Genomic DNA, 54,847 nt, shown 5'->3' with positions numbered 1-54,847 from the left:
GCTTTCTGCTACAGGTGCATTCAGCGCCTGCCAGCTCTGTTTAACCGCGTCCCAACCTCGGGAGAATTTTACCTTGGCAGCCTCCCAGTTGTCGGCACTGGCTTGCTGTAGCGCCTGATAACGGGACTCCAGCTCTGCACGTTGCTCTTTCAGCGTGGCCATGGCGGACTGTTTGTCCAGCCGTGCCTGTTGGGAAAGTCCCTGCCAACGGCTGTCGATCTCACTTTGCAGCAAGGTGATCTGCCGGTCCAGGTCATCCAGCGCATGGCGGGCAGCACGCATGGCATCGTTTTTCTGTTCCACCGTAAACGCCTGGATTTCTTCCAGGGTATCTTCCATCTGGGCGGTAACTTTCTCCGGATCCGGGGTCTTCACATTGGGGACCCCCTCGGTATTCGCCCAGGAAATGGACGTGGTTACCAGCATGAGTGCGGCGGCTGCGAGTAAACGATGTGTCATTGGAGCACTCCTTGTATTGCTTGTCTGTCTCTCTCTTCCGGTAGGACAAGCAGAATCCCGGGAATACTCCTGAGGAGATGAAAAAAAGGGGTAAAACGGGCCGGGCCGGGCAGCCCGGCCCCGAGTGTGCGTCAGGCGTTGAGGATATATTCCAGCATCTCTACCACCTGTTCAGGAGTGCGTGCCACGGCGTCCGCGGCCGCATCCACTTCCTTGAGCGGATGGTCATGTTCCTCATCGTGGAGAATGATCATCGGGGTCCCCAATGCCGCCGTGTAGCCCGCATCGAAGGCCGCATTCCACTGCTTGTATTTGGGCCCGAAACGCACGATCACCAAGTCGGCCTGATCGATCAGTTTACGGGTCCGAATACCATTAATGCCGGCGCCCAGCCGATCTTCCCAGAAACGCTTTTCTTCCGCGCCAAGAATATTGACCCCTACCTTGTCGCTGGCTTCATGGTCGGTCACTGGACCGGTAAATTCGATATCCAGTTCTTTCTCGGCACAACCCTGAATGATCCGTTCGCGCCAGTCGGTGTGGATCTCTCCGGAAAGGTAAACCGTCCAGAAGCTCATTGCGTTTCTCCCTTTGATACAGTGTCTGTGAAACCGGCTAGCATAGCAGGCTAGCAAAGAACCTGTTACGGGCCCGTTATTTCATCAACCTGTCCGGTTCCCGGTTGCAAAAGGCAAGCCTGCTGCCGTTAAATGCCCCCATTCCGAACTTTGTGAAAAGGCGACCCCATGCGCATCCGATTTCTGTTTCTGCTGGCGGCTGCAATGCTGGCAGGTTGTGATAACAATACTCAGGATAGCGATTCCCCTGATGCCAAGGCGGGCACCACCAGCCAGCAGTCTGACAACGTACCGGGCAATACCGGTGAGCTGATACGCATTCTTCACACCCTGAAAAAGACCGACGAGCAATGCCAGGGGGACGGCTGCCCACGGGTTGAGCTGGAATGGATCACCTTTGAGAACCAACCGACCCTGAACGATGCGATCACCACCCAGCTGGCCGGCATGCTGGTCCAGAACCAGGGCAGCAGCCCCCATGACGGCACTATCGAAGGGCTAGTGGATGCGTTTCTGGCCGATGCGTCGGACATGGCCATGGCGTCCCGACAGGGTTGGGAGCTGAACGCCACCATCAAGCGCCAGGGTCGCCGCGGTGACCTGCTGACCCTGCGTCTGGACAGTTACGAGTACACCGGTGGCGCCCACGGCCAACCCGGGGTGCAGTATTTCCACTGGGACCTGGCCCGCCAGCAAGAGCTGGGACTGGATGATCTGCTGGAACCCGGCCAACAAGAGGCGTTCTGGGAGCTGGCCCGATCCCGCCACCAGCAATGGTTGGATGAGGAAAACCTGGATCAGGCCTTCCGCGACAGCTGGCCCTTCGATCGCACGGACAACGCCTACTTCAGCAAGAACGGCCTGGTGCTGCACTACAACGTCTACCACATCGCCCCCTATGCCATGGGGCAGCCTGAACTGACCATTCCGTATGAAAAACTGGACGGGATTGTGCGGGGGAAATACCTCTGAGAAGCAGTTGAAAGTTCAAAGTTTAAAGTTGAAAAGGCGCGGGAAGGATACTCTGCCATGACCATGCCGTACCCGCGATTTGGCCCTTGCGGCGCGGCGACAACGGTTAACGGCTGGCTGCCAGCGCGGGGCGCGTTTCAACTTTAAACTTTCAACTCACCCCACCAGCCAAAAACAACAAACACACAAGCTCGGTAAACACCACACTGGCCCCCAGCGCATCCCCGGTATAGCCACCGAGCTGCCGCTTCAGGCTGGCGCCCCACAGCAATGCCACCAGCCCTACCGCCAACAAGGCAGGCAGCCACACCGAGAACAGCAACGCCACCCCCAGGATGAAAAGTGTGGCCAGTAGCAATCGCTGGCCGCTGAAGGCTTCCGCCACCGGTTTACTTTTACTGGTAGTCGGGTCGGTCACATAGGGCAGAAAGCGCATCAGCAGCAGGGGTGTCAGACGACTAATGGCAGGCGTTACCAGTAGCGCCAGCCAGACCGGCTCGGCCTCCAATAGCAACACGGCCTTCAGGCCCAGCGCCACTATCAGCGCCACGGCACCATAGGTGCCGATACGGCTATCCTTCATGATTTCCAGCCGCCGGGCCACGGTGTAGCCACCGCCCAGCGCATCCATACTGTCCGCCAGGCCGTCCTCGTGGAAAGCACCGGTAATCCACAAATGAAACACCAGCACCAGACCGATACACACCGGCGGGCTCCAGAACACCACCAGAGCGCTGAACAACGCCGCATAAAGGCCGCCCAGCAACAGTCCCACCAGGGGGAAATAAACACTGGCACGATTCATCAGACGCTGGGAATAATCGATCTTCACCAGCATGGGAATCCGGGTCAAAAAACCCAGCGCCAGCCAGAAGGCCTGCCATTCCTGTTTCACGGCAACTCCCTATTGAATGGGTTGCCGCACGGGGGCGCGGCATAATTCCAGCCACCGCTCGATACCGGGACTGCGGTATTTCTGGCGGTGCAGCACAAAGTAGAAGTCACGGCTGAAATCCCGATGGGGCACCGGCAATTCCACCAGCGAACCACGCCTGAACGCCTCACGCAGACACACCCGGGACAGGCAACTGATCCCCAGACCCGCTTCCACTGCCCGCTTGATGGCTTCGGTGTGCTCCAGCTCCAGGGCCAGATTCAGCTCCGGTACCAGACCATGCAGGCCGCGCTCAAACGTCTGCCGGGTGCCAGAGCCGGATTCCCGGACAATCCAGTGAGCCTCCCGCAAGTCCCGGTCCGTGAGTGCTTCCTTACCGGCAAGAGCATGCTCCGGGCTACAAAACACCACCAACTCATCCTCTCGCCAGGGCAACAACTCCAGGTCCGGGTGGTTCAGTTCGCCCTCAATCAGCCCCAGATCCAGCTCGAACGCCAGCACCCGCTCCACGATAGTCCGCGTGTTGGCCACCTCCAGGTGTACCCGGGCGCCGGGCTGCTCCGCCATATAATCGGCCATGATCCCCACCGCCAGATAATTGCCGATGGTCAGCGTGGCCCCCACATTCAAACGGCCCAGATCACGGTGACTGAGCAGGTCGGCCTCCAGCTCCCGGGCCTGGGCCAGCAACGCCTCTGCCCGGGGCCAGAACTGGCGGCCCAGCTCATTGAGTTTGAGTCGCTTGCCGGCCCGTTCGAAGAACTTCAGGTCGTAGAGGGCCTCCAGCTCCTTGAGGGCACCGGAAGCGGCGGACTGGCTCATGCTCAGGCTCTCTGCCGCCTTGCTGATGTTCTCGTGGTGCGCCGTGGCCAGGAAGACCTGAAGCTGACGCAGGGTAAATTTCATGGCCACTCCCTCCGGTAGAGTCAGACGTGGAACGCCCATATCGGCAATGCCGATATAATACATCGGAATTACCCATTTTACCGATAAACGGGTTTCGTTTAAATTTCCACCAACTGAGATTTTGGAATAAGCGCTGATTTAATTATGTCTAATTTGAATACTGAGACCGTCACAAGCGTACGCCACTGGAACGATACCCTGTTCAGCTTCACCACCAGTCGTGATCCGGGTTTCCGTTTCAAGAACGGCCACTTCACCATGATTGGCCTGGAACAGGACAATGGCCGCCCGTTGCTGCGCGCCTACTCCATCGCCAGTGCCAACTACGAGGAAGAACTGGAGTTCTTCAGCATCAAGGTGCCGGATGGCCCGCTCACCTCCCAGCTGCAGAACATTCAGCCGGGTGACAAGATTTATGTGAGCCGCAAGCCCACCGGCACCCTGGTGGCCGATCACCTGCTGCCGGGGAAGAATCTGTGGCTGCTGTCCACCGGCACCGGTCTGGCGCCGTTCATGAGCATCATCAAGGACCCGGAGGTCTATGACCAGTACGACCGGGTGATCCTCACCCACGGGGTCCGTCATGTGTCGGAGCTGGCTTACCAGGACACCATCCAGAGCGAGCTGCCCAACAACGAATTCTTTGGCGAATTCGTCAAGGGCAAGCTGCTCTACTACCCGACGGTGACCCGCGAACCCTTCCGTAATCAGGGTCGCCTCACCGACCTGATGACCAGCGGCAAGCTGTTCGAGGATCTGGGCCTGCCGACACCGAGCCTGGAAAACGACCGCTTCATGCTCTGCGGCAGCCCGGCCATGCTCAAGGATACCCAGGCCATTCTCGATGGCTGGGGCTTCAAGGAAACCCGCGGCGGGGAACTGGGTGAGTATGTGATCGAACGGGCGTTTGTGGAGAAATGAGTTAGACACTGACACGCTTCACGCAACACGCTACGGGCCGCCTTCGCGGCCCGTTTTTTTTGAAGCCCGATACCAACCGACAGCACGCTTCCTTGTTAGCATGAGCAGGATGTTACCAGGGAGGGACATTCATTCGATGCAACCACAATCCATCGCCATTATCGGCGCCGGTACCGCCGGCCTGGCTACTGCTGCCCTGCTTGCTGAACAAGGCCACCACATCACCCTGATCGAACGGGCCGAGGCGCTGGCACCAGTAGGAGCCGGTCTTTTGCTGCAGCCCACCGGCCTGTCAGTGCTCAAGGACATGGGACTGTACCAGGCCATGCTGGGATATGGCGCCCGCGTTGATGCCCTGATCGGTCACACCCGCGATGGTCGCCGCATCATGAACACTGCCTACCGAAGCCTGGACGACCACAGCCACGGTCTGGGCATTCATCGCGCCAGCCTCTGCCATGTGCTGGACTGTCACCTGCAGACACTGCCCCATGAGCGTTTGATGGGCTGCAGCGTCAGCGCCGTGGAGGTGGCGGAAGCGCACACCACGGTAATCGCCGACAACGCAGGGGAGCCCTGTCGGCTATCTTTTGATGCGGTGCTGATCGCCAATGGCAGCCACAGCCGCCTGCGGCCAACGGATTGGACCCGCTATGACAGGCTTTACCCTTGGGGCGCCATGTGGGCTATTCAGCCCATGGTGGAATCATTTGCGGCGCCGCTGCTGCAACAGCGCTATCACCGGGCGAGCCAGATGGTCGGCATCCTGCCCACCGGTTGCTGCCCGGATCAGCCGAACCAACCCCTGGCCAGTTTCTTCTGGAGCCTGCCGGTGGCGAAGATGCGTCACTGGCAACACCGGGATTTTGATTTTTCCGGTTGGCGTGACCAGGCGCTCCAGCTGTGGCCACAGCTGGAGACTCTACTGGCCCCACTGACCCATCAAGACCAGCTGCTGCCCGCCACTTACCGGGATGTGATCATGCATCGTTGGGGGGAAAACCGGCTGGGCATCATTGGCGATGCCGCCCATGCCATGAGCCCGCAACTGGGTCAGGGGGCAAACATGGCCCTGCTCGATGCCCGGGCCATTGGCCAGGCGGTCGCGGAATCAGACGCCTGGCCCCAGGTCTGGCGTCACTATCACCGTCAACGGGAACCACAGATTCGCTTCTATCAGCGTATGAGCCGCTGGCTGACCCCCGCCTTCCAGTCGCACAGTCGCACGGTATCCCGCGGACGGGATCTGTTCTTTCCAGTCATGGAAAGGGTGCCATGGCTACGCATACAGATGCTGAAGACGGTCGCTGGACTGAAACAGTCCCTGCTCGACTGACCGGCATGTCGTAACCGGCCATCCGCCATTTTCCACCTTTGAGTGCCGAGAATGTAAAAGAGCGCGCCAATCGCTACATAAAACCAATGAAAAAGTACTAGAAATAAACCTTCGCACTTAGACAAAATAATTACATAGTGATCGAAGGGGGCAACATGAACACTGCAAGCCGAGCGGGGATTACCGTACTACTGGCACTTTCAGCCTCAGCCGCCATGGCCAGCAATACGATTTCATTCCAGGGAGCGGTTGTTTATGCGTCTTGTCAGCCAGGGACGCAGAGCCAGGTGGTGTATACGGACGTCATTGTGGACAGCTGCGGCAATCAGGCATTGTCTGCTGACCAGCACATAGGCAGGACTTATCTCGAGCCGGTCTCCGGAAACCGTCACGCCCAACCGGAGGTTATCAGCCGGTCAGAGTCTCTCCACGAACGTATTGCCGCTTCGGAGACGGGGCCCGTCAGCATGCGCTATGTCATTGAGTACCATTAATGGTACTCAATGGTGAACGTGGCCCTGCCATTACCGGTGCCTGCGCCGACCGTGCCTGACTGCGTCTGGATATAGTAGGCACGCATGGGCAGAACAAACTCCGCGGAGTCGTTGATCGGCGTGCGCCCAAGGGCAACCCCTTCACCCAGAGTCACGACCTGTTCGGTGCCACCCAGGGTCTGGTTGAGCTGAATGCCAATACCGCTGGCGGATGCCGGGCCAGCATCAATGGCCAGCACGCCCGGCAGGTTCGAGACGTCCCGGGTTCCATCAAACCTTACCTTGATGAGCCCCTGATCCATGCCGGCCACATTGCCGCCCTGGCATCGCATGCGAATCTCGAAATCTCTTGGATTCACCCTGGACCCGACCCCGCTGAAATCACGGTTGGACACCGAGCCAAAGTTGACGGCGATATTCTTGGATCCCGCATCAACCTGACAGGATGACGTCACAATGGTGACCCCCTGCCCGGTTAACGTGGAAGTCAGAACCGGCCTGTTGATGCCGGAGCCATCCAGATAATAGGTGGTAAACAATCCGGGTGGCCCAATGGGGCCGGCACCGGTGACCGCCGCCGTCTTCACCAGATCCACTTTGAAATACCCGCCAATCAGGTTCAACTGCCGATTGCCGCTGAAATTGATCTGATGGGGATAGTAGGTGGAGATATTGCCCGCTTCCCGATAAACCCGAATTCCTACGCCCGGCACATCCGTCTGATAGACATTGGAAAACCCGGGGACTGCAGCGGGATTACGGACAAACTCGCCCCTGGAAAAGCCACCATAATTACAGTAGCCGGCATTATTTTTGCCAGTGATTGGCCGTTGCAGGGTCTGGATCACCGCGCCGACGGGCAAATCCGGCTGAATCAACACACGCCCCCAATCCATCTGTACGTCCTGAGGGGTGAATCCGGACGACACATAACAGGCGGCATGGCCCGCCATACTCAACAAGGACAGCAGGGCGACCGCTATCAGGTACCCTGCCAGTCTGGCAAACCGATCAGTGACAAATCGCATTGGTTTTTTCAAAACCGAACTCCTGTTCCGGGGACACATCACCAAGCTGGTAAGTCAGCCGGCATTGCTCCCCACCCCACTTCACCGTCAACATCCCTTGTCGCTGCTCGCTGCGTACAAAAATGACGCTGCTCTGGCCGACCACACCGACTTCATTGCCAGACGTGTCAAAGACCCGGGCAGCGAACGGCAAACTGATGCCATCACGTCGGTGCGCTTTTATCAGAATCGGTAGCCCTTTTTCTGTTTCAAAGGTCACCCGGGTAATGGAACCGGCATAGGGCGCCAGCTCACGACTGGTCCCTTTCAACTCCACATTTCTGTCAATGCCATTGGGATCCAGGGTAATTCGATTCATCCGGTACGGGGTCACGTACGGCAAGACCGCATAGCCAAAGTCATCCACTTCCACACCCGAGGCACTCACCACGCCAGCCCCTTTTGCATCTTTGGCTTCAATCAGCACCATGGTGTCGCCATGTTGCGGGGTCATGGTGATGCCATCCTTGTGCGCCACAAAGGCACCCCGCGCACCGGCAGAGGCTTGCTGGTAATCATCGCTATAGCTGTAAGAACCATTAATGGATGCAAATCGGCTACGGTATTCCCCGTTCACACCAACGGTGGATCCATTTTGTTCGTTGTCCGTTACCCGCATGCCATAGTTGTACTGGTTACGGTCACCACCATAGCCGTTGATGCCGGCACGGCTGGACACGTAGCCGTCATCATCCAGAGATACACCGCCATCAATGTACTTCCCGGTGTAGCCTCCGCCTATCGGCATGGTGAAAGAGAGATCAAACTGGTTATCCGATTCACCGTCCTGGGTGGTCGTCCGAATCGCAGAAATCCCATAGCTGATTGAGCGGAAGCGGTTGTTATACCCCATCTGATATTGCTTGGTTTCCCCGTCAGTATCCCAGAAGTCACGCACGGACCCGGTAAAGTACAAGGATCCATAACGACGCCCGAGCGCCTGGTTCAATGTCAGTTGAAACTGACTCTTTTGGCTTCTCAGCGCATCCAGACTCAACTGTTGCTCGTCAAACTCTCTGGCAAACATGGCATCCGAAAGACCATAGAAGCCTTTCGTGGAGTAGCGGTAGGCGGCCAGCGTAAAGTTGGTATTGGTCTGGTTCAGCATTTTGGAATAATTGATGCGAACACTGTTACCCAACTTGTCCTCATTATTCCTGAATTCCGTCTGCGACCGGGTCACATCAAACGAGAAAGCCCCCAGCTTGGTCGACAAACCGGCGCCCACCAGAACAGATCGGTATCCCTGGCTGACGGTACTGCCCAGATAGCCGGTAATATCGTGATACAGACCGCGCTGGTAGGTCGCTTGCATGAACAGAGGCTCATCCTCAAGTTCGTCATTGCGCAGCTGCGCCACCGTAACGCTATGTCGACTGATACCTTCTCGAAGCAGTTGTGCAATGGAGGAATAGGGAACACTGAAACTCCGCTGCTGACCGTCCGCTTCCGTGACAAGCACCTCCAGATCGCCACCAAACCCTGTTGGGTAAAGGTCATCAATGACAAAGTTACCGGGCGATACCGTGGTGCTGTAAAGAAGATTGCCGTTCTGACGAACTTCAACCCGGGCATTGGTTGCCGCCACACCGCGAATGACTGGCGCGTATCCCCGCATGGAGTCGGGCAGCATACGGTCTTCGCTGGCCAGATTAATGCCTCGATAGGCCACGGAATCGAACAGCTCTCCACTGGTAAAGCTGTCACCAATGGTCAGATTGCTACGAATCTCCGAGAAAGCACGGCGCGCAAACGTTGAGGTTTTTTGCCAGTCGTATCCGTCACCGGAACGCCTGGATACGCTTGAGTTATGTCTCAGCTGCCAGCCGGCCACATTGACACCGGAGTTGAGACCAAGATAGAGGTTGTCACTGCTTGAAATGCCGGAACCGGACTCGTCGGCACGGATGGTAGTGGCATTCAGGTCATAGCCAATAAAGCCGGCATCAATGCCGCGATCCCACAGCTCCGGATTGACATAGCCCCTGGCTTCGCGGCGCATGTTCTCCTGAGGAATGGTGAGATCCATACGCAGAGAGGAAATCTCAAGGCGGGATTGTGCTTGTCCTATCCACTCCGAGAGCGGCTTGCACGTTTCGATATCCGACTCTGCCGCGTCCATGGATTCAACATCGATGCCGTAGAACGCAAGCTGCTCAACGGTGAAGCAGGTTTCTGCACTTTTTCTCCCGGGTACTGACGAGAAAACGATGTCCTGCTTGCCAAACCACTGTCCATTCACATACATGTCCAGACGGTATTGACCGGGCGATACGGGATTGCCATGGCTATAAAGAGAGGTATCCATGTCCCTGGCTGAACCCATCAGGAACGATGAGTTAAAAGACGCCGTTTTTTCCTGTGCATAGGCATTCCCACAGCAAAATCCGCCCGTCAGTATGGCTATACCGATAGCGAAACTTTTCTTGAATGATAGCGCCGACAGCATTGGCATCCTTACCAGACCTCTAGGCCGTTAATTCTTTTATTGGCGGGTAATATCGATACTGGCTTCCACTGCGCCGCCAAAATCATTTATCGATGTAAAGACCGCCTTTGTCCCTTCCTTTACATCGTTTTTGAAACCAATTTCGAAATTGTGGGATGAGAAAGGCGAGAACATCATCCCTTTTTCAACTTGATTTTTTTCGCCGCTTTCATGGGCAAGCTCTAACTTGACAACACTGATGTGGTACGGCGTTGGATTGGAACAGCGCATCACTCTTTGCTCTGATTCGAACTCACATTCAAGAGAGTGACTGGACAAGTTAGCTCGACCCGACAAACCATCAGGACGATAGAAAATTTTCAGCCTGGAACGAAATGCCAATTGCATCAGGTTCTTGTCTTCCGCACTTTCCGGTGCCGGAGGAACCTCAAGCACATTCAACCAGAACAGGGATTCCCGGTCAGAGGGCAAGTTCCTGCCGGTAAATGTCAATCGCAATGCCTGTCCAGATCCCGCTTCAACACGGGAAATAGGCGGCGTAATGATGAACGGTGCCGACGTGGTATCCGGTGTTGCATCCTTATCGCCTTCGTCTACCCATGACTGGACCAGCGACGGTGAATCACCTGTGTTGTGAAGCTGCACAGTCACCTCGCGGGCTTTTTGTGGGTAAACCACACGGGTGCCATCAATAATCACACTGGCACTGGCCCACTCTGCCAGCAGCAAAAGGCTGCTCAGCAGGAACGGTTTCATTTTTAATAACATTGAATTACCCGGCCAAAATAGTTGGCAGCCCCCAGGAAACGGGAGCTGCCATCACGTCATCATTGGTAGATGATGGTGTACTGGATGGAGCTATTGACCGTACCGGCAGTAGCTGCACCGGTAGCGTAGTACTCGGCGTAGTAGTTCAGGTCAGCGGCACCCCCTGCGGTCACGTCAACCCACTGGGAGTTGTCCTGCGCACCACCGGCACCGGCGGCTTGAACAGGAATGAACAGGCTGTTTTCGCCCAGCAACTGGATCTGAACGTTAGTGGCGGCATCGGCAGCGTTAGCCTGGTTAACCAGACGGCCCGTGTCGAAATCAACGGTGGGGCCCGGCTCGAAGTAGGTCGCGACCTTGCCATCGCTGCTGCAGTTGGACAGGTTGATGGAGAAAGGCGTACGGCCTGCGGTTTGCGCGGCCGCATTCAGCGTGGTGGCAGACACGGTCGGCAGAGTGACGGTGAAGTCTTTGCCGGCAGGGGTGGTGATTTCACAGGTCTGGTCGGTTACCAGGCCGTTGAATGTAATGGTTCCGTCGACCGCCAGGGCCGGAGCAGACAATGCCGCGATGGCAGACGCCAGAATAAGCTTGTTCATGCGCATGAAAAGTTCCCTCTTTGGAGGGTCATTACCGAATTCGCCATTTGTTCAGTGAAACAGGTCACATAACAGACAGCGGGAGGAAACTTAGCACGCGGCAAGATATTTTAAATGTAAAATCGGATACGAAAGATTACTTTTTTACACATTCTAATAACGAATAATCACCTTGGGGCCAAGATATTCACGCCTAGTGCGTAGTTTTTTTCATAGCGACTACGCCGTTTTCACTAAAATACCCTTTTTTATGAATTCCGTTCATTTTTCAAGGGCGTCTGACGCAGACACGCAACCCCATCTCGCTCATGTAATCATGGCCCGCCAGGAAAGGAAAAAGAGAGGGATATCGGCAAAATGAAGGGCAGGAATGGAAAGGCGGGGCAGTGGCCCGGGAAGGGGCCAAACATCCCTATGCCATTTTACTGACGACAATCACAGGCTTGCCGGTGGTGGTTTTTGCCCGCCAAACTATTTTTTTGGCGGCTGCAAAGTGACCGGTTGCGCCAGGGCATCGGTCGTCTCTGGAGGCTTGGCATCCAGATCCTTTGTCGCCCCGCAGGCGACGCATTCCATCCATTGCTTGTCGCCGTCGAGGACACGCTGGATCTTGTCCATCTGCCCACACTCCGGGCAGGTGGCGCCGGCGATAAATTGGCGTTTCATAGAAAACCCTTTGAGTCTCGAGTTGCGAGTAACGAGTTTCGAAAACCCGGCGACGCGGGGTTTTCCTTTCGAAACTCGCTACTGGTCACTCGCTACTTAACAGCACCGGCACAAAAGACTCTCTTGAGAGATTCTGTGCTCTCTGTGGTAAAAATCAGCCGTTGATACCGCAATGGCGCAGCAGCGGCTCCACGCTGGGCTCGCGGCCGCGGAAGGCCTTGAACAGCTCCATGGGTTCGCGGCTGCCCCCCTTGGCGAGAATTTCGCTGCGGAAGGCCCGGCCTGTGTCTTCGTTGAACTCGCCCTCTTCCTCGAAGCGGGAATAGGCATCCGCAGAAAGCACTTCGGCCCATTTATAGCTGTAGTACCCCGCCGCATAGCCGCCGGCAAAAATATGTCCGAAGCTGTTGGGGAAACGGTTGAAGGCGGGCGGTTGTATCACGGCCACCTGCTCACGCACCTCCTTCAGGACCTGATAAATATCCATTCCTTGCTGATATTCCGCGTGAATGCGCATGTCGAACAGGGAGAACTCAAGCTGCCGCACCATCTGCATGGCACCCTGGAAGTTTTTGGCGGCCAGCATTTTTTCCAGCTTTTCTTTGGGTAACGGCTCACCGGTTTCGTAATGCCCGGAAATCAGGGCAATACCTTCCTCGGTCCAGCACCAGTTTTCCAGGAACTGGCTGGGCAGCTCCACGGCATCCCAGGCCACCCCGTTGATGCCGGAGATCCCGGACACATCCTGCTCGGTAAGCATGTGATGGAGACCGTGACCGAACTCGTGGAACAGGGTCACCACTTCATCGTGGGTGAGCAGCCCGGGTTTGCCGCCAGCGGGCGGGGCGAAGTTACAGGTCAGGTAGGCCACCGGGGTTTGCAGGCTGCCGTCGGCACGGCGGCGGCGAATACGGGCATCGTCCATCCAGGCACCACCACGCTTGCCGGTACGCGCATACATGTCCAGATAGAACGCAGCTCGGACACTGCCATCGTCATCTACCAGCTCATAGAAGCGCACGTCCTCGTGCCAGGTGTCCACGTCATCACGTTGACGGAACTGGATACCGAACAGTTTCCCGACCACCGCAAACATGCCATTGATCACGGTGTCCGCCGGGAACCAGGGACGGAGCTCTTCTTCGGAAATGCTGTAACGCGCTTCGCGCAGGCGCTCGCTCCAGAAACCGATGTCCCAGGGTTCCAGCTGGTCGGCACCCTGCTCTGCCGCAAAAGCCCTTAGTTCCGCCAGCTCCCGCTCCGCCTGGGGCTTGGCCCGCCTGGCCAGATCTTCAAGAAACCGGATCACCTCGTTCACATCCCGAGCCATCTTGGTGGCCAGGGATTCTTCGCCAAAGTTGGCAAAGCCCAGCAATTGAGCCTGCTCGTGGCGCAGCTTGAGAATCTCATCCATGATGGCCGCGTTATCGAACTGCCCGGCGTGGGGACCCTGATCGGACGCCTTGGTGGTCCAGGCCACATACATTTCCTTGCGCAGTTCCGCATTCTTGCAGTGGCTCATCACGGCGATGAACACCGGCGCATCCAGCGTCAGCAACCAGCCTTCCTTGTCCGCCGCCTTGGCCCTGTCGGCGGCCCCGGCCTTGGCGCTGTCCGGCAAGCCCTCAAGTTCCGCTTCATCCGTCACGAGCTTGGTCCACGCCTGGGTGGCATCCAGCGTGTTATCGGAAAATTGGCTGGTCAGTTCGGAGAGTCGTTTGGAGTTGGCCATGTACTGCGCTTTCTTGTCGTCCGGCAGATCCACCCCGGAAAGGCGGAAATCGCGCAGGGTATTATCAATGTCTTTCTGCTGGGCTTCGCTGAGCGAGCTCCATTCATCACTGTCTCGCAGGGTCTGGTAGGCGGCACACAGCTGCGCGTTCTGGCCCACCTCGGTGCCATACTCGCTGAGCAGCGGCAGGCAGCTGTTGTAGGCATTACGCAGGGCTTCATTCTGGGCCACCGCATTGAGATGCCCGGCGGGACCGAAGGCCTTACCCAGGCGGTCGTCTTCCTCATCCAGGGCCTGCACCAGATGGGCATAATCGAAGTTACCCTCCGCCAGCACCTGCTGGATGCGCGCGCGGCCATCCGCCACCAGTTGCTCCACAGCGGGCAGCACATGCTCCGGCTGGATTTTTGAAAACGGCGGCAGTTCCGGGTAGTCAATCAGCGGGTTGTTGCTCATCGGTGTCTTGTCCTGCGTCGGTTGGCGCCGCTGGCAGAGGCTGGCGAGTGCTCTCATCCGGCTGCAGCAGCGTCTGGAAAATCAGCCACTTGCTCAGCAGGAAAACGCCAAGCAAGATCAGTATGGCAATCAGTATACGGGTGGGCGGCTGTTTCATGGGCCTCCCTGACGACCACATTCGGCTATCGAGTTTAACAGTGATGGGGATTCGCCGCTTTGAAGACAAGGCCCCGCAATTGGGGAAACGGGCATTTGTGGACCCGGATGCCACCGTGATCGGTGATGTGGTGCTGGGTGATGATTGCTCCGTGTGGCCGCGGGCCGTGATTCGCGGCGATATGCACGCCATCCGCATTGGCGCCCGGGTCAGCATTCAGGACAACGCGGTGCTGCATATTACCCACGACTCCCGCTTCAATCCGGGCGGTTTCGCCCTGAAAATTGGTGACGATGTGACTCTCGCTCACCAGGCCATGCTGCATGGCTGCACTCTGGGTAATCGGGTGATGGTGGGCATGCAGGCGATCATCATGGACGGTGCGGTGGTGGAAGACGACGTGATCGTCGCCGCCGGGTCGCTGGTGGGTCCGGGCAAGCGGCTGGAAAGCGGTTACCTCTACCGCGGCCAACCGGCCCGCCAGGTACGTGCGCTTAGCCAGGAGGAAAAAGAATTTCTGCCCTACGTGGCCGGGAATTATGTGCGGTTGAAGGATCGGTATCTGGCGGCGTCAAGCGACAGCACCGTGCTGTAGGAGCGTCGCTCGCGGCGCGATTCCGGTGCTTATTCAGGCTTCGTATTTCTTTATTAGCAAACCTGTCGAGCTCTAATAGCCCTGATCGCCCTGCGTTCGATGTCCTTGCTTCGCAAGGTTCGCACCTCAAGAGGTGCTCCTACAGCGGCTTCGTAGAAATGACGAAGTCTTGGGAACTTCCCAACCTTTGCCTATCCAACGAGTGTAGCTTGTAGCTAAATCTTCCACATAAACGACATATTCCCAAAACTCAGAATATCGTCGCTTTGACGAATCGGTGATGACGATCCCTGCAAGGTCAGGGTGAAGGAAAAATTGTCCAGACTGATGCCGCCACCGATCACCAGCCCGACAATGCCGTCCCGGGACTCCACGTCATAGGGGCCGCTGTTTTCTTCCAGGTAGGAGTAACCGATGTACTCCCCAAAGCTGGCAAAAAAGATTTCCCAGCCAAACCCTTCCCCATCGAACAAGCCCACCAGGGAACCCGCAGTGCCTATTCCCGCGTAATCGGGGATAAAGTTGCGCGGCAGATTCTGGCCAATCCGCCAGAATCCACCGGCCCTGGCCGTGCCGTTAAAATTATTGGCATCCACCCCCCAGGCATAGCCCAACTCACTGTCCAGCCAACCTTGTGTATACCTGAAAAGCCGATGAGCATGAAGAAAATAGGCGCCACCAATCGCATCATGACCGAGCTGATTGTCCCAGCCCAGGGGCTCCTCGGAACCGGTTATCTTGTGCACCACCTTCTGTGATTGCTCAGCGCCGGAATCCGGACCCACAATGCCGACCCGCACGCCATAGCCGAACAGGCTGTTGCCATTCCAACTGAACAAGCCCAGCTCCAGATTGCTGTAACCCACATAGGGCAGATCATTGAAGTCGGGCATTTCTCGACTGATATCCGATGGCGTGATCATGATCTGCTCCAGGCTCAGGGTCAGCGCATGTTTTTCATCAATCACACTGATGCCGGGCAGCGGGTCCAGCAGCGACGCCAGGCCGCAAGTGAAACTCCCGTTGCGATCGCAATATTCATGCGCATCGCCAACCCAGCTGATGCGCACCCCATTGGTGTACTGCCCGTCGGAGCCCACAAACAGATCGTTATCCCAGGAAAAACCGAAGGTGGACGCCTTGGCAACCAGAGGTAACAGACAAGAAACGATCAACAGAAGGCGCAGGGACATAGTCATACCTCTCACGGGAAACGGCATTGCCCCGCATAAAAAATCAGAAACGCCACCGTCGCTGCATGACCAGAAATGCAAAGGATGCAGACCAGGTGATCAATATCAGTCCGTTCAACGCCTCGACCCCGGCAATCAAACGCAACGTGCCCAGCGGATACAGGTCGCCAAGACCCAGGGAGGTATAGCAAGCGGTGGAAAAATACAGATGATCCAGAAAGCTGCCATCAACCGCACCGGCCAGGTTCATGGCGGTATCGCCCTGGTCCAGAATCAGATAGACCCAGGCATAAAGCGTTACCTCAACCATGTGGGCAACGAACATAACCATTACCACCAACAGGATTTCGCCACGGAAATCCGGCCAGCGTTTGAGCAGTGCGGACAATCCCGCCAGGGTCCAGTAGTGTAATGTTACGGTGGTCAGCACCATGGCCAGGCTGACCATGGACGCGAACACCACCTCACTCATCACCGCACTGTCCGCCATCATGCTAGCGCAGCCCGGCAATCACCGGCGCACTGTCCGGACGCCAGCCTCGCCAGATTTCGAAGGCCTCGGCAGCCTGCTCCACCAACATGCCCAGGCCATCGGCGGTGGCGGCGGCGCCCTGTTGTTGTGCCCAGACCATAAAGGGTGTCGGCTCGCTGCCGTACACCATGTCATAGGCCACGGCATCATCCGCCAGCAATCCCTCGGGAAGCGCCGGCATGTCACCATGGAGGCCGGCAGAAATGGCATTGATGACCAGATCGAACTGACCGGTGAGGGTATCCAGTCCGCTACCCAGCACCGGGGGATTCTTTCCATCCATAAAACCGCGGGCCAGGATCGCCGCCTTCTCTTCCGTGCGGTTGGCAATGCGCACCAGCGTCGGCGCTTCCGCCAGCAGGGGACCCATCACGCCGCGCACCGCACCCCCCGCACCCAGCACCAGCACCCGCTTTCCATGGATGCCCCAGCCCAGATTGTCGCGGATATCCTTGACCATGCCGGCCCCATCGGTGTTATCGCCATGGAGCTGCTCGCCATCCCACCACAGGGTATTCACTGCCCCCGCCAGGCCGGCGCGCTCGGTGACCGCGTCACAGAGATCGAAGGCCTGCTCCTTGAAAGGCACGGTCACATTGGCGCCAAGCCCCCCCTCGTTACGAAAGGCTTTCACCGCCCCGGCAAAGTCTTGCAGCGGCGCTTCGCGTTTTTCATAGCGCAGATCCTCATCACGCTGGGCGGCAAACGCATGATGAATATCCGGCGACCGGGAATGGGCCACCGGATTGCCGAACACACAATACAAGGCCGTCATAACCACTCCCGATGGATCAGAAATTTCCGGTAAAGCTCGCTCTCCGCACTGTCCGGCTGCGGGTGCCAGTCATAGTCCCAACGTACCAGTGGAGGCAGCGACATGAGGATGGATTCGGTGCGCCCACCGGACTGCAGACCGAAGAGGGTGCCGCGATCATAGACCAGATTGAATTCCACATAGCGACCGCGGCGATAGAGCTGGAACTGACGCTCCCGATCACCGTATTCATGGTCTTTTCGCCGCGCCACGATAGGGCGATAGGCCGGAATGTAGGCGTCACCGACGCTGCGCATCAGCGCAAAGCTGGTCTCGAAATCAAAACGATTCAGGTCGTCGAAAAACAGTCCTCCCACCCCGCGGGGCTCGTCGCGATGCTTGATATAGAAATAATCATCACACCAGCGCTTGAACTCCGCATAGAGGCCTTCACCGAAAGGATCACAGGCCGTTTTGGCAGTCTGGTGCCAATGCACCACATCCTCTTCGAAGCCATAAAAAGGGGTAAGATCAAAGCCACCACCGAACCACCACACCGGCGCTTCGCCGTCTTTCTCGGCAACAAAGAAACGGACATTGGCATGGCTGGTGGGTACATAGGGGTTCTTCGGATGGATGACCAGCGACACCCCCATGGCCTGAAAACTGCGGCCCGCCAGCTCCGGCCGTGCGGCGGTGGCGGAAGGCGGCAACTGGCTGCCGAACACATGGGAGAAGTTCACGCCGCCTTTTTCGATCACGGCACCGTTTTCCAGCACCCGACTGCGGCCACCGCCTCCCTGCTCCCGATCCCAGCTCTCTTCACGGAAAGTGGCGCTGCCATCTTCCTCGGCCAGTTCCTCGCAAATGCGATCCTGAAGGCCCAGCAGGTAGTCTTTCACCGCCTGCAGTGATACCTCTGACATGCCGTCTCCCGGTTTGAATACGTGGCTTAAGCCCGCAAGATGCGGCCACTTTCCAGATCAATGATGGTAGAGGGTTTGGCGGCGCGGTCACAGGCACCACTGACAATAAAATCCAGGCGTTCGCCAAGCTGACGGGCCACCTGGAACTGATTGCGGGCCGCCGGGCGGCCACTGATATTGGCACTGGTGGAGATGATCGGATGGCCAACCGCCCGACACAGGTCACGGGCCAGGGGATGATCCGGTACCCGCACCGCCACCTTGCTGAAGGCACCGCGTACCCAGGCGGGGACGTTCTCCCCGGCCTCGACCAGATAGGTGCGCGGCGCCGGCCATTGCCCGGCCAGCTGCTCATGCTCACTGTCTGTCAGCCGCAGGTAAGGGGCCAGCTGGGACAGATCCGCACCGATCAGAATCAGGCCTTTGCTTACCGGACGCTCCTTGATCGCCAGCAGATGCATGACCGCAGATTCATTAAAGGGATCACAGCCGAGACCGTAAACCGACTCGGTGGGATAAGCCACCACCCCCCCGGCCTGAATAATCTGTGCCGCGCTATGCAGATGCTGATACATGACGAGCTCGCCCTGAGAGAAAGACGGGAAAATACCTTGCATCACAGGCCGGCTCAAGTCGCAGCCGCAATGGCATCCGGGTTTACAGGGGAACCCGCGTCACACGGACCGCGGCGAGGGCGTTTTTTCCCTCCTCCACTTCCGTGGTTTCACACTCCACCTCTTCGCCGGGGAGGAACTCCCATTCCTCGTCCTGCGGCATGGTGCCGATAATCCGGTAGCGCCTGCCGTCAACATGGACTGCCTCCACCGCACGCCACTCGCCCTGTCCTCGCAACAGGGGCACATAGATCTCGAACATGGCACACCTCGAACACAGACTCTGAACTTCCACCCTCCGCCCCACGCCGGAAAAGGTCAAATCCGAGAATCCACTGCCATGCCCGGACTAGGCCGCGCCACTGCGCTTCAGGTAGCCCCCGGCCACCCGCTCCACCCAGCCCTCGAGTTCTAGGTCGGCAAGCTGCCCGGCCAGCTCGGTTATCGGCAATCCCGTGCGGGCTTGCAGGGAATCCAGAGAGTTGAGGCCGCCGGTCAGATGCTGAAGCAACCCGGGCTGATCCGGCGCCCGGATTTCAGCGGCTTCGACGCTGCGCCGAAAGTCACCGAAGGCGTGGAAAATGTCCTCTCTGCTCTCCAGCCAGCTGGCCCCGTCACGCAACAGCTGGTGACAGCCCTTGCTCAGGGGATTATGGATACTGCCAGGAATGGCAAACACTTCGCGCCCCTGTGCCAGCGCCGTTCGCGCAGTGATCAGTGAACCACTCTTGATGGCCGCCTCCACCACGATGGTGCCCAGGCTGAGCCCGCTGATTACCCGGTTACGCTGGGGAAACTGGCCGGGCAGGGGCGGTGCGCCAGGGGCAAACTCCGTGACCAGCGCCCCACCGGTCTCCACGATCTGCCCGGCAAGGAGCGCATTTCGGGGTGGGTAGATTCGATCCGGCCCGCTGCCCAGCACCGCCACCGTGCGGCCCGTACTGAGCGCACCGCGGTGAGCCGCAGCATCCACACCCAGGGCCAGCCCGCTGACAATCACAAAGCCACCGGCGGCCAGATCCCGGGCAAAGCGGCGACTGTTATCCAGCCCATCCGCAGAGGCATTACGCGCACCGACCATGGCAAGGCCGGGCGCATTGAGCGCCTCCACACAGCCACGTACCGCCAGCACCCCGGGGGGATCGGCAATCCGGGCAAGCAGTGACGGATAGTCCACATCACCGAGGGCCAGCCAGCGCCATCCCTGCTCACGCAGTTGCTCGTAGTGCACGGCCAGGGAGCCGGTATTGTCCAGCAGCTTGCGACGCGCTTTCAGGCCAGCGGGCAACAGGGGCAGAAAATCGGCCAGCGCGGTGCTATCGATGGATTGCTGTTTGAGTGCACGGCCCAGGGCCGCGGACGACGGGGAAAACAACGCCTGCAACAGCAGGCGTTTGTATTGTCCGTCCATCGCTCACCTCCTTGTGTGCGTTTGACGGGTTGTCGGGGGGCCAGGACCCCGGCGGTGAGCGCTACCGCAAATGGATTGTCAGTAGCTACCTGCCGGACTCTCGGCGATATCGTTCAGGTAGATGGGGCGAGAAGACTCCATGATCAAGCCATAACTGACCTTGTCAAAGACCCGGAAAATCACCATGGAGCCGATCCTTTCTCGGGGCAGCCGCACCATATCGCCACGCTGGCGATCACGGACGGCTTCACCCTGACCGAACACATCCAGCACATTGCCTTCTTTCAGACCATCGCGCAGCCCCTTGTTGACCACCACCACGTCGTTACGCGCCACGCTGCTGATACGGTCAAAGAAGCGAATCACCTTGCCTTCGATCTTGGTGTCCGGGGCCGACGGATAGAGCACGGAACGCACCCGGCGATCCTCGGTGGAGAAAAGGCGATCATCGATGCGCAGATCTTCACTGGAGCGGGTAACCCGCAACGTCAGCATATCTTCATCATGGTCGGCCACACGGCCCAGACCGATCTGACGGGCTTCATAACCCAGCACTTCATTGGTGTCCGGATCGACATATTGCTCACCCACCCGGTAAAAGCCGTAGCCGCGCTGCAGATCCGCCCATTCATCTTTCACATCCCGGGCATAAACGGTATCCCCCTCACCGAAAATCACCCGACGGTCCCGGCCCCCGACAATATACGGCGCCTCGGCAATCTCCTCACGGCTGACCACCAGGCCTTCCTTCAGGTAGGCGGCGATGGCACCGGCGGGGATCGCAGGAATCGCTTCATCATTGGCGATTTCACGCACTTTCGGCGTGAGTTTGACGGTACCATTGGGCAGGGTCTTTTCTTCCACGCCCCGTTTCACGGAAAGACGTGGCTCGCCATTCACATAGGTCAGGCGAATTTCATCGCCAGGATAGATCAGGTGGGGATTGCGGATTTCTTCATTGATCTGCCAGATCTCTGGCCATTGCCAGGGTTCTTCCAGAAAACGGGCGCTAATATCCCACAGGGTATCGCCGTTCTTGACGAAATATTTGCCGGGATGCCCGTCTTTGAGCATGACCTGGGCAGCCGCCAGGCCGGATAAAGACACTAACAGCCCGAAGGCCAGGGCGCGCTGGACCGATTTCATCATCATCGGATTCCTTTTATCATTATTGGACTCATCCCCAAGAGCTGCCGTGGGCCGGTTTTTACGGACACGGTTTCTTTTGGATATTAGCAATGCGATCATATATTTAGCAACCGAAATTCGAGTGCTATCGCAACTTCCGAGAAGGTACATGGCCAAACTGGAAATACTGGAATTCCCTGACCCCCGACTACGCACGGTAGCAAAGCCGGTAGAAAAGGTAGATGACGAGCTTCGCAAACTCATCGACGACATGTTCGAAACCATGTACGCCTGCCCGGGCATCGGTCTGGCGGCCACTCAGGTGAACGTACATCAACGGCTGATCGTGATGGACCTGTCCGAAGATCAGTCCCAGCCGCGGGTTTTCATCAACCCGGAGATCACGCCGCTCACCGATGAGCTGGCCCCTTATGAAGAGGGCTGCCTGTCGGTCCCCGGCTTTTACGAGAAGGTACAGCGCCCGGCCCGGGTACGCATCAAGGCCCTGGACCGGGACGGCAACGCCTTCGAGGAAGAGGCGGACGAACTTCTGGCCACCTGCATCCAGCATGAGATCGATCATCTGGACGGCAAGTTGTTTGTGGACTACGTATCCCGGCTGAAGCGTGATCGCATCAAGAAGAAGCTGGAAAAACTGCACCGCCAGCAGGCTTGAGAGAGTTGCAAGTTGAAAGTTCAAAGTTGAAAAGCGCGGGCAAGTGCCAGGTTAACCTGCTTGCCGTGCCCGCGCTCTTACCTCGCAGCGCGGGCAAAGCCCGTGATTCCATGGCACCGCTCTCGAGCCGCGTTTCAACTTTAAACTTTTAACTTTCAACTCATCCGAACCACAACCACCCGAGGCTCACCTTGAAACCCTTACGCCTTGCCTTCGCCGGCACCCCGGATTTCGCCGCCGCCAGTCTGCGGGCGGTACTCGACAGTGACCACCAGGTGGTTGCCGTACTGACCCAGCCGGACCGGGCCGCCGGGCGCGGCAAGAAAGTCCAGCAAAGCCCGGTCAAGGTACTGGCCGAAAGCCACCAGATTCCCGTGCTGCAGCCGGAAAACCTGAAGGGCGAGGACATCCGCCAGCAACTGCGTGATTTGAATCTGGACGCCCTGGTGGTGGTGGCCTACGGCCTGATCATTCCCCAGGCGGTGCTGGACATTCCCCGCCTGGGTTGCCTCAACGTGCACGGCTCCCTGTTGCCCCGCTGGCGCGGCGCCGCTCCTATCCAGCGCGCCATCACCGTAGGCGACACGGAAACCGGCAATACCATCATGCAGATGGAAGCGGGCCTGGACACCGGCCCCATGCTGCTCAGCGAGCCACTCCCCATTGGCGACAGGGAAACCGGCGGCGAATTGCACGACCGCCTGGCCGCCCAGGGCGCCCGCCTGCTGGTAACCGTACTGGACGATCTGGAGCACTACCTGGGCAACGCTACCGCGCAACCGGACGACGGCGTCACCTACGCCCACAAACTGAGCAAGGCGGAAGCACGGCTGGATTTCCGCTTGCCCACCCGCGCGCTTTACAACCGCATTCGTGCCTTCAATCCCTTTCCGGTGAGCTGGGTACCCCTGAACGGTCAACCCATGCGTATCTGGAAAGCCAGCGAAAGCCCCCAGCCCGGCCTGGACAGCGATGAACCCGGCCACATCCTCAACGTGGACGACAGCGGCATCCAGGTGGCCACCGGCGATGGCGTGCTGATTCTTGAAGAACTGCAATTGCCCGGCAAGCGGCGCATGGCCGTGGCCGACCTGCTTCGCGGCAACCCGGATCTGTTCAAGGTCGGCAAACCGCTGGGTGACTCCATTGACAACGTCTGACCCGCGCCTGACCGCGGTACGCGTCCTCAACAGGGTGCTACCCGGCAAAGGCGACGGGGAAAGCCTGCGCGAAGTGCTGCGCGACTTTCCCCTGCAGGGCGCCGACGGCGGCCTGATGCGCGATATCTGCTTTGGCGTCTGCCGGCACCTTCGGCCCCTCAACCACTGGCTCAACCAGCAACTGGGCAAACCCCTCAAAGCCAGCGCCCAACCGGTGCGGCTGGCCCTGCTGGCCGGGCTTTACGAGCTCTGGTTCAGCGACCGTCCGGCCCACGCCATCGTCAACGCCTACCCCCAGCTGTGTCGCAAACTCAAAGCCCCCTGGGCCGCCGGGCTCAGCAATGCCATTCTGCGCAAGGCCAGCAAGCTGACGATTGACGATGCCGTCGCCGACGCCAGCCCCAACATCCGGCTCAGCCTGCCGGACTGGCTGTTCAGGCGCTGGCAACAGGACTGGCCCGTCGAGGCCGAAGCCATGGCCCGGGCCAACCTGCAAACACCGCCTTTCACCCTGCGGGTCAATCGCCGCCAGCAGCAGCGGGCCGGCGCCATTGCCGCCCTGGGTGACGGCGCCCGCCCCGGCGAACTGTCCCCCTGGAGCATCTACCTGAGCCCGGCACGGCCGGTATTCCAGCTGCCCGGTTTTGAACAGGGCGCCCTGTCGGTCCAGGACGAAGCCGCCCAGTTGCCCGGCGAGGTGCTGCAATGCCCGCCTGGCGGCCGCATTCTCGACGCCTGTGCCGCCCCCGGCGGCAAAACCGGGCAGCTCTGTGAGAAATTCCCGGATGCCGACGTGGTCGCCCTGGAACTGGAAGGCAAGCGGCTGGCGCGCATCCGGGAAAACCTGGCCCGCCTCAACGCTGACATCACTCTGCTGCAGGGCGATGCCAGCGACCCGCAGAGTTGGTGGGACGGCACCCCCTTCGATGCCATCCTGCTGGATGCCCCCTGCTCTGCCACCGGCATCCTGCGCCGCCAGCCGGATGTAAAATGGCACCGCAAGGCGTCGGACATTCCTGCACTGGTTGATTTACAAGCGCGCATGCTGGATGCACTATGGCCGCTGCTCAAACCCGGCGGCATGCTGGTGTATGCCACCTGTTCGGTACTGCGGGACGAAAACGACCACCAGGTCAGCGCCTTCCTGCAACGCCAGCCACAGGCCCGGGATGTGACGTCACGGCCGGAAGGGGCCACAATGGTGAGCGCGGGATGGCAGCTGTTCCCGCAACATCATGGGCCAGACGGTTTCTATCTGGCGTGTTTGCGCAAGGAATCGGGGGCGCTAGCGTAGTCCATGAAGATTATTATTCTCGGTGCCGGCCAGGTGGGCGGCACCCTGGCCGAAAACCTGGCCAACGAGCGCAACGACATCACCGTCATCGACACCGATGCGGAACGGCTGCGCGAACTGGGCGACCGCCTGGATATCGGCACCGTGCACGGCATGGGCTGTTACCCGGCGGTACTCAAGGATGCCGGCGCGGAAGACGCGGACATGCTGATCGCGGTCACCAATTCCGACGAGGTGAACATGATCGCCTGTCAGGTGGCCTACTCCCTGTTCCGCACCCCCTCGAAAATCGCCCGTATCCGCACCGCCCACTACACCAGCCGCGCCGACAAGCTGTTCAACGAAAACGCCCTGCCCATCGATGTGATCATCAGTCCCGAGCAGGTGGTCACCGACTATATCAAGCGGCTCATCGAGCACCCCGGCGCCCTGCAGGTAGTCAACTTTGCCGGTGGCCGGGTACAGCTGGTGGCGGTCCGTGCCTATTACGGCGGCCCCCTGGTAGGTAACGAGCTGCGCGAGCTGCGCAAACACATGCCCAATGTGGACACCCGGGTTGCCGCCATCTTCCGTCGCGGCCGCCCCATCATTCCCGAAGGCAACACGGTGATCGAAGCGGACGACGAGGTCTTCTTCATCGCTGCCAAGAACGATATCCGTGCGGTAATGAGCGAACTGCGCCGGCTGGAGCACAACTACAAGCGCGTCCTGATTGCCGGCGGCGGCAACATCGGTTACCGACTCGCCAAGAGCATCCAGCACCGCTACAACGTGAAAGTGCTTGAGCGCAGTCCCGGCCGCGCGGAATGGCTGGGTGAAAAACTGCACCAGACCGTGGTACTCCAGGGCCTGGCCACGGACCGGGACGAACTGCTCAAGGCCAACATCGAGAACACCGATGTCTTCTGTGCCCTGACCAACGATGACGAAGCCAACATCATGGCCTCACTGCTGGCCAAACGGCTGGGGGCGCGCAAGGTGATGACGCTGATTTCCAACCCGGCCTATGTGGATCTGGTCCAGGGCCACGATATCGACATCGCCATCTCGCCCCAGCAATCCACCATCGGCAGCCTGCTCAGCCATGTGCGCCGTGGCGATGTGGTCAACGTGTACTCCCTGCGCCGGGGGGCGGCAGAAGCCATCGAGGCGATTGCCCACGGGGACAGCAAATCCTCGAAAGTGGTGGGCCGGGCCATCGAGGATATCGACCTGCCGGAAGGCACCACCATCGGCGCCATCGTGCGCGGCGAAAAGGTGCTGATTGCCCACGATGATGTGGTCATCGAACCGGACGATCACGTGATCCTGTTCCTGATCGACAAACGCCGCACCCGGGACGTGGAAAAACTGTTCCAGGTCGGGTTTACCTTCTTCTAACGGCCGAGGCCACGCCAGCGCATGCATTTTGCACTGATCTCGAAAATTCTCGGCCTGTTACTGGTGGTGTTCAGCTTCACCATGATGCCGCCTGTCGCCGTGTCCTACTGGTATCAGGAAGGCAGCGAAGGCCCCTTCCTGGTGTCGTTCGTGATCACCCTGCTCCTCGGGCTGGCCCTGTGGCTGCCCTTCTTCAAGCACAAGGAAGAGCTGCAGACCCGCGACGGCTTCCTGGTGGTCACCCTGTTCTGGTCCGTGCTGGGCGTCATCGGGGCCTTGCCGCTGTATATCAGCAACGACGTGCCGGTGGGCTTCACCGATGCGGTGTTTGAATCCGTTTCCGGGCTGACCACCACCGGCGCCACCATTCTGTCCGGCATTGATTTTCTGCCCAAATCCATCCTTTTCTACCGCCAGCAACTGCAATGGCTGGGCGGCATGGGCGTGGTAGTCCTGGCGGTGGCCATTCTGCCCATGCTCGGCGTGGGCGGCATGCAGCTGTACAAGGCAGAAATCCCCGGCCCCATGAAGGATGCCAAACTCACCCCGCGCATCGCCGAAACTGCCAAGGCCCTGTGGCTGCTCTATCTGTTTATCACCGTGGCCTGTGCCGTGCTGTATTGGGCCGCAGGCATGACCATCTTCGATGCCATCTGCCACAGCTTCAGCACCGTGGCCACTGGCGGCTTCTCCACCCACGATGCCTCCATGGCCTACTGGGACAACCCCTGGATCGACTGGACCGCCACCCTGTTCATTCTGATCGGCGGCCTCAACTTTGCGCTGCATTTTGCGGTCTGGCGGGGCCGCTCATTGATTGCCTATGTGCGCGATCCGGAATTCCGCTTTTTCATGAGTCTGTTTCTGCTCTACACGGCGCTCATCACTGTCGGCCTGCTGGCCTTCGAAGTGGATGTGACCGCCGATGACGCCCTGCGCCATTCCGCCTTCCAGGTGGCCTCTTTCAGCACCGGTACCGGGCTGACCAGCACCAACGCCGCCGCCTGGCCAGGCTTTATTCCCTATCTGCTGATCTTCACCAGCTTCATCGGCGGCTGCGCCGGCTCCACCGGCGGCGGCATGAAGGCAGTGCGTGCCGCCCTGGTGTTCCACCACAGCATCCGCGAGCTGCGCCGGCTGATCTATCCCAATGGCATGTTCGCCTTGCGCTTTGGCAGCCACTCGGTACCCGACCGGGTGCTCCAGGCCGTATGGGGCTTTGTGGGGGTCTATATCACCCTGTCGGTCATCTTCACCTTGCTGTTCACCCTCACAGGCATGGATCTGACCACCGCGGTCAGCGCCGTTGCGGCCAGCCTCAACAATCTGGGCGTGGGTATCGGCCAGGTGGGTGGCGGCTTTGCCAACATCACCGACAGCGCCAAGTGGATGATGACGGTACTGATGGTGGCCGGGCGACTGGAAGTCTTTACCTTGCTGGTGCTGTTTACGCCCATGTTCTGGCGACAATAAAAGGCAGTTAATAGTTAACAGTGAATAGTTAATAGTTGCGCGGGCAGATGCCCTGCCAACGGATAGGCCGTGCCCGCGCCCACCAGGAAAAGCCCACCCAACCTTTCTACATTACCGCTGTAGGAATGGAGCGTAGCTGAGTAACGCACGAAGTGCGGCCCGAAGGGTGAGCGCAGCGAATGACGCCGCTTGAGGCAGGAAGGGGTTAACAGAAGCACCGCTATTCGCGATGCAAGCATCGGTTCCCGCAGTGGCTTTGCAGAAACGCAAAAGCCCCGGCAATGCCGGGGCTTTTGTTTTGCGCTATCCGCTGTGTCACGGCGTCATACTACTGGCTCTTCTCAAGCAGCCTGCAGAAATCGATCAGCAATTGGCGGTTCTTTTCATCGAGTGCACGGAAGTGACGCTGCAACTTCCCCATGTCGGTTTCCCAACCCGCAGGGGCAGGTTCGCCCACCCGGTTAGCCGATGCCGCCTCTTCATATTCCCGGTATAAATCAGACACGCGAGTGTCCAGAGATTTGGCCAACGCCTCCAGAAGCGCAACAGAAGGCTGCTGCATGCCGCGCTCCACCCGTGACAGATTGCTGGGATCAGTACCGGCTCGATAAGCCACCTCTTCCAGTGTTTCTCCCATCTTCAGACGGTAACGCTTGAGTATCTCGCCGATTGTCATGGCTGGATTTTCCAAAGCTGTCGGCATTGACACCATGCAAATCCGCACCTAGTATTTTGCGTATTACGCAAATCATCCGGTAACCACGACGGAGCAAGGGACGCACACGATATATCAAGGCGGAGGCAAGGTAAGCAGGATGCTTGGAAAATGGTTTGGCCAACGGAAGGTGCCACCACGACCTCAGTTCATAGCCCGGCAAGAACTCCACACCCTGGACCTTGAGCGCTACACTACGGTCTACGCCTATGGCTGCTCATCTATGGCTGCTCATCGCAAGTCTCCATGCTGATATGGCGCAGCAATACGCTTTGCTATAACCGCATGTTGACCGCCAACCCTGCCTCACCGCAGGAGGGCGAATTATTCATAGCCCTGCCAAACCTGCAAGACAGCCACCTGCAACCGCTGCTACGCCAGCTTGCCGCGCTCGACCCCCTGGACGAACAGCGACTCTGTGTTCCTCTGACAATTACCCCACTGAAAACCCTTCACCAGCGGTGGCTGGCGTTGCGCAACAAGACCCTGGGTTACTAGGCCCTTACCAAAGTCATTGCCCGTAACCGAAAAGGCCCCGGCGAATGCTAGGGCCTTTCGGGTTCAGCTATCAGTGATCCGTTGGCAATGCGCCATTGCCTTCAGGCGATATTGTTCACCCGCTTGGATTCACGGAACAGCTGGTCCAGCTCGCCTTCGTAGTAGGCTTCCACCCGCGGGTTCATCACTTTCTTCCACAGCGGCGGAATCATGGCCAGTACATACATGGTGGCGTAACCGGCCGGCAGCTGCGGACTCTCGTCGTAATGACGCAGCACCTGGTAACGACGCTTGGCATAGGCGTGGTGATCGCTGTGACGCTGCAGCTGGAACAGGGCCAGGTTGGTCAGCAGGTAGTTGGAGTTCCAGCTGTGGGCCGGCGTCACCCGCTCGAAGCGACCTTTCTCGTTCACACGACGGTGCAGGCCGTAGTGCTCAATGTAGTTGATGATTTCCAGTGCCAGGGCCGCGAAGAAGCTCTGACCCAGGAAGAACACCACACCCTGCCAGCCCCACAGCAGCCCGAAGGTCACCGCGAACAGGGCAGAAATGCTGTACCACCAGATCAGCTCGTTATGAATGCTGAAATTCTTTTTGCCCTTACGCTCCAGATATTCTTTCTCCAGACGCCAGGCATTCTTGAAGTTGCGCACAAACGCTTTCGGCAGAAAGTCATAAAGAGACTGGTTGTAACGGCTGGAAGACGCGTCATCCGGGGTGGAAACATGCACATGGTGACCGCGAACGTGCTCTACCTTGAAACCGGCATAGGTCACGGTGGACAGCAGCAGGCCGCCCATCCAGTTTTCCACCTTGGGGTCCTTGTGAATCAACTCATGGCCCAGGTTGATGGCGATGATGCCGCCCACGGTACCGATGGAAACGATCCAGCCGATCTGGCCCAGCAAACCATAGTCATTGGTCATGAAGACGTGGCCTGCGTAGAACAGCACCGCGATCCACACAAAACCCATGGCAATGGCGGACACCCGGTAGAAGATTTCTTCACTCATGGTGGGCACTTGTACCGCCTCATCGGGATTGGTCGGGTCTTTGCCGACCAGGAAATCCAGAATCGGGATAATCCCGAAGATGAAGATGTACATAAACCACGCCCAGTAGTCCTGGGTACCGCTTTCAACACCCACGTAGGCCGAGAACGGCACCAGCGGCACCATCAGCGCCCAGAACGTCAGGTAGCCGTATTTTTTCATTTTTAGCATTACGTCAGCATTCATGCTCTCGAACATGGCTCATACCTCGCTAGTTCAAGCCAAAAGTAACAGTCTTCAATGTGATGGTCAGATTATCCCTGATTTCTTGAATTGTCAAACAACTCAATTAGTGACATAGTAATGCCCTCGGAGGATAATTCTCGCCGAAGCCGAAAAGGACTGTTGTCATGTCGTTGAAAGCCGTCAGCCTGAGCGAACAGATTGCCCAGCACCTGGCCGAGCAAATCATCACCGGCACCCTGGCCCCCGGGGCACGATTGCCGGAAAACGAGCTGGCCAAACAGCTCGATGTGAGCACTAACTCACTTCGTGAGGCCTTTCGTGTGCTGGAAAAACAGCATCTGATCGAGCTGCAACCGCGCAAGGGCGCGCGGGTCTGCGACGTGAGCGACGAGCAAGTCCACGACCTTTACGACTTCCTGTTCATGCTGCTGTCGCGATTGGCCGCCCAGGCCGCCAGCAACTGGATGCCGGGCCAGATCGAAGATCTGGTGGAGATGCTGCCGCAGCTGGAACAGCACTATCAGGGCAACGATCTACCCGCCGCCCATCAGCTGGCATTCCGCTTTGTGGAACTGGCCACGGAACGTTTCGCCAACAACCGCTACCTGGCTGACGACATCATCGACCTGATTCCCCTGCTGAAGCGCTATACCTTTATTGCCCTGCAGGAAGAGACCTCTGAATTCGATGTGTCCCTGCAGCTGTTCAAGCGCTTGCTGATCAATGTGGTGGGCCGCAATGCCGAGGAAGCGGCGGCGGACATTCGCGAATACGGTGACAACCAGTACCAGATCGTACTGCGCGCCATCGCCAAACGCCGTAATGCAGCGTAGAAGCAGCTGCAAGCTGCAAGCTGCAAGCAAGAGGCTCCACCCTGAGCCACACATACAACGGTTAAACTGCACTTTGTTTTCCTTGTAGCTTGCGGCTTGAAGCTTGTAACTGACTTCCCCACACAATCCCCACAAAGCCTCCTTGTTGGCTTGCCATGCTGGCCCCCATCACAAGGAGGCCACCATGAAACTGACGTTTTTCTTCTCGCTACTGCTGCTGACACTCACCGCCCGGGCGGACTGGCAAGACGAGGCTGCCACCGGCGCCTTGCTGCTGGCGGATGACCGGGGACATATCACCGCCGCCACCCTGCTCGACACTGACGCTCACATCACCGTCAGCGGCCCGCTGGCGCGGGTCACGCTCACCCAGCGCTTCCACAACCCCAGCCAGCAATTTCGCGAGGGGCGCTACCTGTTCCCGCTGCCGGAGAACGCCGCCGTGGACGGCATGGTGCTGACCATCGGAGACAGGCGCATCGTCGGTCGCATCGACAGGAAGGCCGCAGCGGAACAGACCTACCGGGAGGCCCGCGCCAGCGGCAAGAAAGCCAGCCTGGTCAGCCAGCAACGCCCCAACCTGTTCACCACCGCCGTGGCCAATATCGCTCCCGGCGAAACCGTGCAGGTGGAACTCCATTTCCAGCAGACCCTGAACGTGGACGGGCACCGCTTTCAGTTGCGCCTGCCACTGACCCTGACGCCGCGCTTCACCCCAGCCACGGAAACACCCCATCCGCTGGATTCCCTGCTGCGCAATACGGTGGCGAACCCCGGCGGCACCGCCGAGGCCGGCACCGCGTCGGTCCACATCGATCTGGACGCCGGCAGCCGCCTGGCCACCCTGGGTAGCCCCAGCCATGCCATCCACTCGCAACGCCACGGGCGGCGCTACACCATCACCCCGAAAGCCGGCCCGGTACCCATGGACCGGGACCTGCTGCTCAACTGGGAACTGGAAGACACCGGCGAACCGCTGGCCACCAGTTTTTATGAGCAAATCGACGGCGAGCACTATGCCCTGCTGATGGTGGCTCCACCGGAAACCGGCCAAGCGACCACCCTGCCCCGGGAAACCCTGTTTATCATCGACAGCTCCGGCTCCATGGGCGGCGCCCCCATGCGCCAGGCCAAGGCCAGCCTGCAACTGGCCCTGCAACGTCTGAAGCCCGGTGACCGTTTCAACATCACCGATTTCGACAGCCAGCACACCCTGCTGTTTGAACAACCCGCCACCGTCAACGACGCCAGCCGCCAACAAGCGCAAGACTTCGTGGACAGCCTGCAGGCCAGCGGCGGCACCCATATGCTGCCCGCGCTCAGCGCCACCCTGGGCCAACCCATCAGTGACGGCTACCTGCGCCAGGTGATCTTTATCACCGACGGCGCCGTGGGCAACGAGCATGGTATCTTCCGGGCCCTGCACCAACAGCTCGGTGAAGCGCGCCTGTTCACCGTGGGCATTGGCTCCGCTCCCAACAGCCACTTCATGACTCGCGCCGCCCAGTTCGGCCGTGGCAGCTTTACCTACATCAACGACCAGAATCAGGTACAGCAGGGCATGGATACACTGTTCCGCCGGTTGGAGTCACCGCTGATGCGCAACCTGCAGGTAGCGCTCCCGGACGGCATCGTCGCCGAACACTGGCCGCAAAAACTGCCGGACCTGTACGCCGGCGAGCCACTGTTAGTGGCCATGAAACTCTCAGCCCCCACGGACCAGATCACCGTCAGCGGCTACCGGGACCGGCACTGGCAACAACAGGTGGCGCTGCCTGCCAACGACAACCACCCAGGCACCGGCAGTCTGTGGGCCCGACGCAAGATCGCCGACCTGATGGACCGTATCACCCTGGGCACCCCGGAAGCGGACATCGCCCCACAGATCACCGACGTGGCCCTGCGCCATCAACTGGTCAGCCGCTACACCGGCTTTATTGCCGTGGAAGACACCGTGTCCCGCCCGGCCCACGAGCCACTCCTGCCCGATACCGTTCGCAGCCAGGCTCCCCATGGCACACAACACCCTGCGGCCTGGCCCGGCACGGCAACACCGGCACCGCTGTTGTGGCGGCTGGCCGGCCTGATGCTGATCGCCAGCCTGCTGCTCTGGCTGCGCCAAGGGAGGCAGCCCCATGGCACGGCTTGAACGACGCCTGCGGATATTGGTCCTGGCGGCTCTGCTGGGACTGGCAGGCTGGGCCAGCTGGCTGGACGGAAAAGCCTGGCTGGCCCAGCACCTGATTGCCCACGCCTGGCAAACCACCCTGGACCAGGGCGTACCCCAGCGCCCCTGGCCCTGGGCGGACACCTGGCCGGTGGCACGCCTCACCACCCCCGCCGGCAAAACCCTCTATGTGCTGGAAAGCACCAGCGGCGAAGCACTGGCGTTCGGCCCCGGCCGACTGGCCGGCGGCATCGGCAGCGACCAGGCCCTCACCCTGGCCGGCCACCGGGATACTCACTTTGCCTTTCTGGAGACCCTGGAAAACGGCGATTCGCTAACCGTGCAACGGGCCGACGGCGCCAGGCATCGCTTCCAGGTCAGCAGCCAGGAAGTCGTCGACAGTCAGGCGCACCCATTACAGATCCCCCGCAACGACCGGCAGCTGATCCTGATTACTTGCTACCCCTTCGACGCGCTTACCCCCGGCGGCCCCCTGCGCTACGTCGTCATCGCTACGCTTACGCCGTAGGAGCGTCGCTGGCGGCGCGATCCACGAGCTCATCAACCACAAGGCCTCAAGAAAAAACCTCTGAACGATAAAAGGAATTCGCATGTTTATCGCCCACCTCCCCGCCGGCTACCTTTTGGCCCGCCACCTGCTGAAAAAAATCCGCACCCTCCCGGTCTCCCCCAGAGCCGTCACCCTCACCGCCATGGCTGGCGCCGTCGCCCCGGATCTGGACATGCTTTACTTTTATTTAATCGACAACGGCCAGACCCACCACCACAAATACCTCAGCCACTGGCCTATCCTGTGGATCGGCCTGCTGTGTGTCTCTTGGTTGGCAATGGGCCTGATGAAAAGAAAACCGCTCCCCTTTCTTGCCCTGATTTTTTCTGTAGGTGGCTTGCTGCACATTCTTCTGGACAGCGTAGTAGGCGACATCTGGTGGCTGGCCCCCATCGTGGACCAACCCTACGCCCTGTTCACCGTCCCCGCTCGCTTCCAGCCCTGGTGGCTCAACTTTGTTCTGCACTGGTCGTTTTTCATTGAGCTATTGATCACTGTCTGGGCGGCAAGAGCATCGTCATCGACGGCCCCTTCACAGAAACCAAGGAACTGATCACTGGCTACACCCTGATACAGGCCGACTCCCGCGAAGAAACCCTGGCCTGAACAAAACACTTTCCCAACCCGGCCACCAATGAAGGCATCGTGCAGATTGAAGTGCGGCAGATATTTGAGAAAGAAGATTTTGGTGACAGTGACGCGATTGCGCGATTTGGGAGGATGGGGACGATTGATTAAACCTGAGAAGAATCACCAGGCAGGAGGGCACCACCTCCGTTGGAGCTTTGCTCGCAAAGCGAATCCCTGAAGAATGGACAAGCCCCTTCGCTTTGCGAGCAAAGCTCCAACGGTACCCGACCGCTCATCAAGTCAGTACCATCCAGACACTTCCGGATCAGACTGGCAGGCTTTCAGCCCTGGTAGTCACTGCAACGCCCAAGTTTCTCGCTGGCGAGATAGGCACAGAACGCCTCAACGTCATCGTTGGCATAGGTATTGGCAATCAGCTCACCGGGAATCAGCCCCTCATCCCAGCGGGTCGCGATCACCCTGTGGCCCCTGTCTTCTTCATCCGCCGGATAAATATTCACCTCGGCGGTTGTCTGGTGAATATAAAGATCCCGAAGCGCCCGGGAACAGCGAAACTGCCCGGCGTCCGCATCAGCACTACACGCATAGCCCGCTTCGGAGAAAAATGTATCTGCTACTGAGAAGAGGCGCTCAGCGGTCAGATTTTCTGCTTCCTGTGGAGAAATGGTCCTGGGGGTATCACCTGTCACATTGGTACAACCGGATAGCACCGATAATGAGAGAAGGAATAGGACTGTTCTTGTCATGTCAGAGAATTCTCTTTACTCGCCGGCATATTGGTCTGACCACTGGCGGTGGCGACTCACATTTCTTACTGGCCAGTTTCTCGTGATGCCAACCGATGGATAAGTTTGCCACGACAGATAAGGTAATAAGATGCCATGGAGAAAAGCATAAGCTGGGATATTGCCGTTATCCCCTTGGACAGTACCGCTTTACGTAATGAGTCAGCGACGGAGGCCATTTCAGCTGATTGGCTGACTGCATCGGCAACATTAAGGTGGGCATAGATAGCACCAATCGCTTCAGGAATCGAAATGATGGCCAGCACCAGAAGATAGATACCAAATATTCTGATCGCAACCCAAATCCATTCGTCTTTATTCATTTTTCATCCTTATTGCGTAGCGCCTGCCATCATTCGCTTGTTGCATACATGGCATTGTTAGCCGAACACTAAACTTCAATATCATCGTCGACGATGACTTCAACGTTGCGAAATACACTGGGCAGCTCTTTCTTGAGCCTATACAGCGAAACCAAGGGACTTAGAACCTCGAATTTTGGTGACACTAACTCTGCACCGTCAATCTCGACACTCCAGCAAAGCCAGCGCACTTTCACCTCACCACCGTTTTCTGATTTCTCCCAAACTGTCTCATTAGCCACACTTACGTGTAATACACAGCCTGACCGCTCTATATCTGAGAGAGCCTGAGCTATACGCCTCAGTAAAGGAGAATGATCAATAGTAACGCTCACTCGTACTCCTACGCCCCGCGTAGCGGACAAATTGTAGCGACGAAGGAGCGGAAATTTGACCCTGCTGCCGCCACTTGTTAAGCAAAACAGCTACGATACCGCAACCAACCCAAGACCCACAGCAGGCCCCAAAAAGAATGCGACCACATACCGCCATTTAAGCCTTAAATTTTTCGGTAGGAAGATCCCTAGCGCAGCCCCTGCCACAGCCATTACACAATAGGGGAAAAAAGACATTACAAAAACAGCCATAAACATTGAGGGCTCTTCTTCCTGGCGAAGAGCATGACTTACGCCACCAACAATATAAAAAAGCAACAATGGCGTAAGAGCGCCGACCACAGGAGCAACTATTTTTCTCGCATTTGGTTTCTTTGTTGCAACATAGATGAGGGCAGCGGGCAAACCAAACTCGATCACAATTGCACCTGAAGTTAAATAATTATCCATGGCGCCCCTATGCTTAACGCCTAGCGAAGCAGGCAAATTGGAGAACGTAGGAGCGGAAATTTTCTCTGCCTGCCCACTTGTTATGAAAGCCCATACACCAGCCCAACTGCTATACAAACACCGCTAACGACTCCGATAGCCCCATGAAATCGCATGAGCTTTGGACTGCGGTTTACAAGGAATGCCAGTACGAGCCTGCTTTTTGGCAAAGCCCCTCCCCTTTGAAAATCACTTTATATCAACCAGTTAGCATTTTCTGTAAGCCATATCCTACAAGCCAGGAAGGTCCATCTGTTGAGCACGGTTTTTTGAAGGAGGGATCCCTGTGGATTGAGGTTCGCCATGCGAGCATAGCTCCTACGGGGCGAAGATCAGGGGCATAAAAAACGCGGCCGTAGCCGCGTTTTTTTGGTGCTGAAATCCTGAGGATTTATCGCCCGATAATTTCCCGGGAGATGATTTCTTTCATGATTTCGCTGGTGCCGCCATAGATACGCTGGATGCGGGCATCCACGTAATCGCGGGAGATGGGGTATTCCTGCATGTAGCCGTAGCCACCGAACAGCTGCAGACATTTGTCAGCGACCACGCCTTGCAGCTCGGTGGTGGTGAGCTTGGCAATGGAGGCGTTGGTGGCGGTGAGTTCACCACGGTCATACTGGTCGATGCACTGCTCGCCGTAGGCGCGGTTAACCACCACCTGGGCGTGCAGGTCTGCGAGCACGAAGCGGGTGTTCTGCAGGCTGGAGATCGGCTTGCCGAAAGCCTGGCGCTCTTTGGTGTATTCAATGGTGCGCTCGATCATGCCTTCACAGGCGGCGATGGCGCCCAGGGCCAGGATCAGGCGTTCGCGGGGCAGTTCGTTCATCAGGTTGGCGAAGCCTTTGCCTTCACCACCCAGAATCTGGTCGGCGCCCACTTTCACGTCTTCGAAGAACAGCTCGGAGGTATCCGCAGCGTGGTGGCCCATTTTTTCCAGGTTACGGCCGCGGGCGAAGCCCGGCAGGGAGCAGTCCACGGTGAACAGGGTCATGCCCTTGGAGCCGGCGTTGGGGTCGGTCTTGGTGGCGAGCACGATCACATCGCAGTGCTGGCCGTTGGTGATGAAGGTTTTCTGGCCGTTGATGCTGTAGCCGTCACCGTCCTTGTCGGCGCGGGTCTTCATGCCCTGCAGGTCGGAGCCGGCACCGGGTTCGGTCATGCCGATGGCACCTACGGCTTCGCCGGTGACCATTTTCGGCAACCAGGCCTGCTTCTGCTCTTCGGTGCCCAGGTGCAGGATGTAGGGAGCAACGATATCGGAATGCACGGAGATGTTGGAGGCCAGGGCGCCGTAGCCGGCACGGGAGGCTTCTTCCACGATCACGGCAGACAGGCGGAAATTGGCGCCGAAACCGCCGTATTCTTCCGGCACGTCCACGCACAGCAGGCCATTTTCGCCCAGCTTGTTCCACAGTTCACGGGGGAACATTTCGGCTTTTTCCCACTGGTCGTAGTGGGGGGCCACTTCGTTTTCCAGGAATTTTTTGACGTTGTCGCGGAACAGTTCGATTTCGTTTTGATCAAGCATTTCACACAGTCCTGTTGGTCCAAGGCGCCACCCCCAGACGGAAGGTGACAAAACAATGGGCCACATTCTAGCGGCCCAGGGTGAAGGCAACATCATCCCAGGGTGACTGTCCGGTCCGCTGTATACCGCAGTATCAGGGCGCGAGGCAGGAGGCACGCGCACCGAAAGGCGGAACCCGGGGCGTCGAAGCTCACTTCTCGCCCCTGGAATCTGATGGCTTCAGGACTACGGGCAGAGGCAGATTCAGAGAGCCCCGTTTCGAGTAGCGAAAAACAACTCAGGGAACCTGGCGCTTTTCGCGACTCGAAACTCGTCCCTCGCTCCTGCCTTATTGCGGCTCGATGCGAATCTCCGCCTTGAGGGAATTGGCCACGAAACAGTTGCGGTGGGCCGTGGCATGGAGCTTGTCCAGGGCGGCGGCATCCGGTTCCTGACCATCATCGAACACCACCCGCGGGCGCAGCACGATGCGGGTGATGGCCATGTGCCCATCCGCGGCCTTCTCCACGGTGCCAACAGGTTGATCGATGTAGCTGAGCACCTTGAGGCCCTGTTTGGCGGCAACCGACAGGAAGGTGAGCATATGACAACTGGAGGTGGCGGCAATGACCGCCTCGTCCGGGCTTACCCGGTTACCGCTGCCGAAGTAATCCGGTGAGGCCGAGGCCTGCACCACTTCACCGCCGGCGAAGGTCCATTCGTGTTCCCGGTTGAAGTGTTCGTAATCGAACGACGCGCCCGGCTTGAGATGCCAGGCAACCGTTGCACCGTATTCACTCATGATTTCGCTCCCTCTGTTGCATCACGGTTTTCTGTTCTCCTGCTTTAACCATGATCCCAGCCAATCGCTAATGCAACATTGTCGCGGATCAAATCTCCGGCTTCGGGGATAACAGGCAGCGCTCCACCTGATCCAGCACGCGGTTGCTGTACAACAGGGCGCAGTGACCCAGATAGGGCACATTGATGTTGGCTTCAGCGCCGTCGAGCACGGCGGTGGACACCGGCAATACAAAGTTATCCAGGTTCGAATAGATGGAGAAGAAGCGGGCACCACCGGGGCAGCTGCCGCCTTCCGCCAGCTCCTGCACAAAGGGACTCTGGTAGCGCATCTGCGCGGCAGAGCCCTGGGCCGGGAACAGGCCGGCAATGCGTGAACCATAGTGGGGGCTGCCCAGGGTGATCACCCGATCAACCTTGCCGGCCAGACCCAGGTTTTTCAGGGCGTAGCGAGTCAGCGGCCCGCCCATGGAATGGCAGATAATATGGGCTTTTTCCGCCCCGGTGGACGCCAGGATCCGCTCCACATGGTCATTGACCTGCTGGGCCAATTTACGCGCGTTGATGTGCGGCGGGGTGTAGCTTACCGAGTAGACATTGCCCCAGCCGCGCCATTTCAACCGCCATTGCATGAACAGGAAGTTGGCGCTGTTGCCGCCGTAGCCATGCACCAGAATCAGCGGGGTCTCCCCGTGGTGGCGGCTGCGCACCGGCGATGCATCGTGGATCAACCGCAGCGGATAACTGAACACCAGCACGGTGAGGCTGGCGGCTTCCTTGATGATGCCCACCACGGTCGGTAACAGACGCAGCGGCGGCTCATCGGGGAGCTGGGCCTGTTCGGGAAAGCTGCGTCGGTCGTAGAACCAGCACAGGTAGAACAACAGGGTGATGGACACTGTGCTGAGCACCGCCAGTGCCAGAAGAAAAATGATCAAACCCATCCTGTGATTACTCCGTTGTTGTTTTTACCGACGCTAGGCCAGTGCCGGGGCGGATGAAGCGCCGCTGGTATAACTGTCGGACAAGGCGTGAAGAGAATTCACAATTGGCCGCTATCTCACCCGTTGGAGCTTTGCTCGCAAAGCGAAGGTTTGAGATCCCTCCCAGCTTTCGCTTTGCGAGCAAAGCTCCAACGGCGGCACTCTTCAGCTAGGCAAGCAGGCCCTGCTCTTGCAGCCAGGTGGTGCAGTGCGCCACCGCTTCGGCCAGTTTGTCGTTCTGGCCGAAGTAGTAGTGGTTGGCACCGGCCACTTCCCGGAGGGTGGCCTGCCCTGATTGGAACCCGCCGAACAGCCGGCGGGTATGGCTGGGGGTACAGGCATTGTCTGCGGTGTTACCAATCACCAGGGCGGGCACCCGGATGCGACCGGCACAGGCCGGCCCGTTGGCGCGGGAATCGTCGTAGCTCCACTGACTCAGCCAGCCACGCAGGGTGTTGAAACGGGCCAGGGCCACCGGACCGTTGTTAACGGTTCGCGGGTCGCCCAGATAACAGGTCCCCGGGGGGCGCTCATTGGGATCCTGCTGCGGGTCCAGCCAACGGACGTCGCACATGGTGCGGTGGACGATAAAGCCGTATTCCTCGTTGGGCAGGCCGCGGTTTCGAAAATCCGACAGTTTTTCTTTCACCCAGCCGGTGATGCGCCGGTTGCGGTCGATCTGGGCCTGGCGGAACCGGGCCACGAATGCCTCGCTGTAGGGCGGCTGGTTGGGGCACTCCGGATGATAAATATCCAGCTCCCGGTCCCGCTGCTCCGGATCGCTTTCATCCAGCACGGACGGGTCCAACCATTCGGTCATGGTAATAGCCCGGGACACATGGGCGGCGAGCAGCATGATGCCGTCTGCGGGGATCAGTTTCCGGGCCGTCAGGTCGTAGGGGTCTCCCGCCGGGGTCTCGGTAATCTGCGGATCTTCCGCTTCCGCCTGGTAAAGCAGACTCAGGGAGCCGCCGCCGGACCAGCCCGCCAATACCACTGTTTCAAAACCCAACCGCTCTTTGGCATCGCGCACACAGGCGCCAAGATCGGCCACCACTTTCTCCATCAGCAAGGCGCTATCGGCGCCCCGGTAGCGGCTGTTGCAATAGATCACCGACACCCCGGCTTTCGCCAGCGCCGACACCATGGGCAGGTAGGCGCCACCGCCCACCGGGTGCATGAAAATCACCACCGTCTTGCCGGGTCCGCTTTTGGGTGTCAGCAGGTGGGACTCCAGGGCCACCAGATCCATGGGGCCTGCATAGGTGTCCTTGAAACGGGATTGTTCACTGAAGGTGACCAGATAGGGGGTACGGTCATAGTGCTTGCTCATTGCTGCGCATCCTTGTCGCTGGGGTTCTTGATCTTTGAGAAATCCGTTTTGCTCATGTCGATGCCGCGCAGGTCCAGGGCGGCAGCACCGAAATTGCGCTCTTTCAGGGCCCGGGTTTTTTCGGTCCATTCCTTGAGCACGCGGTGAGCGTTGGCGGCATCCTTGGCCACCACCGCCTCGTAGTCCGGATCCTTGATGGTGATTTCCAGGGGAATGCCGTTGGGGTCAAAGAAATAGATGGAGTGAATGAACTCGTGGTCGATGGGCCCAAAGCAGGGGCGACCGGCCTGATTGATGCGACGGCGCCAGGCTTTAAGCTCTTCCCGGGTGTCCACTTCAAAAGCCAGGTGCAGGTCGAAGGCGCTGCGCGGGCGGAACAGTTTTTCATCGGCCCCTTCCGGGGCGTCGAAAAAGGCGATGAAGTTGTCGTCACCCATCTTGAAGAACAGGTGCATGTAGTCGATCTTGCGCCCGGTACCCGGCTCCTCGTCGAAGACCATGGCCAGGGTCAGCGGCAACCCCAGCACGTCCTCGTAAAACCAGCGGGTCTGCTCCGCATCGCGGCAACGGTAGGCACTGTGGTGCACATGCTTGAGCATGGCACACTCCGGCAGGCTGCTCATGGTTGGCTCCTGATTGTTGTTAGAATTCGGATGCCATTGTTGCCACAGGCTGGCCGGGAACTGAAAACCAAAACCACCAAGAACCTGTCAGTTCTGGACATTCGCGCTGGACCGGTGACAGTGGCAAACTGTCTGCCCCTTTTATCGGCAGCATGGCAACGCAAATGGCAGACACGGCAATCATCAACGAAGTTGGCCTTCGTGACGGCCTGCAGAATCAACCGGTTACCGTGGACACGGACACCAAGGCCCGACTGGCCCGGCTGCTGGTGGATGCGGGTATGCGCTACCTGGAACCGGTGAGCTTTGTCAGCCCCAAGGCCATTCCGCAAATGGCCGACGCCGCGGCCCTGACGCCCTTGCTGCCGCAGGGAGAGCACCTGCACTACACCGCCCTGGTCCCCAACCTGAAGGGCTATCAGCTGGCCAGGGAGGCGGGCTACCCCACGGTGGCGCTGGTGCTGTCCACCACGGACTCCTTCAACGAACGCAACCTGCGCATGAGCCTGGAGCAGGCGGCGCAGAGCTGCGAGACGATCATCCAGGCCGCCAGGGAAGACGGCATTGCCACACGCACTTATATCTCCGGCGCCTTCGCCTGCCCCTACGACGGCCCGGTGCCGGAGAGCCTGCCCCGGCAGCTGGCCGAGCGCATGTTCACCGCCGGCAGTGACGAGGTGGCCATTGCCGACACCATCGGCGCCGGCAACCCGCAACAGATGAAAGCCATCATGGCGCCACTGATTCGCGACATCGGTGCAGAGCGCTTTTATGTGCACCTGCACGACACCCGCGGCCTGGCCGCTGCCATGGCCTGGGAAGCGGCCGATCTGGGGGTGAGGAAATTCGACGCCTCCGTGGGCGGGCTGGGCGGTTGCCCCTTTGCGCCGGGCGCCACCGGCAATATGGCCACCGAAGACCTGGTCTACCTGCTGGAAAGCTGTGGGCTGAATACCGGTATCAATATTGAAGGGCTGCGTGAAGCAGTGGCGCTGGCCGCCGAAGCCACCCAGCGTCCCCTGGGTGGGCGCATTCTCGACTGGATGGCCTCCCAGGAAAAACAGGGCAAGACGCCCTGCCTGTGGTAATCCGTCACACCCGGAAGTCCATTTCCCCGTTTGATCCGTTGGCGCTTTGCTCGCGGACTGAGAGCCAGAAGCACCGCCCGCAGACCGGCTCCCGGGGCGAGAGCCTCAGGCGCCGGTGCCGGCCCGCTGCTCGCGAATCAGGTGGTCCAGCAGGGCCTTGTCCTGTTGTGACACCCGCCAGTGGATATCGGCCTGCTCCATCAGGGCAACCAGATCATCCAGGCTGAAGGCACCAATCTTCCCAGCCAGCAGCGCATCCACCCGAGCCGCGGACAAATCCAGCCACCGACAGGCATGATCCCGGTTCCAGCCCTTATCGGTGATGCCCTGTTGCAAATTCATCAGCAGGCGGCTGCGCAACTCCATTTCCCGGGCCTGCCGGCCATCGTCTTCCAGGTGGCCCCAGCCCCGGTCAAACCACTGTGTCTCCATAGCGCCTCCTTCCGGTACCGGCCCGGCAGGATCGCCGGACCCTGCCCTCAGGCTACACCGCAGAGCGGCAGAGACAACCCGGCGGCGGACCTCAGCCTTGGCGTATCACCATGCAAGTGGCGGTGGCATGGGCATAGAGTTTGCCGTCCTCGTCTTCGATGCGGCCTTCGCTGATCACCAGGTTACGACCCGCGTTGATCACCCGGCCTTCCGCGCGCAGGGTCTTGTTGAATGGCAACGGCCGGCACATCTTGATGGTCAGATCCGTGGTGCCGTAACTCTCGCCCGCCGCCAGTACTGTATGGGTGGCACAGCCGGTGACCGAGTCCAGCACGGTGGCGGCAAAGCCACCATGGACGCCACCCAGGGGGTTGGTATGGCGTTCATCGGCGGTGGCCAGGAAGACCACCCGACCCTCCTCTACCTGATCCGGCGTCATGGGCATGGTGTCCGAGATGGGCGGGCGCGGCAGGTTGCCGGCGGCGAAGGCCTGCATGATTTCCAGGCCGGTCAGCGTTGCAATATTCATGGCATGTCCTGTTGGTCATAAGGAATGCCCGTTATTGTAGGTTCCTTTTTGGAACTTACAATACGATACAGGCCGTATCCCGGCAAACGGCAGGGGCGAAACGCAACAGCGTTTCAGGAAAGGGGCGGCCCGGAGCGAGAAGCGAGTGACGAGGAGCGAAAGACAAAACCGGTTTCTTCTCGTAACTCGTAACGGATTTTTCCCTTACAACGTCACCGTCCGGCAACAGTTCCTGCCGGCCTCCCGGGCGGCAACCAGGGCGGCTTCCACCGCCTGCAGGGCGGTGTCCGTGGAGCCGTAGTCGTCTTTCTCCGCATCACAGGGCATCAGGGTTGCCACTCCCAGACTCACCGTCAGAGGGGTGGGCAGGCCAGGCAGAGACAGCACCGCCTGGCGGCAATCCTCCGCCACATCCTCGGCCTGGTTGAGGCCGGCTTCCGGCAGCACCATCAGGAACTGCTTGCCGGTGAAGCGCCCCAGGCAACCACTGTCCCCTCCCAGTCCGGCCAGGGCCTCGGCCACCGCTACCAGGGCATCATCGCCGGCAGCATGCCCGTGCTGCTGGTTGAGCTTATCCAGGTTGCCCACTTCCACCAGCAACAGCGAGAGGGGCTCACGGGTTCGCAAACCCAAGGTCAGATTCTGGCGCAACTGCTCCAGAATCACCGGCCGATTGCTGAGGCCGGTGAGCGCATCCTGGCGGGCCAGCCCAGCCAGTTCGCGATTCAGCTGTTCCAGCTCATCCCGTTGTTCGCGCAGGGCGATTTCCCCGTTCACCTGGGCGGTAATGTCTTCCAGCTGCGACAGGAAATAGCGCGGGCTACCGTCACTGTTGCGCACCAGCGACACCGCCAACAGCACCCACACTTCATGACCATCTTTGTGGGTATAACGTTTTTTCATGCGGTAGGAGGTCGCTTCACCGCGCAGCAGGCTCTCCACGTACTCCAGATCCCGGTCCAGATCATCCGGGTGCGTGATGGCCTGGAAATCAATCTCGAGAAGCTCGGTGTCGCTGTAGCCGACAATCTGACTCACCGCCTCATTCACCCGCAGCCAGCGGCCATTGGGAGCCACAATGGCCATGCCGATGGCAGCATGACGAAACGCCCCCTCGAACAGGGCGACACTGGCTTCCATGTCTTCCGCCGCCTGCACCCGCTGGGCGTCCTGCCAGCTTCGCTCAAGACCATGGCCCAGTGATTGGGCCATGAGCTCCAGCAACTCCACTTCCTCGACACTGAACGGCTCCGGGCGGGGTCGGGTGTCGCTGAAATTCAGGGTACCCACGATCTCACCCTGCACCCGGACAGGGGTCGCGATGTAGGCCTGCAGCTGCAGCCCCGTATAGGCTGGATGGGAGCGCATGGATTCGAGGGCTCCCACGTCGTGCAGTGCCACTGAACCCTGTTTGGCCATGACCCCTGCGCAGTAGGTATCTCCCAGGGCGAATTGATCACCCGTGCGGACGGCATCGTTAGCGGACTGCACGGCCAATACCCGGTACTGGTCACCCTGAATACGGCTGATGATTCCCACGGACAGCCCCAGCAGGCGGCAACCCACCTCCAGATACTGTCGGTATAGCTCGTTGCTGTCCGCACCACTCAGCAACGACAACCGATGCAGTTCCTTCAGCCCTGCCAGACGCAGGTCTACCCCCTCATCCATGATACTGATCCTGTTCAGGTAACATTTCCGCAGTCGTTATTTGTATACGGCTACGGCCCGCAAGTAAAAAGCTTGCGCAGAGTTTGTTGTCGCCACACAAAAAAGGCGCCCCGGGGCGCCTCCTGGAAACGCACTGCTCAGCGTAGCTGAAACAGAATCTGCAGCAGCTGGATACCCAGCAGCACAAACAACGGACTCAGGTCGAAGCCCCCCATGGGCGGCAGCAGTTTGCGCACCGGGGCCATGATCGGCTCGGTGATCTGCACGATTACCCGAACCACCGGGCTGTAGGGGTCCGGCGCCACCCAGCTGAGCAACACGCGAATCAGTACCGTCCAGAACACATAATTGAGGATCAGGTTGGCCAGTTCACGCAGCGCATGGATGACCAGTGCCCCACCGATGCCGCTGGGCAGCCCACCCACCTGGATGCTCAGCAAAATCACCGTTTTGAGGATGATCAGCACCACCACCAGAACCAGGGAAGCGATATCCAGCCCACCGTAACCGGGAATCACCCGGCGCAGGGGCTTGAGCAGCGGATTGGTGGCCTTGAGCACGAACTGGGAGATGGGATTATAGAAATCCGCCCGGGCCAGCTGCAGCACAAAGCGGGTCAGTACGATAAAGATGTAGGCGCTGAAAACAAAGTCCAGCAGGAAAAACAGGGCGCCCTGGGGGTTCATGGATGACTCCGTGGTTCGCGACAGGGGAAGAGTTTGGGGCACGCAGGGAAAAATTCAAAGGGGGAGATGTATGTAGGAGCGTCGCTGGCGGCGCGATTTCGGCGTGGGTTATCGCGCCGCCAGCGACGCTCCTACAAAAGTTGTTCAGCCCGCCAGCTCTTCCGAGCGCTCCCGGGCGGCTGCCACGGCGGCCTGAACCTGCTCGCGGAAACCCGCTTCCTCGAAGACATTCAGGGCCGCGGCGGTGGTGCCACCGGGGCTGGTGACCTGCTGGCGCAGCACATCCGGGCCCGCTTCACTGGCCACAGCCAGTTGCGCTGCCCCCCAGGCGGTCTGCAATACCATCTGGCGAGCGGTGGCCGGGTCCAGGCCCTGGGCCTTGGCGGCTTCGATCAGGGATTCCATCAGCAGGAAGAAGTAGGCCGGGCCGGAGCCGGACACCGCAGTGACCGCATCCAGTTCCTTTTCCTGGGCAAACCAGAAGGTCAGCCCCACGGAACCCAGGATTTCCTTGGCCATGGTTTTCTGTTCATCGCTCACCCCCTCGGCGGCATACAACCCGGTGGCACCCGCCTGTACCAGCGACGGGGTGTTGGGCATGCAACGCACGATCGGGGTCTCCCCCAGCCAGCTCCGCAGGTTGGCCACGGTCACGCCGGCGGCAATGGAGATCACCAGCGGCTGGCGATCGGCAATCAGGTCGCGCAGATCCTCGCACACGGCCTGCATCATTTGCGGCTTGACCGCCAGCACCAGCACGTCCACCCGCCCGGCCACATCCCGGTTTTCGTTGGTCACATGGACCCGGTGCAGCTGGGAGACTTCCTCCAGACGGTCACGGGAGGGGTCGCTCATCCAGATACGGGCGGGGCGAATTCCTTTCGCCACCATGCCGCCGGCCAGGCTGGTGGCCATGTTGCCAGCGCCAATAAATCCGATGCTTTGTTGTGCCATAACTGCGCAATCCTTGTCGTGTGTTGTAACGCGTACGCTTGTCGTTGGGCCAACGGCGGGGGTTTCAGCCGTCAGGGAGTGCGCGGACCAAACAGGGCGGTGCCCACACGGACGATGGTGGCGCCTTCTTCGATGGCTACGCCGAAATCCGCACTCATACCCATGGAGAGCGTATCGAGGGACGGCATTGTATTGCGCAATTGTGACAGTGTCATGGCGAGCTGTCGGAAAGCCCCCCGGCTGTTGTCCTCGCTGTTTGCCAGGGGAATGGCCATCAGCCCGCGCAGGCGCAGGTTGGGCAAGGCTGCAATCTGCTCTGCTAGGGCAGGCACCGCATCCAGCGGAATGCCGCTTTTGCTGTCTTCATCGTCCACATTCACCTGGATACAGACATTCAGCGGCGCCAACCCCGTCGGCCGCTGGTCACTGAGCCGGCGGGCCACTTTTAGCCGGTCCACGGAGTGCACCCAGTCAAAATGGGCCGCGATATCGCGCGTCTTGTTGGACTGGATCGGGCCGATGAAATGCCACACCAGCTCCTTGCCCTGCAGCGCCGCTATCTTGTCCAGGGCCTCTTGCAGATAGTTCTCGCCGAAGTGCCGCTGCCCCTGGTCAGCCAGACGGGCCACTTCATCCGCTGTGCGGGTCTTGCTCACCGCCAGCAACTGCACACTGTCGCTGGCGCGACCGGACTGCTCACAAAATGCATTTATTTGCGTATTAACTTGCACCAGTGGGCTTTTGGAGTCTGTCATTATTGAACGGCTCAAGAGGTCGGGTTACTTTAGGCATGCGACGAATTTCTGAGGAAGCCGGTTTCAGGCTGCCGACATAATAACAAAAGGGGGCATCGGGCTCCCTTTCAATACCAGACAACCCAAGTAGACACCCATGGATATTACCGAGCTGCTCGCCTTCAGCGCCAAAAACGGCGCTTCCGACCTTCACTTGTCCGCCGGCCTGCCACCGATGATCCGCGTAGACGGGGACGTGCGCCGCATCAATCTGCCGGCCATGGAGCACAAGGAAGTCCACGCGCTGATCTACGACATCATGAACGACAAGCAGCGCAAGGACTTCGAGGAATTCTTCGAAACCGATTTCTCCTTCGAGGTGCCCGGCGTGGCCCGTTTCCGGGTCAACGCCTTCAACCACAACCGGGGCGCCGGTGCGGTATTCCGGACCATTCCCTCGAAAGTGCTGACCATGGAAGACCTGGGCATGGGCAAGGTGTTCCAGAAGATTTCCGAGATGCCACGGGGCATTGTGCTGGTTACCGGGCCCACCGGTTCCGGTAAGTCCACCACCCTGGCGGCGATGATCGACTACATCAACGATTCCCGCTACGAGCATATCCTCACCATCGAGGACCCCATCGAATTCGTGCACGAATCCAAGAAGTGTCTGGTCAACCAGCGGGAAGTGCACCGTGACACCCTGGGCTTCGCCGAAGCTCTGCGCTCGGCCCTGCGGGAAGATCCGGACATCATTCTGGTGGGGGAAATGCGGGATCTGGAAACCATCCGTCTGGCACTGACCGCGGCAGAAACCGGTCACCTGGTGTTCGGCACCCTGCACACCACCTCCGCCGCCAAGACCATTGACCGGGTGGTGGACGTGTTCCCCGCCGAAGAAAAATCCATGGTCCGTTCCATGCTGTCGGAATCACTGCAAGCGGTGATTTCCCAGACCCTGATGAAAAAGAACGGCGGCGGCCGGGTGGCGGCCCATGAAATCATGATTGGTACCCCGGCGATCCGGAACCTGATCCGCGAAGATAAAGTGGCGCAGATGTATTCCGCCATCCAGACCGGCGGCGCCCTGGGCATGCAGACCCTGGATCAGTGCCTGCAGGGCCTGGTGCAGAAAGGGCTGGTATCCCGTGAAGTGGCTCGTGAAAAAGCCAAGAGCCCGGACTCAATCTAACGAGGAGAATGACAGATGGAATTCGAAGAGCTCCTCAAACTGATGGTGCAGAAAGGCGGGTCCGACCTGTTCATTACCGCCGGCGTGCCCCCCAGCATGAAAGTGAACGGCAAGATTTTGCCGGTCACCAAGAGCGCGCTGACCCCGGACATGACCCGGGATATCGTGTTCGGCGTGATGACCGAACAGCAACGCAAGGAATTCGTGGCGCACCACGAGTGCAACTTCGCCATCTCTGCCCGGGGCGTCGGCCGTTTTCGGGTGTCCGCTTTCTATCAGCGGAATCTGGTGGCCATGGTCCTGCGTCGCATCGAGACCAAGATTCCCAATGTGGATGATCTGCGACTGCCGCCAGTGATCAAGGAACTGGCCATGACCAAGCGGGGCCTGGTGATCTTTGTGGGCGCCACCGGTACCGGTAAGTCCACCTCGCTGGCCTCCATGATCGGCCACCGCAACAAGAACTCGAAGGGTCACATCATTACCATTGAGGACCCCATCGAATTCATCCATCAGCATCAGGGCTGTATCGTCACCCAGCGCGAGGTGGGCATCGATACCGAGTCCTTCGATGTGGCGCTGAAGAACACCCTGCGTCAGGCACCGGACGTGATTCTGATCGGTGAGATCCGGACCCCGGAAACCATGGACAAGGCCATCGCCTTCGCGGAAACCGGCCACCTCTGTCTGGCCACCCTGCACGCCAATAACGCCAACCAGGCGCTGGACCGGATCATCCACTTCTTCCCGGCAGACCGTCACGGCCAGCTGTGGATGGATCTCTCCCTGAACCTGAAGGGCATCGTCGCCCAGCAACTGATTCCCACCCCGGACGGCAAGGGTCGCCGTGCCGCCATTGAGGTCTTGCTGGGTACGCCGCTGGTTCAGGATCATATCCGCAAGGGCGAAGTGCACATGCTCAAGCAGCTGATGAGCAAGTCCCGGGAACAGGGCATGCAGACCTTCGACCAGGCACTTTACGACCTCTACTCCGCTGGCGAAATCACCTACGAAGACGCCATGCTCCACGCGGATTCGCCCAACGATCTGCGCCTGATGATCAAACTGGGCAACGAGACCGACGCCTCCAGCCTGGATGTGGCCACGCGGGGATTGAGCATTGAGGACACGGAGTAAAGACAGTTAATAATTAACAGTGAATAGTTAATAGTTGCGCGGGTAAGCCCGTTACGGACTGATGGGCCCTGCCCGCGATAGCAGGGACGCTTTTTTACTTTACCAATGGAGGGGGAAACCCATGCAACAACAAAAAGAAACGCACCTGACACCCATCGGCTATCTGCTGTGGTTTTTCGGCGGGATCTTCGGTTACCACCGGTTTTACTATGGCCGCCAGCTCACCGGCCTGCTGTGGATGTTGACCGCCGGGCTGTTACTGATCGGCTGGATCGTGGATGCCTTCCTGATTCCTGGCATGAACCGGGACGCCAATAACCAGTTCAAGAGCGGCGAGACCGACTACAGCGTGGCCTGGGTACTGATGCTGTTCCTGGGCATCTTCGGCGCCCACCGCTTCTACATGGGCAAGATCGGCACCGGGGTGCTCTACCTGCTGACGCTGGGCCTACTCGGCTTCGGCGTACTGTATGACCTGTTCACCCTCAATGGCCAGGTCTCCGAACGCAACGGCGAAACCGCCCAGGGCGAGCCGGTTCCTGCCTGATCACGCCGGGAGCAGGCTGTCAGCCTGCTCCGCTTTCTGCCCATCATCTATTACCCAACTGTATTAGAGCCATCCTATGCTGCTGGCCGCTATTCGCCGCTTGTTCTCTGAAGACTACTACGTCCAGATCCACGAGAATCACTACGTCGTCCACTCACTGGACAAACCGGGGGAATCACAAAGCTTTCCCGCTACAGATGCCTTTAGTACGTCACGATTGTTGATCGGTCATTTCATTGTTGCCGAAACACTGTTGCGAGCCTCACTCCGGCAAATGAACGGCGGATCCAGACTGAAAAGCTATCGACTTATCATGCACCCCCGGGACAAGGTAGAAGGCGGTCTTTGTGAGGTAGAAACCCGGGTGCTGCTGGATCTTGCATTCGGAGCAGGCGCTCATGATGCCATCATCTGGGAAAAGGAACCGCTTTCCGCAACGCAGGCCAAAGCCCTGTGGGACAAAACTCAGTAATGCGGCGGCGGTGCATCCTCAATACGTGACGCGGCCATTTCCTCGGACAGGTCCAGCACCCGGTCCACCAGTTTGCGGCACACCTTTTCAAGCTCGTCGATTTTTCCCTGCTGGTCGCTGATCACCTTGTTCAGGTGCTGAACCAGGTCTTCCTGGTAGGCCAGTTTGGTTTCGATATCGACCAGGCGTTCTTCACTCATGATCTGCTCTCGATGGCGTTGGAGCCTTGCTTGCAAGGCGAAGACCCGAAATTACCCCTTCGCCTTGCGAGCAAGGCTCCAACGGCGAAGGGGGAGGCAGCCCCATTGTACTTGCCCGCACGCAATATTGCCGCTAAGGTTTGCCCCGTCTTGGGGGAGTAGTCGCTAGAGCGCTTGAGCCTCCTGGTGGCCGTCAACATAGTTGCGCCTAATGCGCATGGCGTCCACGCCCGCACCCTCGCGGATTGCGGATTGACGAGACCTGAGACATCGCTGGTATTCCGCAGGGGCGGGATTGACCGGTGGTGTCTCTGTGTCGCAATCCCGCCCCTCTGGAAACGTTCATGGAAGCTCTACTCAGCTCATTCCTGCTGGTTGGCCTCGGCGAAATCGGCGACAAGACCCAGCTGTTATCCCTGGCACTGATTCTCAAGTTCCGCAAACCCTGGCCGATCCTGGCAGGCGTACTGGTTGCTACCCTGCTCAACCATGGCGTGTCCGTGTGGTTCGGCGACTGGCTGGCCGGGGCCATTCCCGGAGACTGGCTACGCTGGATTCTCGGCATCAGCTTTATTGGCCTGGGCCTGTGGATGCTGATACCCGACGATGACGAAAAAGTGGATGATGATCCCCGCTTCGGCCCCTTCCTGACCGCGCTGGTACTGTTCTTCATTGCCGAGATCGGTGACAAGACCCAGCTCGCCACCATTGCTCTGGCGGTGCAGTTCAAGGATCAGTTCTGGCCGGTTCTGGGCGGCTCCACCCTGGGCATGATCGCCGCCAACTTGCCCGTCATCTGGCTGGCGCACCAGTTTGGCGGCGACAAACTGGAAACCTGGGCCCACCGAATCAGTGCCGGACTCTTTATCGGGTTTGGCGTTTTCGCGCTGCTCGGTTGATGGACTCCCCCCAAGAATGTGGCCGCGAAAACTCTCATGCAGGGTTTGTGCTTAGAAACTCGTCACTCGCGGCGCCTGTCGCGGTCCAGCGACCACTCCCACAGTGGGCTATCCGACCAAGCCTGCTACAATCCCACCGACCTTGCGTACATGCGTGTTGCATGTACGCCTGTTAGCGAGCAAATTCATGGCCCTGACCGCCACCATTTATAAAGCCGAATTGACCGTGTCCGACATGGACCGGGACTACTACGCCACCCATAATCTGACCGTGGCGTTGCACCCGTCGGAAACCGAATCGCGGATGATGTTGCGGCTGCTGGCCTTTGCCCTGAATGCCCACGAAGACCTGGCCTTTACCCGCGGCCTGTCCAGCACCGACGAGCCGGACCTGTGGCAGCGCAACCCGGACGACACCCTGGAGCACTGGATCGAACTGGGCATGCCCGACGAGAAACGCCTCCGCAAGGCGTGCGGCCTGGCCCGGCAGGTGACGATTTACACCTATGGCGCCCGCGCACCCCAGGTGTGGTGGGACACCATGAAGAACAAGGTGACCCGCTTCAGCAACCTGCACATTGTTCACGTAGACCCGGACAGCGAAGCGACGCTGGCCCCGTTGATGCAGCGCACCATGCAACTGCAATGCATGATCCAGGATGGCCAAATCTGGTTTGGCAGCACCGAACAATCCATGGAGATGGGCCTGACAACCTGGTTTGGCGTCAGCCCCCATCACTGAATCTTCACGCTGCGTCCAATGCCTTCGTGTTACTAGTGCAACCGCCATTTCATTGACAACGGAGACCCCATGTCAGACCTGATTCTGCACCACTACGCCCTGTCCCCCTTTTCCGAAAAGGTGCGGGCCATGCTCGGCTACGCCGGTCTGGACTGGCAATCGGTCACCGTGCGCGAAATGCCGCCGCGGCCACAACTGGCCCCCCTGGCCGGGGGTTACCGGAAAATCCCGGTGGCACAGAGCGGCGCCGATGTATTCTGTGATACCCGCATCATCAGCCAGGAAATTGCCCGCTTGGCCAACAAGCCGGAACTGGTCGCCGACAACTGTGACGCCCAGGTGCAGGAATTTGTCGCCCGGGTAGATCTGGACATCTTTCTCGCCTGCATTATTTCCGCCGGCAACCTGACCCTGCTGCGCAAGGTGCTCAAGGAATCCTCGCTGCTGGATCTGGGACGCCTGTTGTGGGACCGCATCGCCATGGGCAGCAAGGCCAAGGTGAAAACCAACAGCCCGAAACAGATGAAGCGGATGGTCGAAGCCCACCTGACCGATCTGGAGGGGAAGCTGGAATCCCAGTCCTTCCTGTTTGGCGACAGCCCCAACGCCGGCGATTTTTCCGCCTACCATAGCCTGTGGTTCCAGCGTGATCTGGCGGAACAGCCCCGCTTCAAACGCTACCCGAAAGTGAATGCCTGGCTGGATCGCCTGCAGGCCTATGGGCAGGGCAACAGCACCCCGATCAGCGCCGACCAGGCCCTGGAACAGGCCCGTGCCGCCAGCCCCCGTGCCCTGCCCGACTCCACCCAGGACCAGGCACTGCTCGGCAAGATCGTGAGCGTGGCGCCGAACGACTACGGCCGCATTCCGGTGGAAGGCACTCTGGTGGCCAGCACCGATGAGCGCTGGATCGTGGCGCGGGACGAGGACGCCGTGGGCCGGGTGCATGTACACCTGCCACGTCAGGGATTTGTGATCCGGGCGGTCTGACGGATCACTCATTCAACCGTTGGAGCCTTGCTTGCAAGGCGAAAGGCTTTATTTTGACGCCGTGCCAACGGCTGATCTTTCGCTTTGCGAGCAAAGCTCCAACGGGAACTTGCTGCCATCAGGATCCATTTACAGGCTGCGCTGATTCACCCGTTTCATTAATTCTTCAGCGCTTTCCTTGCGCTCGGAATAACGATCGGTGAGGTAGTCGCTGCGGTCGCGGGTAAGCAGGGTGAACTTCACCAGCTCTTCCATCACATCGACAATACGATCATAGAAACCGGATGGTTTCATGCGGTCGTTTTCATCGAACTCAAGAAACGCTTTCGGCACCGACGACTGATTGGGGATGGTGAGCATGCGCATCCAGCGGCCCAGCACGCGGAGCTGGTTGACCGCATTGAACGATTGCGAGCCGCCACACACCTGCATCACCGCCAGGGTCTTGCCCTGGGTAGGACGCACCGCCCCCAGCGACAGGGGAATCCAGTCGATCTGCGCTTTCATGATGCCGGTCATGGCGCCATGGCGTTCCGGCGAGCACCACACCATCCCCTCACTCCAGGTCACCAGATCACGCAGCTCCTTCACCTTGGGGTGGCTGGCATCCTCACTGTCCGGCAGCGGCAGGCCGTCGGCATGAAAAATCCGCGGTTCGGCTCCCATGGCCTCCAGCAGACGGGCAGCTTCCTCCACCGCCAGACGGCTGAAGGACCGCTGGCGCAATGAACCGTACAACAACAGGATGCGCGGCTTGTGAGTGGACGGCTGATCCCGGAATACCTTTTCTGTGGTGGGGACCTGGAAACAATCGTTATCGAGATTGGGTAGATCTTTCATCGACGCTCTCATTGTTTGTCGGAGCCCATGCCTGGGGCAAGACCGTAGCGAGGCGCGAGTTGCGAAAACCGGGGTTCAAACCGCGTTACTCGAACCTCGCAACTTGATCGCCATGCAAGCATGGGCTCCTACAGGGTTACGCAGGATTTTCTTCGAACCAGTGGGGGGTGCGATTCACGATCGCCACCAGCGTCAGCATCACCGGCACTTCCACCAGCACGCCCACCACCGTGGCCAGAGCGGCGCCGGAGTGCAGGCCGAACAGGCTGATGGCCACGGTGGTGGGCGTGCTGGTGGAAGTGCCGGTGA

62 protein-coding genes (1 of these 62 cut by a window edge) are annotated in these 54,847 nt (G+C 59.2%); 24 read left to right on the top strand and 38 right to left on the bottom strand.

Annotated features, from left to right (window positions below; genetic code table 11):
- Both A3714_RS02795 and A3714_RS02790 read right to left on the bottom strand, forming a co-directional pair.
- A protein-coding gene (locus tag A3714_RS02795; RefSeq protein ID WP_063508815.1) for a hypothetical protein crosses the window boundary here: on the bottom strand, positions 1-459 show its 5' portion. It extends 24 nt beyond the left edge of the window; only the first 459 of its 483 coding nucleotides appear in the window; the start codon lies at positions 457-459; its stop codon lies off the left edge, out of view.
- A gap of 131 nt (positions 460-590) precedes the next feature.
- Positions 591-1,037, bottom strand: coding sequence for a YtoQ family protein (locus A3714_RS02790; protein WP_062814964.1), 447 nt, complete (start codon positions 1,035-1,037; stop codon positions 591-593).
- A gap of 168 nt (positions 1,038-1,205) precedes the next feature.
- Here A3714_RS02790 and A3714_RS02785 point away from each other — a divergent pair, with 168 nt between their 5' ends.
- Positions 1,206-2,009, top strand: coding sequence for a DUF3298 and DUF4163 domain-containing protein (locus tag A3714_RS02785; RefSeq protein ID WP_063508816.1), 804 nt, complete (start codon positions 1,206-1,208; stop codon positions 2,007-2,009).
- 151 nt (positions 2,010-2,160) lie between these two features.
- Here the strand turns inward: A3714_RS02785 and cobS are convergent, their stop codons facing one another.
- Together cobS and A3714_RS02775 are read right to left on the bottom strand one after the other, a co-directional pair.
- Complete coding sequence (gene cobS, locus A3714_RS02780; protein ID WP_063508817.1) at positions 2,161-2,904, bottom strand: adenosylcobinamide-GDP ribazoletransferase; 744 nt, start codon at positions 2,902-2,904, stop codon at positions 2,161-2,163.
- Positions 2,905-2,913: 9 nt separating this feature from the next.
- Entirely contained in the window at positions 2,914-3,810 is an 897-nt protein-coding gene (locus tag A3714_RS02775; protein ID WP_063508821.1) for a LysR family transcriptional regulator, read from the bottom strand.
- A gap of 144 nt (positions 3,811-3,954) precedes the next feature.
- On the opposite strand from A3714_RS02775, the gene A3714_RS02770 reads away from it, so the two are divergent.
- The 3 genes from A3714_RS02770 (at position 3,955) to A3714_RS17885 (ending at position 6,561) form a co-directional block, all read left to right on the top strand.
- A complete protein-coding gene (locus tag A3714_RS02770; protein WP_062814967.1) occupies positions 3,955-4,731 on the top strand; it encodes a ferredoxin--NADP reductase in 777 nt (258 codons plus the stop codon).
- 136 nt (positions 4,732-4,867) lie between these two features.
- Positions 4,868-6,067: an NAD(P)/FAD-dependent oxidoreductase gene (locus tag A3714_RS02765; RefSeq protein WP_063508818.1), complete on the top strand. Its 1,200-nt coding sequence runs from the start codon at positions 4,868-4,870 to the stop codon at positions 6,065-6,067.
- Between the two features lie 155 nt (positions 6,068-6,222).
- Entirely contained in the window at positions 6,223-6,561 is a 339-nt protein-coding gene (locus A3714_RS17885; protein ID WP_063508819.1) for a hypothetical protein, read from the top strand.
- Here the strand turns inward: A3714_RS17885 and A3714_RS02755 are convergent.
- The 7 genes from A3714_RS02755 to A3714_RS02725 all read right to left on the bottom strand — a co-directional run bounded on the left by A3714_RS02755 (position 6,558) and on the right by A3714_RS02725 (position 14,455).
- Positions 6,558-7,601: a fimbrial protein gene (locus tag A3714_RS02755; RefSeq protein ID WP_197463349.1), complete on the bottom strand. Its 1,044-nt coding sequence runs from the start codon at positions 7,599-7,601 to the stop codon at positions 6,558-6,560. The two genes, A3714_RS17885 and A3714_RS02755, sit on opposite strands and share 4 nt — an antisense overlap.
- Entirely contained in the window at positions 7,573-10,077 is a 2,505-nt protein-coding gene (locus A3714_RS02750; protein ID WP_082844690.1) for a fimbria/pilus outer membrane usher protein, read from the bottom strand. The genes A3714_RS02755 and A3714_RS02750 overlap by 29 nt, the downstream gene beginning before the upstream one ends.
- 36 nt (positions 10,078-10,113) lie before the next feature.
- Positions 10,114-10,833: a molecular chaperone gene (locus tag A3714_RS02745; protein ID WP_063525734.1), complete on the bottom strand. Its 720-nt coding sequence runs from the start codon at positions 10,831-10,833 to the stop codon at positions 10,114-10,116.
- A gap of 71 nt (positions 10,834-10,904) precedes the next feature.
- Positions 10,905-11,444 carry a fimbrial protein gene (locus A3714_RS02740; protein ID WP_062815468.1) on the bottom strand — a complete coding sequence of 180 codons (540 nt, stop codon included), beginning with the start codon at positions 11,442-11,444 and terminating at the stop codon, positions 10,905-10,907.
- A gap of 471 nt (positions 11,445-11,915) precedes the next feature.
- Positions 11,916-12,110, bottom strand: coding sequence for a YheV family putative metal-binding protein (locus A3714_RS02735; RefSeq protein WP_063508930.1), 195 nt, complete (start codon positions 12,108-12,110; stop codon positions 11,916-11,918).
- 154 nt (positions 12,111-12,264) lie between these two features.
- Complete coding sequence (gene prlC, locus A3714_RS02730) at positions 12,265-14,298, bottom strand: oligopeptidase A (RefSeq protein ID WP_063508929.1); 2,034 nt, start codon at positions 14,296-14,298, stop codon at positions 12,265-12,267.
- A complete protein-coding gene (locus A3714_RS02725) occupies positions 14,276-14,455 on the bottom strand; it encodes a hypothetical protein (RefSeq protein WP_062814974.1) in 180 nt (59 codons plus the stop codon). Before A3714_RS02725 ends, prlC begins: the two co-directional genes overlap by 23 nt.
- A gap of 43 nt (positions 14,456-14,498) precedes the next feature.
- Here A3714_RS02725 and A3714_RS02720 point away from each other — a divergent pair, with 43 nt between their 5' ends.
- Positions 14,499-15,050 (top strand): gamma carbonic anhydrase family protein, encoded by a 552-nt coding sequence (locus A3714_RS02720; protein WP_063508928.1) that lies wholly within the window; start codon positions 14,499-14,501, stop codon positions 15,048-15,050.
- Positions 15,051-15,265: 215 nt separating this feature from the next.
- On the opposite strand, the gene A3714_RS02715 is transcribed toward A3714_RS02720, so the two are convergent.
- From A3714_RS02715 to A3714_RS02680, 8 genes are all read right to left on the bottom strand, one after another.
- Complete coding sequence (locus A3714_RS02715) at positions 15,266-16,243, bottom strand: lipid A deacylase LpxR family protein (protein ID WP_082844700.1); 978 nt, start codon at positions 16,241-16,243, stop codon at positions 15,266-15,268.
- 43 nt (positions 16,244-16,286) lie between these two features.
- Complete coding sequence (locus A3714_RS02710; RefSeq protein ID WP_231866056.1) at positions 16,287-16,736, bottom strand: ion channel; 450 nt, start codon at positions 16,734-16,736, stop codon at positions 16,287-16,289.
- A 1-nt stretch (position 16,737) separates the two neighbouring features.
- Positions 16,738-17,550, bottom strand: coding sequence for a shikimate dehydrogenase (gene aroE, locus A3714_RS02705; protein WP_063508926.1), 813 nt, complete (start codon positions 17,548-17,550; stop codon positions 16,738-16,740).
- Positions 17,547-18,455 (bottom strand): oxygen-dependent coproporphyrinogen oxidase, encoded by a 909-nt coding sequence (gene hemF, locus A3714_RS02700; RefSeq protein ID WP_063508925.1) that lies wholly within the window; start codon positions 18,453-18,455, stop codon positions 17,547-17,549. The genes aroE and hemF overlap by 4 nt, the downstream gene beginning before the upstream one ends.
- Positions 18,456-18,481: 26 nt before the next feature.
- Entirely contained in the window at positions 18,482-19,030 is a 549-nt protein-coding gene (locus tag A3714_RS02695; RefSeq protein ID WP_063508924.1) for an L-threonylcarbamoyladenylate synthase, read from the bottom strand.
- Positions 19,031-19,112: 82 nt separating this feature from the next.
- Positions 19,113-19,331: a hypothetical protein gene (locus tag A3714_RS02690; protein WP_062814980.1), complete on the bottom strand. Its 219-nt coding sequence runs from the start codon at positions 19,329-19,331 to the stop codon at positions 19,113-19,115.
- An 87-nt stretch (positions 19,332-19,418) separates the two neighbouring features.
- On the bottom strand, positions 19,419-20,480 hold the full coding sequence (gene dprA, locus A3714_RS02685) for a DNA-processing protein DprA (protein WP_063508923.1): 1,062 nt from the start codon (positions 20,478-20,480) through the stop codon (positions 19,419-19,421).
- Between the two features lie 78 nt (positions 20,481-20,558).
- Positions 20,559-21,632, bottom strand: a complete 1,074-nt coding sequence (locus tag A3714_RS02680; RefSeq protein ID WP_063508922.1) for a LysM peptidoglycan-binding domain-containing protein — start codon at positions 21,630-21,632, stop codon at positions 20,559-20,561.
- Between the two features lie 145 nt (positions 21,633-21,777).
- Here A3714_RS02680 and def point away from each other — a divergent pair, with 145 nt between their 5' ends.
- The 5 genes from def to A3714_RS02655 all read left to right on the top strand — a co-directional run bounded on the left by def (position 21,778) and on the right by A3714_RS02655 (position 27,591).
- Complete coding sequence (gene def, locus A3714_RS02675; protein WP_062814983.1) at positions 21,778-22,284, top strand: peptide deformylase; 507 nt, start codon at positions 21,778-21,780, stop codon at positions 22,282-22,284.
- Between the two features lie 191 nt (positions 22,285-22,475).
- A complete protein-coding gene (fmt, locus tag A3714_RS02670) occupies positions 22,476-23,444 on the top strand; it encodes a methionyl-tRNA formyltransferase (RefSeq protein WP_063508921.1) in 969 nt (322 codons plus the stop codon).
- Positions 23,422-24,738 (top strand): 16S rRNA (cytosine(967)-C(5))-methyltransferase RsmB, encoded by a 1,317-nt coding sequence (gene rsmB / locus A3714_RS02665; RefSeq protein ID WP_231866132.1) that lies wholly within the window; start codon positions 23,422-23,424, stop codon positions 24,736-24,738. Before fmt ends, rsmB begins: the two co-directional genes overlap by 23 nt.
- A gap of 3 nt (positions 24,739-24,741) precedes the next feature.
- The gene (gene trkA, locus A3714_RS02660; protein WP_062814986.1) at positions 24,742-26,118 is read left to right on the top strand and encodes a Trk system potassium transporter TrkA; all 1,377 of its coding nucleotides are present in this window, start codon (positions 24,742-24,744) and stop codon (positions 26,116-26,118) included.
- 21 nt (positions 26,119-26,139) lie between these two features.
- Positions 26,140-27,591 carry a TrkH family potassium uptake protein gene (locus A3714_RS02655; protein WP_063509028.1) on the top strand — a complete coding sequence of 484 codons (1,452 nt, stop codon included), beginning with the start codon at positions 26,140-26,142 and terminating at the stop codon, positions 27,589-27,591.
- A gap of 328 nt (positions 27,592-27,919) precedes the next feature.
- Here A3714_RS02655 and A3714_RS02650 read toward each other — a convergent pair whose 3' ends face one another.
- Positions 27,920-28,267: a helix-turn-helix domain-containing protein gene (locus tag A3714_RS02650; protein WP_063509027.1), complete on the bottom strand. Its 348-nt coding sequence runs from the start codon at positions 28,265-28,267 to the stop codon at positions 27,920-27,922.
- A gap of 285 nt (positions 28,268-28,552) precedes the next feature.
- Between A3714_RS02650 and A3714_RS02645 the strand changes: the two genes are divergently transcribed.
- Entirely contained in the window at positions 28,553-28,804 is a 252-nt protein-coding gene (locus A3714_RS02645) for a hypothetical protein (protein WP_156493030.1), read from the top strand.
- A 101-nt stretch (positions 28,805-28,905) separates the two neighbouring features.
- Here the strand turns inward: A3714_RS02645 and A3714_RS02640 are convergent, their stop codons facing one another.
- On the bottom strand, positions 28,906-30,054 hold the full coding sequence (locus tag A3714_RS02640; RefSeq protein WP_062814989.1) for an alkane 1-monooxygenase: 1,149 nt from the start codon (positions 30,052-30,054) through the stop codon (positions 28,906-28,908).
- 152 nt (positions 30,055-30,206) lie between these two features.
- Between A3714_RS02640 and A3714_RS02635 the strand changes: the two genes are divergently transcribed.
- The 5 genes from A3714_RS02635 (at position 30,207) to A3714_RS18385 (ending at position 34,219) form a co-directional block, all read left to right on the top strand.
- The gene (locus tag A3714_RS02635) at positions 30,207-30,875 is read left to right on the top strand and encodes a GntR family transcriptional regulator (RefSeq protein ID WP_063509025.1); all 669 of its coding nucleotides are present in this window, start codon (positions 30,207-30,209) and stop codon (positions 30,873-30,875) included.
- Positions 30,876-31,059: 184 nt separating this feature from the next.
- On the top strand, positions 31,060-33,024 hold the full coding sequence (locus A3714_RS02630; protein WP_063525825.1) for a marine proteobacterial sortase target protein: 1,965 nt from the start codon (positions 31,060-31,062) through the stop codon (positions 33,022-33,024).
- Complete coding sequence (locus tag A3714_RS02625; protein WP_063509031.1) at positions 33,011-33,571, top strand: class GN sortase; 561 nt, start codon at positions 33,011-33,013, stop codon at positions 33,569-33,571. Before A3714_RS02630 ends, A3714_RS02625 begins: the two co-directional genes overlap by 14 nt.
- An 82-nt stretch (positions 33,572-33,653) precedes the next feature.
- Complete coding sequence (locus tag A3714_RS02620; RefSeq protein ID WP_063525824.1) at positions 33,654-34,166, top strand: metal-dependent hydrolase; 513 nt, start codon at positions 33,654-33,656, stop codon at positions 34,164-34,166.
- Entirely contained in the window at positions 34,127-34,219 is a 93-nt protein-coding gene (locus A3714_RS18385; RefSeq protein WP_369798892.1) for a YciI family protein, read from the top strand. Before A3714_RS02620 ends, A3714_RS18385 begins: the two co-directional genes overlap by 40 nt.
- Before the next feature lie 305 nt (positions 34,220-34,524).
- Here A3714_RS18385 and A3714_RS02615 read toward each other — a convergent pair whose 3' ends face one another.
- The 9 genes from A3714_RS02615 to A3714_RS02580 all read right to left on the bottom strand — a co-directional run bounded on the left by A3714_RS02615 (position 34,525) and on the right by A3714_RS02580 (position 41,425).
- A complete protein-coding gene (locus A3714_RS02615) occupies positions 34,525-34,950 on the bottom strand; it encodes a hypothetical protein (protein ID WP_063510080.1) in 426 nt (141 codons plus the stop codon).
- A 65-nt stretch (positions 34,951-35,015) separates the two neighbouring features.
- Positions 35,016-35,312, bottom strand: a complete 297-nt coding sequence (locus tag A3714_RS02610) for a hypothetical protein (RefSeq protein ID WP_063510079.1) — start codon at positions 35,310-35,312, stop codon at positions 35,016-35,018.
- Positions 35,313-35,380: 68 nt separating this feature from the next.
- Positions 35,381-35,686, bottom strand: coding sequence for a hypothetical protein (locus A3714_RS17665; protein WP_156493029.1), 306 nt, complete (start codon positions 35,684-35,686; stop codon positions 35,381-35,383).
- Positions 35,687-35,776: 90 nt separating this feature from the next.
- A complete protein-coding gene (locus A3714_RS02605) occupies positions 35,777-36,136 on the bottom strand; it encodes a hypothetical protein (protein ID WP_063526159.1) in 360 nt (119 codons plus the stop codon).
- Positions 36,137-36,566: 430 nt separating this feature from the next.
- Entirely contained in the window at positions 36,567-37,706 is a 1,140-nt protein-coding gene (locus A3714_RS02600; protein WP_062814999.1) for an acyl-CoA dehydrogenase family protein, read from the bottom strand.
- A 328-nt stretch (positions 37,707-38,034) separates the two neighbouring features.
- Entirely contained in the window at positions 38,035-38,487 is a 453-nt protein-coding gene (locus tag A3714_RS02595) for an OsmC family protein (protein ID WP_063510077.1), read from the bottom strand.
- Positions 38,488-38,575: 88 nt separating this feature from the next.
- On the bottom strand, positions 38,576-39,430 hold the full coding sequence (locus A3714_RS02590; protein ID WP_063510076.1) for a triacylglycerol lipase: 855 nt from the start codon (positions 39,428-39,430) through the stop codon (positions 38,576-38,578).
- 208 nt (positions 39,431-39,638) lie between these two features.
- The gene (locus A3714_RS02585) at positions 39,639-40,802 is read right to left on the bottom strand and encodes an alpha/beta fold hydrolase (RefSeq protein ID WP_063510075.1); all 1,164 of its coding nucleotides are present in this window, start codon (positions 40,800-40,802) and stop codon (positions 39,639-39,641) included.
- Positions 40,799-41,425, bottom strand: coding sequence for a VOC family protein (locus tag A3714_RS02580; RefSeq protein WP_062815003.1), 627 nt, complete (start codon positions 41,423-41,425; stop codon positions 40,799-40,801). The genes A3714_RS02585 and A3714_RS02580 overlap by 4 nt, the downstream gene beginning before the upstream one ends.
- Before the next feature lie 164 nt (positions 41,426-41,589).
- On the opposite strand from A3714_RS02580, the gene A3714_RS02575 reads away from it, so the two are divergent.
- Positions 41,590-42,513 (top strand): hydroxymethylglutaryl-CoA lyase, encoded by a 924-nt coding sequence (locus tag A3714_RS02575; RefSeq protein WP_063510074.1) that lies wholly within the window; start codon positions 41,590-41,592, stop codon positions 42,511-42,513.
- Positions 42,514-42,618: 105 nt separating this feature from the next.
- Here A3714_RS02575 and A3714_RS02570 read toward each other — a convergent pair whose 3' ends face one another.
- From A3714_RS02570 to A3714_RS02545, 6 genes are all read right to left on the bottom strand, one after another.
- Positions 42,619-42,945, bottom strand: a complete 327-nt coding sequence (locus A3714_RS02570) for an XRE family transcriptional regulator (RefSeq protein WP_063510073.1) — start codon at positions 42,943-42,945, stop codon at positions 42,619-42,621.
- A 91-nt stretch (positions 42,946-43,036) separates the two neighbouring features.
- Entirely contained in the window at positions 43,037-43,474 is a 438-nt protein-coding gene (locus A3714_RS02565) for a PaaI family thioesterase (protein ID WP_063510072.1), read from the bottom strand.
- 204 nt (positions 43,475-43,678) lie between these two features.
- Positions 43,679-45,145, bottom strand: coding sequence for a PAS domain S-box protein (locus A3714_RS02560; protein ID WP_063525823.1), 1,467 nt, complete (start codon positions 45,143-45,145; stop codon positions 43,679-43,681).
- 137 nt (positions 45,146-45,282) lie between these two features.
- Positions 45,283-45,831, bottom strand: coding sequence for a YggT family protein (locus A3714_RS02555; RefSeq protein ID WP_063508867.1), 549 nt, complete (start codon positions 45,829-45,831; stop codon positions 45,283-45,285).
- 144 nt (positions 45,832-45,975) lie between these two features.
- On the bottom strand, positions 45,976-46,785 hold the full coding sequence (proC, locus tag A3714_RS02550; protein WP_063508868.1) for a pyrroline-5-carboxylate reductase: 810 nt from the start codon (positions 46,783-46,785) through the stop codon (positions 45,976-45,978).
- A gap of 71 nt (positions 46,786-46,856) precedes the next feature.
- Positions 46,857-47,540, bottom strand: a complete 684-nt coding sequence (locus A3714_RS02545) for a YggS family pyridoxal phosphate-dependent enzyme (protein ID WP_063508869.1) — start codon at positions 47,538-47,540, stop codon at positions 46,857-46,859.
- Positions 47,541-47,676: 136 nt separating this feature from the next.
- On the opposite strand from A3714_RS02545, the gene A3714_RS02540 reads away from it, so the two are divergent.
- The 4 genes from A3714_RS02540 to A3714_RS02525 all read left to right on the top strand — a co-directional run bounded on the left by A3714_RS02540 (position 47,677) and on the right by A3714_RS02525 (position 50,867).
- Positions 47,677-48,711 carry a type IV pilus twitching motility protein PilT gene (locus tag A3714_RS02540; protein ID WP_063508870.1) on the top strand — a complete coding sequence of 345 codons (1,035 nt, stop codon included), beginning with the start codon at positions 47,677-47,679 and terminating at the stop codon, positions 48,709-48,711.
- Between the two features lie 15 nt (positions 48,712-48,726).
- Positions 48,727-49,848 (top strand): PilT/PilU family type 4a pilus ATPase, encoded by a 1,122-nt coding sequence (locus A3714_RS02535; protein ID WP_062815017.1) that lies wholly within the window; start codon positions 48,727-48,729, stop codon positions 49,846-49,848.
- Between the two features lie 121 nt (positions 49,849-49,969).
- Positions 49,970-50,395 (top strand): TM2 domain-containing protein, encoded by a 426-nt coding sequence (locus A3714_RS02530; protein WP_063508871.1) that lies wholly within the window; start codon positions 49,970-49,972, stop codon positions 50,393-50,395.
- 76 nt (positions 50,396-50,471) lie between these two features.
- Positions 50,472-50,867, top strand: a complete 396-nt coding sequence (locus A3714_RS02525; protein WP_063508872.1) for a hypothetical protein — start codon at positions 50,472-50,474, stop codon at positions 50,865-50,867.
- Here the strand turns inward: A3714_RS02525 and A3714_RS02520 are convergent.
- Positions 50,861-51,067 carry a SlyX family protein gene (locus A3714_RS02520; protein ID WP_063508873.1) on the bottom strand — a complete coding sequence of 69 codons (207 nt, stop codon included), beginning with the start codon at positions 51,065-51,067 and terminating at the stop codon, positions 50,861-50,863. The two genes, A3714_RS02525 and A3714_RS02520, sit on opposite strands and share 7 nt — an antisense overlap.
- 344 nt (positions 51,068-51,411) lie before the next feature.
- On the opposite strand from A3714_RS02520, the gene A3714_RS02515 reads away from it, so the two are divergent.
- From A3714_RS02515 to A3714_RS02505, 3 genes are all read left to right on the top strand, one after another.
- Positions 51,412-51,966 carry a TMEM165/GDT1 family protein gene (locus tag A3714_RS02515; protein ID WP_063525822.1) on the top strand — a complete coding sequence of 185 codons (555 nt, stop codon included), beginning with the start codon at positions 51,412-51,414 and terminating at the stop codon, positions 51,964-51,966.
- 187 nt (positions 51,967-52,153) lie between these two features.
- Positions 52,154-52,708: a YaeQ family protein gene (locus A3714_RS02510; RefSeq protein WP_063508450.1), complete on the top strand. Its 555-nt coding sequence runs from the start codon at positions 52,154-52,156 to the stop codon at positions 52,706-52,708.
- Between the two features lie 69 nt (positions 52,709-52,777).
- Complete coding sequence (locus tag A3714_RS02505) at positions 52,778-53,698, top strand: glutathione S-transferase family protein (protein WP_063508449.1); 921 nt, start codon at positions 52,778-52,780, stop codon at positions 53,696-53,698.
- 129 nt (positions 53,699-53,827) lie between these two features.
- Here the strand turns inward: A3714_RS02505 and arsH are convergent, their stop codons facing one another.
- A complete protein-coding gene (gene arsH / locus A3714_RS02500; protein ID WP_063508448.1) occupies positions 53,828-54,538 on the bottom strand; it encodes an arsenical resistance protein ArsH in 711 nt (236 codons plus the stop codon).
- Positions 54,539-54,847 lie beyond the last annotated feature (309 nt).

The sequence above is a fragment of the Alcanivorax sp. HI0007 genome (genome assembly GCF_001635525.1).
GTDB lineage: Bacteria > Pseudomonadota > Gammaproteobacteria > Pseudomonadales > Alcanivoracaceae > Alcanivorax.
Note: the sequence above shows the minus strand (reverse complement) of the source record. Positions and strands in the feature narration are given on the sequence as shown.

What these genes read in the sequence shown, in the direction of transcription:
- A3714_RS02790 (WP_062814964.1), bottom strand. Translation starts at nt 1,037, where the DNA reads ATGAGCTTCTGGACGGTTTACCTTTCCGGAGAGATCCACACCGACTGG.
- A3714_RS02785 (WP_063508816.1), top strand. Translation starts at nt 1,206, where the DNA reads ATGCGCATCCGATTTCTGTTTCTGCTGGCGGCTGCAATGCTGGCAGGT.
- A3714_RS02775 (WP_063508821.1), bottom strand. Translation starts at nt 3,810, where the DNA reads ATGAAATTTACCCTGCGTCAGCTTCAGGTCTTCCTGGCCACGGCGCAC.
- A3714_RS02770 (WP_062814967.1), top strand. Translation starts at nt 3,955, where the DNA reads ATGTCTAATTTGAATACTGAGACCGTCACAAGCGTACGCCACTGGAAC.
- A3714_RS02765 (WP_063508818.1), top strand. Translation starts at nt 4,868, where the DNA reads ATGCAACCACAATCCATCGCCATTATCGGCGCCGGTACCGCCGGCCTG.
- A3714_RS17885 (WP_063508819.1), top strand. Translation starts at nt 6,223, where the DNA reads ATGAACACTGCAAGCCGAGCGGGGATTACCGTACTACTGGCACTTTCA.
- A3714_RS02750 (WP_082844690.1), bottom strand. Translation starts at nt 10,077, where the DNA reads ATGCTGTCGGCGCTATCATTCAAGAAAAGTTTCGCTATCGGTATAGCC.
- A3714_RS02745 (WP_063525734.1), bottom strand. Translation starts at nt 10,833, where the DNA reads ATGAAACCGTTCCTGCTGAGCAGCCTTTTGCTGCTGGCAGAGTGGGCC.
- A3714_RS02740 (WP_062815468.1), bottom strand. Translation starts at nt 11,444, where the DNA reads ATGAACAAGCTTATTCTGGCGTCTGCCATCGCGGCATTGTCTGCTCCG.
- A3714_RS02735 (WP_063508930.1), bottom strand. Translation starts at nt 12,110, where the DNA reads ATGAAACGCCAATTTATCGCCGGCGCCACCTGCCCGGAGTGTGGGCAG.
- prlC (WP_063508929.1), bottom strand. Translation starts at nt 14,298, where the DNA reads ATGAGCAACAACCCGCTGATTGACTACCCGGAACTGCCGCCGTTTTCA.
- A3714_RS02725 (WP_062814974.1), bottom strand. Translation starts at nt 14,455, where the DNA reads ATGAAACAGCCGCCCACCCGTATACTGATTGCCATACTGATCTTGCTT.
- A3714_RS02720 (WP_063508928.1), top strand. Translation starts at nt 14,499, where the DNA reads ATGGGGATTCGCCGCTTTGAAGACAAGGCCCCGCAATTGGGGAAACGG.
- A3714_RS02715 (WP_082844700.1), bottom strand. Translation starts at nt 16,243, where the DNA reads ATGTCCCTGCGCCTTCTGTTGATCGTTTCTTGTCTGTTACCTCTGGTT.
- A3714_RS02710 (WP_231866056.1), bottom strand. Translation starts at nt 16,736, where the DNA reads ATGATGGCGGACAGTGCGGTGATGAGTGAGGTGGTGTTCGCGTCCATG.
- aroE (WP_063508926.1), bottom strand. Translation starts at nt 17,550, where the DNA reads ATGACGGCCTTGTATTGTGTGTTCGGCAATCCGGTGGCCCATTCCCGG.
- hemF (WP_063508925.1), bottom strand. Translation starts at nt 18,455, where the DNA reads ATGTCAGAGGTATCACTGCAGGCGGTGAAAGACTACCTGCTGGGCCTT.
- A3714_RS02695 (WP_063508924.1), bottom strand. Translation starts at nt 19,030, where the DNA reads ATGTATCAGCATCTGCATAGCGCGGCACAGATTATTCAGGCCGGGGGG.
- A3714_RS02690 (WP_062814980.1), bottom strand. Translation starts at nt 19,331, where the DNA reads ATGTTCGAGATCTATGTGCCCCTGTTGCGAGGACAGGGCGAGTGGCGT.
- dprA (WP_063508923.1), bottom strand. Translation starts at nt 20,480, where the DNA reads ATGGACGGACAATACAAACGCCTGCTGTTGCAGGCGTTGTTTTCCCCG.
- A3714_RS02680 (WP_063508922.1), bottom strand. Translation starts at nt 21,632, where the DNA reads ATGATGATGAAATCGGTCCAGCGCGCCCTGGCCTTCGGGCTGTTAGTG.
- def (WP_062814983.1), top strand. Translation starts at nt 21,778, where the DNA reads ATGGCCAAACTGGAAATACTGGAATTCCCTGACCCCCGACTACGCACG.
- trkA (WP_062814986.1), top strand. Translation starts at nt 24,742, where the DNA reads ATGAAGATTATTATTCTCGGTGCCGGCCAGGTGGGCGGCACCCTGGCC.
- A3714_RS02655 (WP_063509028.1), top strand. Translation starts at nt 26,140, where the DNA reads ATGCATTTTGCACTGATCTCGAAAATTCTCGGCCTGTTACTGGTGGTG.
- A3714_RS02650 (WP_063509027.1), bottom strand. Translation starts at nt 28,267, where the DNA reads ATGACAATCGGCGAGATACTCAAGCGTTACCGTCTGAAGATGGGAGAA.
- A3714_RS02645 (WP_156493030.1), top strand. Translation starts at nt 28,553, where the DNA reads ATGCTGATATGGCGCAGCAATACGCTTTGCTATAACCGCATGTTGACC.
- A3714_RS02640 (WP_062814989.1), bottom strand. Translation starts at nt 30,054, where the DNA reads ATGTTCGAGAGCATGAATGCTGACGTAATGCTAAAAATGAAAAAATAC.
- A3714_RS02635 (WP_063509025.1), top strand. Translation starts at nt 30,207, where the DNA reads ATGTCGTTGAAAGCCGTCAGCCTGAGCGAACAGATTGCCCAGCACCTG.
- A3714_RS02630 (WP_063525825.1), top strand. Translation starts at nt 31,060, where the DNA reads ATGAAACTGACGTTTTTCTTCTCGCTACTGCTGCTGACACTCACCGCC.
- A3714_RS02625 (WP_063509031.1), top strand. Translation starts at nt 33,011, where the DNA reads ATGGCACGGCTTGAACGACGCCTGCGGATATTGGTCCTGGCGGCTCTG.
- A3714_RS02620 (WP_063525824.1), top strand. Translation starts at nt 33,654, where the DNA reads ATGTTTATCGCCCACCTCCCCGCCGGCTACCTTTTGGCCCGCCACCTG.
- A3714_RS02615 (WP_063510080.1), bottom strand. Translation starts at nt 34,950, where the DNA reads ATGACAAGAACAGTCCTATTCCTTCTCTCATTATCGGTGCTATCCGGT.
- A3714_RS02610 (WP_063510079.1), bottom strand. Translation starts at nt 35,312, where the DNA reads ATGAATAAAGACGAATGGATTTGGGTTGCGATCAGAATATTTGGTATC.
- A3714_RS02605 (WP_063526159.1), bottom strand. Translation starts at nt 36,136, where the DNA reads ATGGATAATTATTTAACTTCAGGTGCAATTGTGATCGAGTTTGGTTTG.
- A3714_RS02600 (WP_062814999.1), bottom strand. Translation starts at nt 37,706, where the DNA reads ATGCTTGATCAAAACGAAATCGAACTGTTCCGCGACAACGTCAAAAAA.
- A3714_RS02595 (WP_063510077.1), bottom strand. Translation starts at nt 38,487, where the DNA reads ATGAGTGAATACGGTGCAACGGTTGCCTGGCATCTCAAGCCGGGCGCG.
- A3714_RS02590 (WP_063510076.1), bottom strand. Translation starts at nt 39,430, where the DNA reads ATGGGTTTGATCATTTTTCTTCTGGCACTGGCGGTGCTCAGCACAGTG.
- A3714_RS02585 (WP_063510075.1), bottom strand. Translation starts at nt 40,802, where the DNA reads ATGAGCAAGCACTATGACCGTACCCCCTATCTGGTCACCTTCAGTGAA.
- A3714_RS02580 (WP_062815003.1), bottom strand. Translation starts at nt 41,425, where the DNA reads ATGAGCAGCCTGCCGGAGTGTGCCATGCTCAAGCATGTGCACCACAGT.
- A3714_RS02575 (WP_063510074.1), top strand. Translation starts at nt 41,590, where the DNA reads ATGGCAGACACGGCAATCATCAACGAAGTTGGCCTTCGTGACGGCCTG.
- A3714_RS02570 (WP_063510073.1), bottom strand. Translation starts at nt 42,945, where the DNA reads ATGGAGACACAGTGGTTTGACCGGGGCTGGGGCCACCTGGAAGACGAT.
- A3714_RS02565 (WP_063510072.1), bottom strand. Translation starts at nt 43,474, where the DNA reads ATGAATATTGCAACGCTGACCGGCCTGGAAATCATGCAGGCCTTCGCC.
- A3714_RS02560 (WP_063525823.1), bottom strand. Translation starts at nt 45,145, where the DNA reads ATGGATGAGGGGGTAGACCTGCGTCTGGCAGGGCTGAAGGAACTGCAT.
- A3714_RS02555 (WP_063508867.1), bottom strand. Translation starts at nt 45,831, where the DNA reads ATGAACCCCCAGGGCGCCCTGTTTTTCCTGCTGGACTTTGTTTTCAGC.
- proC (WP_063508868.1), bottom strand. Translation starts at nt 46,785, where the DNA reads ATGGCACAACAAAGCATCGGATTTATTGGCGCTGGCAACATGGCCACC.
- A3714_RS02545 (WP_063508869.1), bottom strand. Translation starts at nt 47,540, where the DNA reads ATGACAGACTCCAAAAGCCCACTGGTGCAAGTTAATACGCAAATAAAT.
- A3714_RS02540 (WP_063508870.1), top strand. Translation starts at nt 47,677, where the DNA reads ATGGATATTACCGAGCTGCTCGCCTTCAGCGCCAAAAACGGCGCTTCC.
- A3714_RS02535 (WP_062815017.1), top strand. Translation starts at nt 48,727, where the DNA reads ATGGAATTCGAAGAGCTCCTCAAACTGATGGTGCAGAAAGGCGGGTCC.
- A3714_RS02530 (WP_063508871.1), top strand. Translation starts at nt 49,970, where the DNA reads ATGCAACAACAAAAAGAAACGCACCTGACACCCATCGGCTATCTGCTG.
- A3714_RS02525 (WP_063508872.1), top strand. Translation starts at nt 50,472, where the DNA reads ATGCTGCTGGCCGCTATTCGCCGCTTGTTCTCTGAAGACTACTACGTC.
- A3714_RS02520 (WP_063508873.1), bottom strand. Translation starts at nt 51,067, where the DNA reads ATGAGTGAAGAACGCCTGGTCGATATCGAAACCAAACTGGCCTACCAG.
- A3714_RS02515 (WP_063525822.1), top strand. Translation starts at nt 51,412, where the DNA reads ATGGAAGCTCTACTCAGCTCATTCCTGCTGGTTGGCCTCGGCGAAATC.
- A3714_RS02510 (WP_063508450.1), top strand. Translation starts at nt 52,154, where the DNA reads ATGGCCCTGACCGCCACCATTTATAAAGCCGAATTGACCGTGTCCGAC.
- A3714_RS02505 (WP_063508449.1), top strand. Translation starts at nt 52,778, where the DNA reads ATGTCAGACCTGATTCTGCACCACTACGCCCTGTCCCCCTTTTCCGAA.
- arsH (WP_063508448.1), bottom strand. Translation starts at nt 54,538, where the DNA reads ATGAAAGATCTACCCAATCTCGATAACGATTGTTTCCAGGTCCCCACC.